At 72.6% G+C, this 57,671-nt stretch carries 50 protein-coding genes (1 of these 50 running past the window's edge); 21 read left to right on the top strand and 29 right to left on the bottom strand.

Annotated features, from left to right (window positions below; genetic code table 11):
- Positions 1-728, top strand: the 3' portion of a protein-coding gene (locus ACWEGE_RS38140; RefSeq protein WP_449665338.1) for an MFS transporter. 457 nt of this gene lie to the left of the window's left edge; 728 of the gene's 1,185 nt are visible here — the last part of the coding sequence; the start codon falls outside the window, past its left edge; it ends in the stop codon at positions 726-728.
- On the opposite strand, the gene ACWEGE_RS38135 is transcribed toward ACWEGE_RS38140, so the two are convergent.
- Together ACWEGE_RS38135 and ACWEGE_RS38130 are read right to left on the bottom strand one after the other, a co-directional pair.
- The gene (locus tag ACWEGE_RS38135) at positions 725-1,048 is read right to left on the bottom strand and encodes a DUF3017 domain-containing protein (RefSeq protein ID WP_449665337.1); all 324 of its coding nucleotides are present in this window, start codon (positions 1,046-1,048) and stop codon (positions 725-727) included. The two genes, ACWEGE_RS38140 and ACWEGE_RS38135, sit on opposite strands and share 4 nt — an antisense overlap.
- Positions 1,045-1,902 (bottom strand): bifunctional methylenetetrahydrofolate dehydrogenase/methenyltetrahydrofolate cyclohydrolase, encoded by an 858-nt coding sequence (locus ACWEGE_RS38130; protein ID WP_449665336.1) that lies wholly within the window; start codon positions 1,900-1,902, stop codon positions 1,045-1,047. Before ACWEGE_RS38130 ends, ACWEGE_RS38135 begins: the two co-directional genes overlap by 4 nt.
- A 229-nt stretch (positions 1,903-2,131) precedes the next feature.
- On the opposite strand from ACWEGE_RS38130, the gene ACWEGE_RS38125 reads away from it, so the two are divergent.
- On the top strand, positions 2,132-5,041 hold the full coding sequence (locus ACWEGE_RS38125) for a glycohydrolase toxin TNT-related protein (RefSeq protein ID WP_449665335.1): 2,910 nt from the start codon (positions 2,132-2,134) through the stop codon (positions 5,039-5,041).
- A 40-nt stretch (positions 5,042-5,081) separates the two neighbouring features.
- Here ACWEGE_RS38125 and ACWEGE_RS38120 read toward each other — a convergent pair whose 3' ends face one another.
- Entirely contained in the window at positions 5,082-5,669 is a 588-nt protein-coding gene (locus tag ACWEGE_RS38120; RefSeq protein ID WP_449665334.1) for a pentapeptide repeat-containing protein, read from the bottom strand.
- Between the two features lie 24 nt (positions 5,670-5,693).
- Complete coding sequence (locus ACWEGE_RS38115; protein ID WP_449665333.1) at positions 5,694-6,161, bottom strand: VOC family protein; 468 nt, start codon at positions 6,159-6,161, stop codon at positions 5,694-5,696.
- Positions 6,162-6,270: 109 nt separating this feature from the next.
- On the opposite strand from ACWEGE_RS38115, the gene ACWEGE_RS38110 reads away from it, so the two are divergent.
- Positions 6,271-6,999, top strand: a complete 729-nt coding sequence (locus ACWEGE_RS38110) for a class I SAM-dependent methyltransferase (RefSeq protein WP_449665332.1) — start codon at positions 6,271-6,273, stop codon at positions 6,997-6,999.
- Here ACWEGE_RS38110 and ACWEGE_RS38105 read toward each other — a convergent pair.
- The 4 genes from ACWEGE_RS38105 to ACWEGE_RS38090 form a co-directional block, all read right to left on the bottom strand.
- Positions 6,992-10,297, bottom strand: a complete 3,306-nt coding sequence (locus ACWEGE_RS38105; RefSeq protein ID WP_449665331.1) for an error-prone DNA polymerase — start codon at positions 10,295-10,297, stop codon at positions 6,992-6,994. The genes ACWEGE_RS38110 and ACWEGE_RS38105 overlap by 8 nt on opposite strands.
- Positions 10,298-11,200 carry a hypothetical protein gene (locus ACWEGE_RS38100; protein WP_449665330.1) on the bottom strand — a complete coding sequence of 301 codons (903 nt, stop codon included), beginning with the start codon at positions 11,198-11,200 and terminating at the stop codon, positions 10,298-10,300.
- Between the two features lie 2 nt (positions 11,201-11,202).
- The gene (locus ACWEGE_RS38095; protein WP_449665367.1) at positions 11,203-12,765 is read right to left on the bottom strand and encodes a DNA polymerase Y family protein; all 1,563 of its coding nucleotides are present in this window, start codon (positions 12,763-12,765) and stop codon (positions 11,203-11,205) included.
- A 412-nt stretch (positions 12,766-13,177) separates the two neighbouring features.
- Complete coding sequence (locus ACWEGE_RS38090) at positions 13,178-13,876, bottom strand: hypothetical protein (protein ID WP_449665366.1); 699 nt, start codon at positions 13,874-13,876, stop codon at positions 13,178-13,180.
- A gap of 307 nt (positions 13,877-14,183) precedes the next feature.
- Between ACWEGE_RS38090 and ACWEGE_RS38085 the strand changes: the two genes are divergently transcribed.
- Together ACWEGE_RS38085 and ACWEGE_RS38080 are read left to right on the top strand one after the other, a co-directional pair.
- On the top strand, positions 14,184-14,672 hold the full coding sequence (locus tag ACWEGE_RS38085) for a GNAT family N-acetyltransferase (protein WP_449665329.1): 489 nt from the start codon (positions 14,184-14,186) through the stop codon (positions 14,670-14,672).
- 45 nt (positions 14,673-14,717) lie between these two features.
- On the top strand, positions 14,718-15,470 hold the full coding sequence (locus ACWEGE_RS38080) for a hypothetical protein (RefSeq protein WP_449665328.1): 753 nt from the start codon (positions 14,718-14,720) through the stop codon (positions 15,468-15,470).
- On the opposite strand, the gene ACWEGE_RS38075 is transcribed toward ACWEGE_RS38080, so the two are convergent.
- The 9 genes from ACWEGE_RS38075 to ACWEGE_RS38035 all read right to left on the bottom strand — a co-directional run bounded on the left by ACWEGE_RS38075 (position 15,467) and on the right by ACWEGE_RS38035 (position 25,729).
- Complete coding sequence (locus ACWEGE_RS38075; protein WP_449665327.1) at positions 15,467-16,219, bottom strand: hypothetical protein; 753 nt, start codon at positions 16,217-16,219, stop codon at positions 15,467-15,469. The two genes, ACWEGE_RS38080 and ACWEGE_RS38075, sit on opposite strands and share 4 nt — an antisense overlap.
- A gap of 153 nt (positions 16,220-16,372) precedes the next feature.
- Complete coding sequence (gene purH / locus ACWEGE_RS38070) at positions 16,373-17,932, bottom strand: bifunctional phosphoribosylaminoimidazolecarboxamide formyltransferase/IMP cyclohydrolase (RefSeq protein ID WP_449665326.1); 1,560 nt, start codon at positions 17,930-17,932, stop codon at positions 16,373-16,375.
- Positions 17,922-18,539: a phosphoribosylglycinamide formyltransferase gene (gene purN, locus ACWEGE_RS38065; RefSeq protein ID WP_361082235.1), complete on the bottom strand. Its 618-nt coding sequence runs from the start codon at positions 18,537-18,539 to the stop codon at positions 17,922-17,924. Before purN ends, purH begins: the two co-directional genes overlap by 11 nt.
- Before the next feature lie 77 nt (positions 18,540-18,616).
- On the bottom strand, positions 18,617-20,071 hold the full coding sequence (locus tag ACWEGE_RS38060; protein ID WP_449665325.1) for a cell division protein PerM: 1,455 nt from the start codon (positions 20,069-20,071) through the stop codon (positions 18,617-18,619).
- Positions 20,072-20,212: 141 nt separating this feature from the next.
- Positions 20,213-20,992: a DUF5336 domain-containing protein gene (locus ACWEGE_RS38055; protein ID WP_449665324.1), complete on the bottom strand. Its 780-nt coding sequence runs from the start codon at positions 20,990-20,992 to the stop codon at positions 20,213-20,215.
- A gap of 209 nt (positions 20,993-21,201) precedes the next feature.
- Positions 21,202-22,092, bottom strand: coding sequence for a succinate--CoA ligase subunit alpha (sucD, locus tag ACWEGE_RS38050; RefSeq protein ID WP_449665323.1), 891 nt, complete (start codon positions 22,090-22,092; stop codon positions 21,202-21,204).
- A gap of 1 nt (position 22,093) precedes the next feature.
- On the bottom strand, positions 22,094-23,263 hold the full coding sequence (gene sucC, locus ACWEGE_RS38045) for an ADP-forming succinate--CoA ligase subunit beta (protein ID WP_449665322.1): 1,170 nt from the start codon (positions 23,261-23,263) through the stop codon (positions 22,094-22,096).
- A 119-nt stretch (positions 23,264-23,382) separates the two neighbouring features.
- Complete coding sequence (locus tag ACWEGE_RS38040) at positions 23,383-23,715, bottom strand: hypothetical protein (RefSeq protein WP_449665321.1); 333 nt, start codon at positions 23,713-23,715, stop codon at positions 23,383-23,385.
- On the bottom strand, positions 23,705-25,729 hold the full coding sequence (locus tag ACWEGE_RS38035; protein ID WP_449665320.1) for a hypothetical protein: 2,025 nt from the start codon (positions 25,727-25,729) through the stop codon (positions 23,705-23,707). The genes ACWEGE_RS38040 and ACWEGE_RS38035 overlap by 11 nt, the downstream gene beginning before the upstream one ends.
- Before the next feature lie 855 nt (positions 25,730-26,584).
- Here ACWEGE_RS38035 and ACWEGE_RS38030 point away from each other — a divergent pair.
- Positions 26,585-27,265 carry a M23 family metallopeptidase gene (locus tag ACWEGE_RS38030; RefSeq protein ID WP_449665319.1) on the top strand — a complete coding sequence of 227 codons (681 nt, stop codon included), beginning with the start codon at positions 26,585-26,587 and terminating at the stop codon, positions 27,263-27,265.
- A gap of 930 nt (positions 27,266-28,195) precedes the next feature.
- On the opposite strand, the gene pcrA is transcribed toward ACWEGE_RS38030, so the two are convergent.
- Positions 28,196-30,610, bottom strand: coding sequence for a DNA helicase PcrA (pcrA, locus tag ACWEGE_RS38025; protein WP_310967540.1), 2,415 nt, complete (start codon positions 30,608-30,610; stop codon positions 28,196-28,198).
- A 191-nt stretch (positions 30,611-30,801) separates the two neighbouring features.
- On the opposite strand from pcrA, the gene ACWEGE_RS38020 reads away from it, so the two are divergent.
- From ACWEGE_RS38020 to ACWEGE_RS37990, 7 genes are all read left to right on the top strand, one after another.
- Positions 30,802-31,227 carry a DUF1707 SHOCT-like domain-containing protein gene (locus ACWEGE_RS38020; RefSeq protein WP_449665318.1) on the top strand — a complete coding sequence of 142 codons (426 nt, stop codon included), beginning with the start codon at positions 30,802-30,804 and terminating at the stop codon, positions 31,225-31,227.
- Between the two features lie 161 nt (positions 31,228-31,388).
- Positions 31,389-31,685 (top strand): chorismate mutase, encoded by a 297-nt coding sequence (locus ACWEGE_RS38015; RefSeq protein ID WP_449665317.1) that lies wholly within the window; start codon positions 31,389-31,391, stop codon positions 31,683-31,685.
- Between the two features lie 65 nt (positions 31,686-31,750).
- On the top strand, positions 31,751-32,065 hold the full coding sequence (locus tag ACWEGE_RS38010) for a hypothetical protein (RefSeq protein ID WP_449665316.1): 315 nt from the start codon (positions 31,751-31,753) through the stop codon (positions 32,063-32,065).
- Between the two features lie 334 nt (positions 32,066-32,399).
- Entirely contained in the window at positions 32,400-33,767 is a 1,368-nt protein-coding gene (locus ACWEGE_RS38005; protein WP_449665315.1) for a hypothetical protein, read from the top strand.
- A 260-nt stretch (positions 33,768-34,027) separates the two neighbouring features.
- The gene (locus tag ACWEGE_RS38000) at positions 34,028-34,888 is read left to right on the top strand and encodes a hypothetical protein (protein ID WP_449665314.1); all 861 of its coding nucleotides are present in this window, start codon (positions 34,028-34,030) and stop codon (positions 34,886-34,888) included.
- A gap of 215 nt (positions 34,889-35,103) precedes the next feature.
- Positions 35,104-36,738 carry a protein kinase domain-containing protein gene (locus ACWEGE_RS37995; protein WP_449665313.1) on the top strand — a complete coding sequence of 545 codons (1,635 nt, stop codon included), beginning with the start codon at positions 35,104-35,106 and terminating at the stop codon, positions 36,736-36,738.
- Between the two features lie 13 nt (positions 36,739-36,751).
- Positions 36,752-37,879: a serine/threonine-protein kinase gene (locus ACWEGE_RS37990; RefSeq protein ID WP_449665312.1), complete on the top strand. Its 1,128-nt coding sequence runs from the start codon at positions 36,752-36,754 to the stop codon at positions 37,877-37,879.
- Positions 37,880-37,935: 56 nt separating this feature from the next.
- Here ACWEGE_RS37990 and ACWEGE_RS37985 read toward each other — a convergent pair whose 3' ends face one another.
- Positions 37,936-39,534, bottom strand: a complete 1,599-nt coding sequence (locus tag ACWEGE_RS37985) for a prealbumin-like fold domain-containing protein (RefSeq protein ID WP_449665311.1) — start codon at positions 39,532-39,534, stop codon at positions 37,936-37,938.
- Positions 39,535-39,746: 212 nt separating this feature from the next.
- On the bottom strand, positions 39,747-40,655 hold the full coding sequence (locus tag ACWEGE_RS37980; protein WP_449665310.1) for a LysR family transcriptional regulator: 909 nt from the start codon (positions 40,653-40,655) through the stop codon (positions 39,747-39,749).
- Positions 40,656-40,760: 105 nt separating this feature from the next.
- On the opposite strand from ACWEGE_RS37980, the gene ACWEGE_RS37975 reads away from it, so the two are divergent.
- On the top strand, positions 40,761-41,729 hold the full coding sequence (locus ACWEGE_RS37975; RefSeq protein ID WP_449665309.1) for a DMT family transporter: 969 nt from the start codon (positions 40,761-40,763) through the stop codon (positions 41,727-41,729).
- Positions 41,730-41,733: 4 nt separating this feature from the next.
- Here ACWEGE_RS37975 and ACWEGE_RS37970 read toward each other — a convergent pair whose 3' ends face one another.
- On the bottom strand, positions 41,734-42,414 hold the full coding sequence (locus tag ACWEGE_RS37970) for a response regulator (protein ID WP_013222701.1): 681 nt from the start codon (positions 42,412-42,414) through the stop codon (positions 41,734-41,736).
- A 7-nt stretch (positions 42,415-42,421) separates the two neighbouring features.
- Positions 42,422-43,720 carry a PspC domain-containing protein gene (locus tag ACWEGE_RS37965; protein ID WP_449665365.1) on the bottom strand — a complete coding sequence of 433 codons (1,299 nt, stop codon included), beginning with the start codon at positions 43,718-43,720 and terminating at the stop codon, positions 42,422-42,424.
- 116 nt (positions 43,721-43,836) lie between these two features.
- Between ACWEGE_RS37965 and ACWEGE_RS37960 the strand changes: the two genes are divergently transcribed.
- Both ACWEGE_RS37960 and ACWEGE_RS37955 read left to right on the top strand, forming a co-directional pair.
- Positions 43,837-45,132, top strand: coding sequence for a PspC domain-containing protein (locus ACWEGE_RS37960; protein WP_449665308.1), 1,296 nt, complete (start codon positions 43,837-43,839; stop codon positions 45,130-45,132).
- Complete coding sequence (locus ACWEGE_RS37955; protein WP_449665307.1) at positions 45,125-45,367, top strand: hypothetical protein; 243 nt, start codon at positions 45,125-45,127, stop codon at positions 45,365-45,367. Before ACWEGE_RS37960 ends, ACWEGE_RS37955 begins: the two co-directional genes overlap by 8 nt.
- A gap of 65 nt (positions 45,368-45,432) precedes the next feature.
- On the opposite strand, the gene guaA is transcribed toward ACWEGE_RS37955, so the two are convergent.
- A complete protein-coding gene (gene guaA / locus ACWEGE_RS37950) occupies positions 45,433-46,989 on the bottom strand; it encodes a glutamine-hydrolyzing GMP synthase (RefSeq protein ID WP_449665306.1) in 1,557 nt (518 codons plus the stop codon).
- Between the two features lie 108 nt (positions 46,990-47,097).
- On the opposite strand from guaA, the gene ACWEGE_RS37945 reads away from it, so the two are divergent.
- From ACWEGE_RS37945 to ACWEGE_RS37930, 4 genes are all read left to right on the top strand, one after another.
- On the top strand, positions 47,098-47,661 hold the full coding sequence (locus tag ACWEGE_RS37945) for a DinB family protein (RefSeq protein WP_449665305.1): 564 nt from the start codon (positions 47,098-47,100) through the stop codon (positions 47,659-47,661).
- A gap of 83 nt (positions 47,662-47,744) precedes the next feature.
- Positions 47,745-48,185, top strand: a complete 441-nt coding sequence (locus ACWEGE_RS37940) for a hypothetical protein (RefSeq protein ID WP_449665304.1) — start codon at positions 47,745-47,747, stop codon at positions 48,183-48,185.
- Positions 48,186-48,318: 133 nt separating this feature from the next.
- Positions 48,319-49,353: a zinc-dependent alcohol dehydrogenase family protein gene (locus ACWEGE_RS37935; RefSeq protein WP_449665303.1), complete on the top strand. Its 1,035-nt coding sequence runs from the start codon at positions 48,319-48,321 to the stop codon at positions 49,351-49,353.
- A 55-nt stretch (positions 49,354-49,408) separates the two neighbouring features.
- Positions 49,409-50,854 carry an aldehyde dehydrogenase family protein gene (locus ACWEGE_RS37930; RefSeq protein WP_449665302.1) on the top strand — a complete coding sequence of 482 codons (1,446 nt, stop codon included), beginning with the start codon at positions 49,409-49,411 and terminating at the stop codon, positions 50,852-50,854.
- Here ACWEGE_RS37930 and ACWEGE_RS37925 read toward each other — a convergent pair.
- From ACWEGE_RS37925 to ACWEGE_RS37915, 3 genes are all read right to left on the bottom strand, one after another.
- Positions 50,851-52,356 carry an FAD-dependent oxidoreductase gene (locus tag ACWEGE_RS37925; protein WP_449665301.1) on the bottom strand — a complete coding sequence of 502 codons (1,506 nt, stop codon included), beginning with the start codon at positions 52,354-52,356 and terminating at the stop codon, positions 50,851-50,853. The two genes, ACWEGE_RS37930 and ACWEGE_RS37925, sit on opposite strands and share 4 nt — an antisense overlap.
- A 72-nt stretch (positions 52,357-52,428) precedes the next feature.
- Entirely contained in the window at positions 52,429-53,139 is a 711-nt protein-coding gene (locus tag ACWEGE_RS37920) for a maleylpyruvate isomerase N-terminal domain-containing protein (protein ID WP_449665300.1), read from the bottom strand.
- 10 nt (positions 53,140-53,149) lie between these two features.
- On the bottom strand, positions 53,150-54,859 hold the full coding sequence (locus ACWEGE_RS37915; protein WP_449665299.1) for an FAD-dependent oxidoreductase: 1,710 nt from the start codon (positions 54,857-54,859) through the stop codon (positions 53,150-53,152).
- A gap of 154 nt (positions 54,860-55,013) precedes the next feature.
- On the opposite strand from ACWEGE_RS37915, the gene ACWEGE_RS37910 reads away from it, so the two are divergent.
- A complete protein-coding gene (locus ACWEGE_RS37910) occupies positions 55,014-55,208 on the top strand; it encodes a DUF397 domain-containing protein (protein ID WP_449665298.1) in 195 nt (64 codons plus the stop codon).
- On the opposite strand, the gene ACWEGE_RS37905 is transcribed toward ACWEGE_RS37910, so the two are convergent.
- The 3 genes from ACWEGE_RS37905 to ACWEGE_RS37895 all read right to left on the bottom strand — a co-directional run bounded on the left by ACWEGE_RS37905 (position 55,192) and on the right by ACWEGE_RS37895 (position 57,402).
- A complete protein-coding gene (locus tag ACWEGE_RS37905) occupies positions 55,192-56,325 on the bottom strand; it encodes a GuaB3 family IMP dehydrogenase-related protein (RefSeq protein ID WP_013222686.1) in 1,134 nt (377 codons plus the stop codon). The two genes, ACWEGE_RS37910 and ACWEGE_RS37905, sit on opposite strands and share 17 nt — an antisense overlap.
- 76 nt (positions 56,326-56,401) lie before the next feature.
- Entirely contained in the window at positions 56,402-56,887 is a 486-nt protein-coding gene (locus tag ACWEGE_RS37900) for a hypothetical protein (RefSeq protein WP_449665297.1), read from the bottom strand.
- Between the two features lie 2 nt (positions 56,888-56,889).
- Positions 56,890-57,402 (bottom strand): hypothetical protein, encoded by a 513-nt coding sequence (locus tag ACWEGE_RS37895; protein WP_449665296.1) that lies wholly within the window; start codon positions 57,400-57,402, stop codon positions 56,890-56,892.
- Positions 57,403-57,671: the final 269 nt, after the last annotated feature.

Raw genomic sequence — 57,671 nt, 5'->3', positions numbered from 1 at the left:
AGGTCGGCTGGCGCGCCACCTTCGGCGTCGTCGCCGTGATCGGGCTGGTCGCCATCGCGGCCATCGCCAGGCTCGTCCCGCACCAGGGCAAGCCTTCGGCCGACGCTTCGCTGCGGAACGAGCTCGGCGCGTTCAAGCGCCCGCAGGTGCACCTGGCGCTGGCGATCGTCACGTTCGGGCTCGGCGGCGTGTTCGCCTGCCTGTCCTACATCACGCCGATGCTGACCGACGTCGCCGGCTACTCGCCGTCGAACGTCACCCTGCTGCTGTCGCTGGCCGGGGTCGGCATGACGATCGGCAACCTGCTCGGCGGCCGGCTGGCCGACCGCGCGCTGATGCCGAGCCTCTACATCGCACTGCTGGCGCTGGCGTCGGTGCTGGGCATCTTCACCATCACCGCGCAGGGCAAGATCGGCGCGGCGATCACGATCTTCTTCGTCGGCGTCGCCGGGTTCATGATCGGCCCGATGATGCAGGCGCGGATCATGGAGAAGGCGGGCGGCACACCGTCCCTGGTGTCGGCCGCCGTCCAGTCCGCGTTCAACATCGCCAACTCGATCGGGGCCTACCTCGGCGGGCTGGTGATCGCGGGCGGGCTCGGCCTGGTCGCCCCGAACTGGGTCGGCGCCCTCCTCGCGGTCTTCGGGCTCACGCTGGCGATCGTTTCGGGCACTTTGGACCGCCGCGAAGCGAAGGCCGAACGCCGCGAACTCGCCCTGGCGTCCTAAGAAGACCCGAGCGGGCCGCCGATGATCGTCAGGGCGACGTACAGCACCGCCGCGGCCAGGCTCGTGAACGTCACGACGTCCACGAGCTTGCCGCGGATGGCCAGCAGGCCCGCCCTGGCCGTCGGCAGCGCCGCCCGCAACACCGCGGCGAGCAGGAGCGCGGCGCCGATCAGCGCCGCGCCCTCCCGCCAGTGGTACTGGAAGATCCGCAGCGCGGCGACGGCCACCACCAGCAGGACCACCGCGAACGGCAGCTGGGCGAACCGGCCCGGGCCGCCCCGGCGGTCGTGGACGTCCCGCCGGTCCTCGGTCATCGTCATCGGCCCTGAACCGAGCGTTCCGCCGCTTCGACCACGTTGCTGACGAGCATCGCCCGGGTCATCGGCCCCACCCCGCCCGGGTTCGGCGAGATCCAGCCGGCGACCTCGGCCACGCCCGGGTGGACGTCGCCGGTGAGCTTGCCGTCCACATGGGACACGCCGACGTCGAGCACCGCGGCGCCCGGCGCCACCATGTCCGGCGTGATGATCCCCGGCACGCCGGCCGCGGCGACCACGACGTCGGCGCGGCGGACCTCCGCGGCCAGGTCACGGGTGCCGGTGTGGCACAGCGTCACGGTGGCGTTCTCGCTGCGGCGGGTCAGCAGCAGGCCCAGCGTGCGGCCGACGGTGATGCCGCGGCCGACCACCGTGACGCGCGCGCCGTTCAGCTCGACGCCGTGGCGCTTGAGCAGCTCGATGATCCCGTACGGCGTGCACGGCAGCGCGCCCCGCTGGCCGAGCACGAGCCGGCCGAGGCTGACCGGCGCGAGGCCGTCGGCGTCCTTCTCCGGGTCGATCCGCTCCAGGACGCGGTTCGCGTCGAGGTGCTTCGGCAGCGGCAGCTGGACGATGTAGCCGTGGCAGGCCGGGTCGGCGTTCAGCTCGTCGATGACGGCTTCCAGCTTCTCCTGGGTGATGTCGGCGGGCAGGTCGCGGCGGATCGAGTTGATCCCGATCTTGCCGCTGTCGGCGTGCTTCATCCGCACGTACGAGTGCGACCCCGGGTCGTCGCCGACCAGGACGGTGCCGAGGCCGGGCGTCACCCCCTTCGCGGCGAGGGCCGCGACGCGGGGCTCGAGCTCCGCGAAAATGGCGTTCTTGGTGGCCTTGCCGTCGAGAATCTTCGCCGTCACGTGCCCCATTCTGGCAAAGCGACCCCCGCGCGTCGCTTCCAGGCGCGGGTGGTCGCAGCCCGTAGACTGGCGACTACCCCACACGGTCCAATCACGACGGTGCCCGCGATCAAGCTGTGACCTACCGCACGTCGCATCGCCCGAGGTCAGGTGCGGTGCCACCGGGTGGCCGGGCGGCAAAACCCACATGCGGGGTGCACTCGCGCGCGCGAGCAGTCAAAATGTCCCCGTGGCACAACCGACGACGCAGCTGAACGCGACCGAGCAGGACACCCTGGTCAAGCAGATCGGACTTGCCCTGCTCCGTGCCGCCCCGCGCGACTGGCGCAAGGTCACCGCGGAGTACCGAGCCGTCGGCAGGTACCACGAGCTGACCGGCGAGATCGTCACCGAGGACGGAACGGTGCACGAGTGGCTCGCCACCCACGACATCGCCACGCTCTTCGGCAGGCTCCGCGGCGGCATGTACCGCGACGGCCGTGGAACGTGGTTCAACGCGCGCTACCAGCTCGACCACCCGTCCAGTTACAACCTCGAGTACAACCGCGACGAACCGGTGTGGAACCTCGCGCCGCCGCCGCAGGCCTACTCCGACGAGCTGCGGATGTTCCCGCGCACCGAGGAGAACGTGCCCGAGTGGCTGATCCGGCGGATGTCCGGGCTCGGCCCGGAGCAGCCGGGGCCGCACTTCCGGATCGCCCGGATCTTCGACACCGTCGGCCCGGCGGGCCGCCCGGTGATCAACCGCCCCGACCTCGAGGTCGACGAGCAGGACCGCCTGCTGGAGTACCTGGAGCACGCGCCGCTGGTGGTGCCCGAGCGCGGCTACGACATCGACCGGCTGGCGGCGACGCCGGAGGCGACCGTCCCGGTCGCCTTCCACAGCGACGGCCAGTGGATCTGGCCCGCCGCGGTCAACTTCTACCTCCACAAGTACGGCGTTTCGCCCGAACCGGACCTGGTCGAGCACGTTCGCGCGGTCGGCTTCACCCTGCCGCCGGTGGACGAGCCGACGCTGCAGGCCGCCGCCGCGTACCTCACCCGGGGGAACCAGCCGCCGCCGCAGCAGCAGCGCCCCGCCGGGCCGCCGCCCCAGGGGCCGCCGCCGCAGGGCATGCCGCCGCAGGGCCCGCCCCAGCAGCAGGCGCCCGTGGGTCCGCCGCCGGTCGCGCCCCCGCCGGTGGCGCCGCCGCCGGTCGCGCCGCCGCCCCAAGAGCCGCCCGCGCCGGTGGAGGCGCACGCCCCGGCCGAACCGGAGGCTCCGGCCGAAGAGCACGAGTACGTCGAAGAGGGCTACGACGAGCAGGAGTTCGACGACCGCTTCGCCGAAGAGGACCACCAGTACGGCGAGCAGGAGTACGAGCACGCCGGGGGAACGAACGGCACCTCGCCGGAGCCGGGCCGGGTGCCCGACCTCGAGGAGACCGCGGAGTACGTCCCCGACCAGCCGATCGGGCAGGAGCAGCAGCCGCGCGACGGCGAGCCCTTCCCGCGTCACGAAGACCAGCACACCGCGTTCCAGCCCGGGCCGGCCCCCGAGGAACACCCGGCGGAGCCCCGCGAAGAGGAACACGCGGCGTTCGACTCCGGTCCGGCCGGGCCGGACGACGAGGCGGGACACGCCTTCGACACCGGCCAGGCGGACGAGCCGGCGCACGCCCTCCAGGCCGGCCGGCCCCCGCGCCCCGACGAGCACGCGGCCTTCCAGCCGCCGTCGCACGAGGACGAGCACGCCTTACAGCCGGGCCAGCCGGACGAACAGGCCCACGCGGCCTTCGAGCCGGGCCAGCCGCAGGGCCACGACGACGAGCCGGCTCACGCCTTCCAGCCGCCGCGCCACGACGAAGAGCCGTCGCACGCGGCCTTCCAGCCACCGAGGCACGACGACGAACACGCCTTCCAGGCCCCCGGCCGGCCGGACGACGAGCCCCAGTTCCAGCCGCCCCGGCGTGAGCAGGCCGCGTTCGACCCCGGTCCGCCGACCATGATCACCCAGCCCGAGGTGCCCGGCGTGCTGCCGGTGCCGGAGCCGTCGCCCCAGCCCGCGGCCCAGGCCGAGCCGCCCGCTGCCCCGCGTCCGGGCCGCCGGGCGCTGCGGCGCGAGACCCCGGACCACCCGGTGCTCGCCGGTCTGCAGGCCAAGCTCGACGAGCTCGAGGTCCCGGAGAGCGGCTACAAGCTGGGCGAACCCGCCGAGCACGGGTGGAGCGTCGAAGAGGTCGAAGACGGCTGGCGCGTCGGCTGGTACGACGGCAAGCTCAGCAACCCCGCGGTGTTCGGCGACGCCGAGGACGCGGCCGCGTTCATGCTCGGCAAGCTGCTGCTCAACCCGGAGGGCCACGTGCCCCCGGCGGAGCCGCCCGCGCCGGAGCCGGAACCCGAGCCCGAGCCGGAACCGGTGCCGCAGCGGGTCGTCGCGACGCTGTCGCCCGAGGTCGCGACCGGCTCGTACCCGGTCCGCAAGCCCGAGCCGGTCCCGCCGCAGGAGCAGACGGCGTTCACCAGCGCCGAGGAGCTCTTCGGCGACCTCGAGGACGACGAACCGCCGGCCCCGCCGCGCCAGCCCGCGCCGGTCCCGGCCGGGCCGCCGCCGATGGACCGGCAGGCCGGCCCGCCGCACGCACCGCCCCGGCGCGAGCCGCCGTCGGCGCCGACCGTGCTGGCCCCGGTGCCGCCGGGTGTCCCGCCGGTGCCGCCGCCCGCTCCGGGGGGCCCGCCCGCGCCGCCGCGCCGGGAGGAACCCGCCCGCCCGGCCGTCAACGGCGGCGGGGGCGGTGGCCAGCAGCAGTGGCCGATCGGCCCGCTCGCCGGCGAGCCGCCGCTGACGCTGTTCCGCGGCAAGGAGCTGCGCGAGCTGCCCGCGGGCAGCGAGCTGGACCGCTTCGGCGGCCCGAACGGCAACCTGACGTACGCGGCAGGCACGCCGTTCGCCGAGCGGTCGCTGGTGCCGGAGTGGGTCAACCGCCCGTACCACGTCTACCGGGTGCAGCGGCCGCTGGAGACGCTGGCCGGCGTCGCGATCCCGTGGTTCAACCAGCCCGGCGGCGGGTCGGCGTACCTGCTGCCGGCGTCGATCGAAGAGCTGCTGGCCGAGGGTGACCTGATCGAGCTCGACCCGGGCGAACCCCCGATCGACTGACGACCGCGAAGGCCCCGGCGCCGCCGGGGCCTTCGCCGGTTCAGCGGATGACCAGCCCGTGGGCCGCGGCGAAGGCGATCGCCGTTTCGACGTCGACCTCCGCGCCCCGCAGGTCGGCCTGGACCAGGGCGTTCGCGTCGAGCCGCGCGCCGCGCAGGTCGGCGCCGTCGAGCTTCGCGCCCTGCAACCGGGCGCCGGTCAGGTCGCTGCCGCGCAGGTCGGCGCCGGTGAGGTCGGCTTCCATGAGGTTCGCCTCGCGCAGCCGCAGGCCCGACAGCCCGAGCTTGCGCAGCCGGGCCTTCGCCAGCGACGCGAGGGAAAGGTCACATTCGGTGAGCGCGATCCCGCCGAACCCGCTGTCGGTGAACGACGTGCCGAGCAGCGAGCACGCCGTCCAGCGGCTTTCGGCGAGCACGGTCCGGTCGAAGGTGCACGACCGGAACGCCGACGCGTCGTGCCGGGAGCGCGACAGGTCGGCCCGGGTGAACACGCAGTCGTCGAAGGTGCAGCCGCGCGTCCGCAGCCCGCTCAGGTCCGCGCCGGTGAAGTCGCACCCGGTGAACCGCCGCTTTTCCCACCACTGCCCGGACAGCACCGCTTCGCGGTAGTCCTCCCCCGTCTCCAGCACGGGCCCAGGGTGCCACACCCGCGATCAGCGGAGCACACCCTGGACGTAGTTCATCGCCGCGACGTACTCGGGCAGCTGCGCGCGGCGCGCCAGCTCGGCTTCGTCGAGGTCCTCCAGCCGGGTCTGGATCCACCAGAGGTTGCCGAAGGGATCGCGCACCCGGCCGACGCGGTCGCCGAAGAACAGCACGGTCTGCCGGGTGACCTCGGTGGCACCGGCTTCGATCGCGCGCCGCTGGGTTTCTTCGCTGTCCGGCACGTAGAGCCGCAGGAAGGCCGGAGTCGCCTCCCAGCCGTCCGGCGAGTCGAACGCCATCACCACGGCGTCGCCGATGCGCACCTCGGCGTGCCCGATCTTCCCGTCCTCGCCGACGACCCGCCCGAGTTCTTCGGCGTCGAAGGCGGCCTTCAGGAAGCCGAGCAGGCCGGCGGTGTCGCGGCCGATGATCCACGGGGTGACCGTCTGGTAGCCGTCGGGAACGGGGTTGACCATGTTTCCTCCTCTGGTTCGCTGCTTCCGAAGCTAAGGCGGATATAGGCCGGTTCCTGACCGCTGCCGAAAACCGGGTGATCTTCCCCGACCCGATCACTACCGTGACGCCATGCCCGACGAGCACTACACCGACGCCGGCCTCGCCTCGCTGTACGACGCCTTCAACCCGCGGGAAAGCGGCGGCGACTACGTCTTCTACCTGCCGATGATCATGGCCGCGGAGTCCGCGCTGGACGTCGGCTGCGGCACCGGTTCCCTGCTGCACTGGGCTCGCGAGTCCGGCCACGACGGCCGGCTCGTCGGCATCGATCCCGCCGAGGGCATGCTCGTCCAGGCCCGCCGTCGCACCGACATCGAGTGGGTGCACGGAGATTGGTCGACCGCCTCGTGGGACGCCGAGTTCGACTTCGCGGTGATGACCGGGCACGCGTTCCAGGTGCTGCTGACCGACGACGAAGTGCGGACGGCGTTCTCGGCGATCCACCGCGCGCTGAAGCCCGGCGGCCGGTTCGGCTTCGAGACGCGCAACCCGGCCGCCCGCGCCTGGGAGCGCTGGACGCCGTCGAATGTCTGGGCAGCCGGAGACGTCCGGTCGTGGAACGACGCCGGGCCGTTCGAGAACGGCCTCGTCAGCTTCAAGACCACCTACGAGAGCCCGGACTGGGCCGCGCCGAAGTTCAGCGAGAGCACGTTGCGCTTCCTGGACGTCCCCTCACTGAACGAGTTCATCGAGGAGGCCGGGCTGGTCGTCGACGAGCAGTACGGCCACTGGAACCGGTCACCGGTGACCGAGACGAGCCCAGAGATCATCACGATCGTCCGGCGTCCCCTCACCTGAAGTCCCGCGACTTCGCCTTGATGCGCATCGGCAGCGGCTCGACGCGGTGGGCGAGGACGCTGACCACGCCGTCGGCCTTCTCCACCACCCCGCGGATCAGCAGCGCCGGGCTGCTGCGCGCGACGCGGTGGTAGCGCTGCCAGAGGCCGAGCGTGCAGATCACGTTGACCATCCCCGTTTCGTCCTCGATGTTGAGGAAGGTGACGCCGCCCGCGGTCGCGGGGCGCTGCCGGTGCGTGACCGCGCCGCCGATCAGCACGCGCGCGCCGTCTTCGAGGTCGGCCAGGCCGCTCGCCGGGACGACGCCGAGCTCGTCGAGGCGGTCGCGGATGAACTCGGTCGGGTAGCTGTCCGGCGACACCCCGGTGGCCCAGACGTCGGCGGCCGCGACGTCGAGCCCGTCCATGCCGGGCAGCACCGGTGCCTGCGCGCCGACCAGGCCCGGCAGCCGCTCCGGGCCTTCCCCGGCGACCGCGCCCGCGGTCCACAGCGCCTGACGGCGATCCCCGCCGAAGCCGGCGAACGCACCGGCCGTGGCCAGCGCCTCGATCTGCGACGTGGTCAGCCGCACGCGGCGGGCGACGTCGGCCATGTCGCGGTACTCGCCGTTTTCCGCGCGCTCGGCCACGATCCGCGCGGCGAGGTCCTCGCCGATCTTGCGGACGGTGCTCAGCCCGGTACGCACGTCGTGGAACGGCCCGGCACCCGCCTCCAGGGTGGCGTGCGGCAGGCTGCGGTTGATGTCCGGGCCGTGCACGGTGACACCGTGGCGCCGCGCGTCGGCGACCAGCGACTGCGGTGAGTAGAACCCCATCGGCTGCGCGCGCAGCAGGCCCGCGAGGAACGCGTCCGGGTGGTAGAGCTTGAAGTAGGCGCTGGAAAAGACCAGGTGCGCGAAGCTCAGCGCGTGGCTCTCCGGGAAGCCGAAGTTCGCGAAGGCCTTGAGCTTCAGGAAGATCTTCTGCGCGAGTTCGTCGTCGACGCCGTTCGCCGCCGCGCCCGCCAGGAACCGCTGCCGCAGCCGGTCCATCTTGCGGTCCGACCGCTTCGACCCCATCGCGTGCCGCAGCTGATCGGCCTCGGCCGCGGTGAAGTTCGCGACGTCCAGCGCGATCTGCATCATCTGTTCCTGGAACAGCGGCACGCCCTTGGTCTTGTGCAGCGCCTTTTCGAGCAGCGGGTGGTCGTAGGACCACTCCTCGCGGCCCTGCTTGCGGCGGATGTACGGGTGCACCGAGCCGCCCTGGATCGGGCCGGGCCGGATCAGCGCGACCTCGACGGCGAGGTCGTAGAACTCGCGGGGCTGCAGCCTCGGCAGCGTCGCCAGCTGGGCGCGGCTCTCGACCTGGAAGACGCCGATCGCGTCGGCGCGGCACAGCATGTCGTAGACCTTCTCGTCGGCGAGGTCGAGTTCGGCGAGGTCGACGGTTTCGTGCTTGTACTCCGCGACGAGGTCGATCATGTAGTGCAGCGCGGACAGCATGCCGAGGCCGAGCAGGTCGAACTTGACCAGCCCGGCGGCCGCGCAGTCCTCCTTCTCCCACTGGATCACGCTGCGATCGGCCATGCGCGCCCACTCGACCGGGACGACCTGGCTCACCGGCTCGGCGCACATGACCATCCCGCCGGAGTGGATGCCGAGGTGGCGCGGGAAGTCTTCGAGGGCGAAGGCGAGCTGCAGGACCTCGTCCGGGATGTCGTGGTCGTGGTCCTTTTCGGTGTTCTGCAGGGAACCCCAGCGGTCGATCTGCTTGCTCCAGGCGTCCTGCTGGCCCGGCGAGTAGCCCAGCGCGCGGGCGGCGTCGCGGACGGCGGACCGGGCGCGGTAGGTGATCACGTTTGCGACCTGGGCGGTCCGCAGGCGGCCGTGTTTCCGGAAGACGTACTGGATGGCCTCCTCGCGGCGGTCGGACTCGATGTCGAGGTCGATGTCGGGGTAGCCGTCGCGGTCCGGGGCGAGGAAGCGTTCGAAGAGGAGTTCGTAGGCGACGGAGTCGACCTTGGTGATGCCGAGCGCGTAGCAGACGGCCGAGTTCGCGGCCGAGCCGCGGCCCTGGCAGAGGATGTTGTTTTCGTTGCAGAACCGGACGATGTCCCAGACGATCAGGAAGTAGCCGGGGAAGCCGAGCTCTTCGATGATGGCGAGTTCGTGCTCGATCTGTTCTTGGGCTTTTTCCTCGTGGGGCTTGCCTTTGAAGCGTTCCTTCGCGCCTTCTTCGGTGAGTTTCCGGAGGTAGGTCGTCTCGGTGTGGCCCTCAGGGACGTCGAAGGGCGGCAGCTCGGGGGCGATCAGCTTCAGCGGGAACGCGCATTCCATGCCGAGCAGGGCGGAGCGGCGGACGGCGCCCGGGTACCGCCGGAACAGGACGTCCATTTCGGCGCCGCTGCGCAGGAAGGCCGTGCCGGCGGCGGGCAGCCAGCCTTCGAGTTCGTCGATCCCCCGCCGGGCCCGGATGGCGGCGAGCGCGTCGGCGAGCGGGGCGCGTTCGGGCCGCGCGTAGTGGGCGGCGGTGGTGGCGACGGTCGGGAGCTGCAGTTCGCTCGCGAGTTGCGTCAGGAGGTCGTTGTGGGTGCTGTCCAGGGGCTGGCGATGGTCGGTGAGCTCGACGTAGACGTTGTCTTTGCCGAAGCGGTCGATGAGTTCTTCGAGTTTTTCGGCGGCGGCGGCCGGACCGTGCGTGACGAGGGCGGAGCGCACCGCGCCTTTGCGGCAGCCGGTCAGCACGACGCACTGCCCGGCGACCTCCTCGGCGACCGCGCCGAGGTCGTACCTGGGCCGGCCTTTTTCGGCCTGGTGGTGGATCTGGCCGGCGGTGATGGCGCGGCAGAGGGCCCGGTAGCCCTGGTCGCCGCGGGCGAGCAGGAGGAGGTGCTCGCCTTCGGGGTCGGGAACGCCGTTCTGCGGGCTGCGCAGGCCGAAGCTGAGTTCGGTGCCGAAGACGGTGTCGACGCCGAGTTCCCGCGCGGCCTCGGCGAAGCGGACGACGCCGTACATGCCGTCGTGGTCGGTGAGGGCGATGGCGTCGAGCTGGAGCCGCGCGGCCTCCTCGACGAGCTCTTCGGGGTGGCTGGCACCGTCGAGGAAGCTGAAGTTGGAGTGGCAGTGCAGTTCGGCGTAGGGGACGCGGACGGCCTCGGCGCCGTCGTCGTTGCGCCGGGTGGGGAGGTCGCCGGGTCTGCGGTAGCCCTCACGGCGCCGCCCCCAGGCGGGACTGTCCCCGTGATCGCCGGGAGGAAGCCCGCCGGCGAGGGTCCGGGCCAGGTCCTTCCAGCGGACGGGCGGGTTGTTCCAGCCCATTCAGCGGTCCCCGGGCTGATCGCGCCGACGGTCTTCGGCCGCACGGCGGCGACGGTGCCAGTTGGCGGGGTGGTTCCAGCGGGATCGGGCTTCGGCTTCGGTCATGGGGGTGGCGCCGGGCGTTTCGTCGCGACGGTCGGCCTCGGCGCGGCGACTCGGGCGCCTGCGAACCTCGTCGTCGTTCCCAGGGCCGGTGTCCGGCGCGGCGGCACGGCGGGCGGCGTTCGTAGGATGCGCCCAACGAGACCGAGCCTCGGCTTCGGACACCGGGCCGCCGTCCGGCGCAGCGGCGCGGCGGTTTGCCTCGGCGGGATGGGTCGGGCGGCTGCGAACCTCGGCTTCACTCCCTGGGCCGAGGTCCGGCGCAGCGGCGTGGCGGCCCCGGCCGCTGCGAACCTCGGCGTCGGTCCCGGGGCCGGTGTCCGGCGCGGCGGCGCGGTGGGCGGCGTTCGTAGGATGCGCCCAATGAGACCGAGCCTCGGCTTCGGACACCGAGCCGGCGTCCGGCGCGGCGGCGCGGCGATCGGCCTCGGCGCGGCGGCTCGGGCGGCTGCGAACCTCGGCGTCGTTCCCAGGGTCGGCGTCCGGCGCGGCGGCGCGGCGGGCGGCGTTCGCCGGGCGGTCCCAGCGCACGCGGACCTCGGCCCCGCTCATGCGGCAGCCGTTCTCCCCTGACGAGCGCGGGATCGGGAGGGCGATCACCGGGCAGACCCAGGCGTCGTCGGCGGGGGTCTGCGGGAGGCGGCCCCGGACCGACCACCTGTCCGGGTTGCCCGCGGGTTCCTCCGTTGCGGGCTCGGGGATCTCGCGCAGCCACTCGCGCTCCTCCGATGCCCCGCTGTGGGTGGCGCCGGGCTCGGCTCGCAGCCAGTTGCGCAGCTTTCGTGCGTAGTCCTCGTCCATGCTCAGTCGTACACTCCCTCGACCGTCCACAGTGGATTTTCCGTGCCTGCGCAGTGCACCAGCACCGCTTCGGGCGGCTCGTCTCCCTCGCCGGCCAGCACCAGCTGCAGCCGGGCCGCCCGCGGACCCGGCCGTCGGCGGTCGGCCGTCAGGGGCCACGGGCCCGCCCAGCCCACGACCTCCCGCCCCGCGCCGCCCGCGATGGTGAGGCGTCGCGGGGGCGCCGTGACCTGGTCGCGGGCCGTGATGCCGACCGCCCGGCCGCCGTCGTCGAAGACCTGCGCCGGGACCGGCCGGGCGAGGACCGTCGCCGGCGACGGCGACGGCAGCCGTCCCGGCCAGGTCGCGTCCGGCGGTGTCGTGCGCTCGCGCGGGTCGCCCCACGGGACCAACCGGATCCGGCCCGCGGGGTCGCGGCCGCCGTCGAGCACCGGGGTGAGCACGCTTTCGGGCCCGAGCAGGCCCTGGACGCGCACGAACGCGCGGGCCGCCCGCTCGTCGGCTTCGTCGGAGCCGCCGTTGCGCCACAGGTCGAGCTGCAGCGACCGGCCTTCGACGACCTCCTCGGGTTCCAGCCGCAGCCGCACGACGCCGGACGTCGGGCGCTGCCCGGGTGCGGCGCGCAGCCAGCCCTCGAACTGCCAGCGCACGCGATCGGCGACGCCGTCGGGCGTCAGCGGTTCGGCGCACCGCCACGCCCGGCCGAGGTGTTCGCCCTCTTCGGTGACGGCGTAGATGCCGAGCCGCGTGCAGGCGAGGCCGTGCCCGGCGAGGCCCGCGCAGAACCGCGCCGCGAGCCCCTTGGCGACGAACGCCGCGACGTCGACCCGCTCGACGACGGGGTCGAAGTCCTCGGCCAGGGTCAGTTCGGGCGGCGGCCGCCGACGCAGCGGCGGCCGTTCGGAACGCCCCCGCGCGAGCCGGTGGGCGAGCAGCCCGGCCGCACCGAAGCGGTTGGCGACGTCCCGTTCGGACAGGGCGGCGAACGCGCCGAGCGTCTTCAGCCCGAGCCGACGCAGCAGGTCGACGAGCTCCGCGCGCTCGGCGCCGGGCTGGTCGAGTTCGGTGACCGGAAGCGTCGCGAGGAATTCGGCGGCCCGCCCGGAGTCGACGAACGTCCCGCACCGCGCGGCGAGCGTCGCGGCGAAGAGCCCGTCGGCAACGCCGGCCTGACACTCGACCCCGGCCGCGGCGGCGACCTCGTCGAGAAGCCGTTCGACGAGCTTGTGTTCCCCGCCGAAGTAGCGGGCGGCCCCGTCGACAGGAACGGCGACGAGCCCAGGCCGAACGACCTCCACGCCGACAACGAGCCCTTCGACGGCCCGCGCGACGGCCTCGAACAGCCGGGCATCCCGCCCGTCGTCGGCGAGGAAGACGGCGAGTTCCGGACAGTTCGACTGGGCATCCCGCCGTCGCATCCCCCGCCGCACACCATTCCGCCGCGCAACGGCATTGCAGGCAACAACCCGGTTGGCACTGAAGACGGCAACGGGCAGATCGGCGCCCATCCCACCGGTGGCCGCGGCGGCGACGGCGGGCCAGTCGGGGCACCACAGAACCAGCATGCGCGTGGGTGCGTCGGGGGCGACGCGTTGGGAGGGGACGGTCACGCGGCCTCCCGAACCCGGCCGCCGCCCCGCCGGGGACGGAGGTGCTGAGGTGGAGGGCTCACGCATCGGGACAGCCCGCCGGTGTGCTTGAGCGGTCGGCCGGCGTACCCGGATGGTTGGCCCGCGTGCCCACGTGGCCGGCTCGCGTACCCGGACGCTCGGGACGCGTGACGAGAGGGGTCACTCGCGTGATCGAGGAGGCCACACCCGTGACTGGAAAGGCATCTCGCGTGTTTGAGGAGGCCACACGCGTGATTGGAGGGGCAACTCGCGTGATTCGGAAGCCGACACCCGTGATTAGAGGGGCGACACGGGTGATTCGGGCGCCGACTCGCGGGGGTGGGGAGGCGGCGGGGGGTGGGGTCGGTCATGCCGTTGCCTCCCGGAGGGAGGGCTCCGGGCGCGCGGTGGTGATCGATCCGTCCGCCGACGGGAGGTGGACTTCGGCCGCGAGGGGGCGGCCCGCCGGGCCGCGGCCGTGGGCTCGGACCTGTGTCCGGCGGGACCGGAGGTGACCGTAACCGGAATCCGGGCCCGTCCATGACCCGCGACGGCAGGAAAGCTCCACGTCGGCCGCGGGCCAAGCGCCCGAGGACAGCAGTACCGCGCCGCGGTGGCGGGCTCGGGCCGACAGCCGGCGCGCCACCGATGGCTGGAGCGCCACGGAAGGCTGGACCGCCACCAGGTCCACGCCGTCCAGCAGTGCCGCGATCACCGCCGGGAGCTCCACCCCCGGGCTCGGCACCAGCGCCAGCCTGGTGACGTCGACGCCGTACTCGGCCGCCGCCGCGATGCCCACCGACGGCATGCCGACCACCGCCGCCCAGGAACCCGAGGTGGTCGCCGCGGCGAGGAGGGCGAGCAGCAGGGATGTTCCGCCGTGGACCGCCACCGTGCTCCCGCGCCGGAGCCCGGTGTCGGGCAGCAACCCGGCCAGCGCCGGGACGACCGGGAGCACCCTTCCCGTCGCCCTGGCCCGCTCGGCCTGGGCCGCCACCCGGCTCGCCGTGCTGACCCCGGGCAGGGCCGCCAGCCGGGCCACCGGCGGCTCCACCACGGACGTCACCACAGCGGTCACCGCACGCACCTCCCCACCACGGACTAGGGCCGGCGGTCGGGCCTCTCCCAAAAACACGACCGACGGCACTGGTTCGCCGCGGGGAAGGCGGCGGTTCATGTCGAACACGTGTTCGACATGAACAAGTCAACCGCGAACCACCCGAGGTGTCAAGTCACCCACCAGTGGGGTACGCGGCCTGGAACGCCAAGCGCGAATCGGCGCCGGAAGCGATCCGCTCGAGTGCGTCGCGCAGGTCACCCCGCCCAAGGTAATGAACTTGCCCGCGCCCGGGTCCGGTCACTAGACAGACGGCGTGGAGCTCACCGACGCCCGCCCCGAAGACGTCCCGGAACTGCTCGTCCTCCAGCGCTGCTGCTGGGTCCAGGAGGCCGTCCTCAACGAAACCCTCGACATCCCCGCGTTGCACGAAACCCTCGAAGACGTGCGTGACTGGACGAAGACGTGGTCGGTCTGGGTGCTGCGCCATGACCACCGGCTGGTCGGCGCCGTGCGCGCCCGCCTGGACGGGGACCGCTGGGAACTCGGCAGGCTGATGGTCGCGCCGGACCTCGCCGGGCGCGGGCTGGGCCGTCGGCTGCTCGCCCACGCCGAAGCGCAGGCGCCCGCCGAAGCCCGCCGGTTCGCCCTCTTCACCGGTGCGCGCAGCGCCCGCAACATCGCGCTCTACCAGCGGGCCGGCTACCGGCTCACCGAGATGCGGCCCACCGACGGCCACATCCGCGGCGCGGTCTACCTGGAGAAGGACGTCACCCTCAGCGAAAAACCCGGGCCGCCCGGCTGACGCTGCGGCGTCGGCTAGATTCCCCGGTGGACTTTGGGGGTGGCGATGACCGAACCGCGGAGACGGCCGATCCGGGCGGTCGCCTGCGCGCTCGCCGTGGCCGGGGCGACCGCCGCGGTGGCCGCGGGCTGCGGGGTGCCCGGCGCCACGGCCGCGGCCACGGCACCGACGACCATCGGCGCCCAGTGGCGCTCGTTCCGCGCCGACGTCACCGGGATCCGCCCCGGTTCGGACGACCGCAGCCTCTTCGTGCAGGTCGCGCTGCCCGGCAAGGACCCCGGCTGCGTCCGCGAGCCGCGGATCGAGCAGGTGCTGGAGGCCAAGACCGACATCCGCGCCGACGTCGTCTACTCGACGCGCCCCGCGGCGGGCGGCTGCCAGGACAAGGTGGCCGCGGAAGTGCGGCTGACGACGGCGGACCCGATCGCGGACCGGACGGTGATCCTCAACGCCGACACCGGCAACGCCTGGCACAAGCTCGGCGCGGGCTGGGGCCACTGCGACAGCCAGGGCGCCTGCGCCCCGCCCGCCGACCACTGCGATCCCGCCTGGATCGGCGCCGCGGTGTCCGCCGCCGGCGCCGCGAACCCGGGCACGACCCGCGCGTGCGTGCCGGGCTGGCTGATCCTCGACCTCGTGCAGCACCCGGCCGGGCCGCCGTCCCGCAGCGCTTTCCGCTGGAGCGACTCGGGGTGGACGTCGTTCGCGCAGGCCCGGTCCGGCGGCTGCGCGGAGATCCTGGCGGCCGAGCCCAAGTTCCCGGTCGCGCTGTGCCGGGCGCTGCCCGCGCCCGCTTAGCGCAGCTTCTTGACGATCTCGGCACCGACCGCCTGCACGGCGGCGTCGGTCTCCTCCTGCGGCATCGGCGAGTTCGAGAAGAACCCCTTGTCCCAGCCGGACACCTCGAGGACGACGACGGTCGTGCCCTTCATGACGTGCAGCCGGGACCCGCTGAACGCGCTGCCGGTGGCGAGCCGGACCAGGAGCGCCTTGTCGCCGATGCCGCGCACGTCCGTCGGCGGGATCGGCGGCGCCGTCGGCTTGAACAGGGCGTCCGCCTGCTCGCGCGCGCCGTACCCGGAGTACTGCGTGATCTGGACGTGCATGGTGGCGTCGCGGACGTTCTCGTCCGGCCCCGGCTTCCAGCTGCACCCCTGCTGCTTGATGCCCGGCAGGCCCTCGGTGCCCTGGCCGGCCAGGACGAAGCTCGGGAAGCCCGCCTTCTCCAGCACCGGCGCCGGGACCTGGCACTCGGCGGGCACCGGCGACGACGACGGCGCCGCGCCGGTGCTCGCGTAGTAGTCGGCCGCCGCGGTGCCCAGCGGGATGCCCGCGCCGAGCAGCACGACGACCCCGCCGATGATGCCGAAGACCAGCCCGAGCCGCTTCTTCTTCGGCGGCGGCGCCGGCGCGCCGTACCCGGCGGGCGGGTAGCCGGGCGGCGGGTACCCGGGCGGATAGCCCTGCTGCGGCGGGTACCCGGGCTGCTGCTGCGGGTAGCCCGGGTACCCCTGCTGACCGTGCCCGTACGGCGGCGGTTGCTGCATCGAGCCCTCCCTCTCGAAGCGCGGGGTCAGTGACATCCGGGGCTTCGCCCCGGGGCCGGGGGCTCCGCCACCCGGAGCCCCCGAAAGCGGTCAGTGACATCCGGGGCTTCGCCCCGGGCCGGGGGCTCCGCCACCCGGAGCCCCCGGAAGCGGTCAGTGCGCGAAGTGGCGCGTCCCCGTCAGGTACATCGTGACGCCGGCCTTCTCCGCGGCCGCGATGACCTCGGCGTCGCGGACCGAGCCGCCGGGCTGCACGATCGCCCGGACCCCGGCCTCGACCAGCACCTCCAGGCCGTCCGGGAACGGGAAGAACGCGTCCGACGCGCCGACCGAGCCCTTGGCGCGGTCGCCGGCCCGGGCCACCGCGAGCCGCGACGAGTCGACCCGGTTGACCTGGCCCATGCCGACGCCGACGGTCGCCCCGTCGGCGGCCAGCAGGATGGCGTTGGACTTGACCGCGCGCAGCGAGCGCCACGCGAACTCGAGGTCGCGCAGGGTGTTTTCGTCGGCCGGGGCGCCGGTGGCGAGCGTCCAGTTCGCCGGGTCGTCGCCGGAGGCGTCGATCGCGTCGACCGTCTGCAGCAGGACGCCGCCGGAGATCGGCCGGAACTCGACCGGGAACGCCGGGGCGGCCGGCAGCTTCAGCAGGCGGATGTTCTTCTTGCGCTGCAGGATTTCCAGGGCCTCGGCGTCGAAGTCCGGCGCCAGCACGACCTCGGTGAAGACCTCGGCGATCTGCTCGGCGGCCTCGCGGCTGACCGGCCGGTTCGTCGCGATGACGCCGCCGTAGGCCGAAACCGGGTCGCAGGCGTGGGCCTTGCGGTGCGCCTCGGCGATGTCCGCGCCGATCGCGATGCCGCACGGGTTGGCGTGCTTGATGATCGCGACGGCGGGCGCGTCGAAGTCGAACGCGGCGCGGCGCGCGGCGTCGGTGTCGACGTAGTTGTTGTAGGACATGGCCTTGCCGTGCAGCTGCTCGGCGTGCGCCAGGCCCGGGTTCTGGCTCTTGTACAGCGCGGCCTTCTGGTGCGGGTTCTCGCCGTAGCGCAGGACGTCGGCGCGTTCCCAGGTGGCGCCGAGGAAGTCCGGGAAGCCGGCGTCGTCCGCGGGTGCGTACGCGCTGGCGAACCACGAAGCGACAGCCGTGTCGTACGCCGCCGTGTGCGCGTACGCCCGGGCCGCGAGCCGCTTGCGGTCTTCGAACTCGAAGCCGCCGTCGGCGACGCGCTCGAGCACCCAGCCGTAGCTCGCCGGGTCGACGACGACCGCGACGCTGCCGTGGTTCTTCGCCGCCGCGCGGACCATCGCCGGGCCGCCGATGTCGATGTTCTCGACGCAGTCCTCGGGGCTCGCGCCGGAGGCGACGGTCTGCGCGAACGGGTACAGGTTCACCACGAGCAGGTCGAACGCCGCGATGTCCAGCTTGCGCAGCTGCTCGACGTGGTCGGGGTTGCCCTGGTCGGCCAGCAGCCCGGCGTGCACGTTCGGGTGCAGCGTCTTCACGCGGCCGTCCAGCGACTCCGGGAAGCCGGTGACCTGCTCGACCGGCGTGACCGGGACCCCGGCGTCGGCGATGGCCTTCGCCGTCCCGCCGGTGGAGACGATCTCGACGCCGGCCGCGTGCAGGCCGGTCGCGAGGTCCAGGAGGCCCGCCTTGTCCGAGACGCCGATCAGCGCCCGGCGGACCGGGCGCCGTCCCAGGTCAGTGCTCACGAAATGTCACCTTTCGTCCGTCCACGGTGCAGCCACCGCGGCCGAGTCGCTCGATCGTTTCCACCAGCAGCCTGCGTTCGACGGCCTTGATCCGTTCGTGCAGGACGTCTTCGTCGTCGTCGCTCTCCACGACGACCGCCTCCTGGGCGATGATCGGCCCGGTGTCGACCCCGGCGTCCGCGAAGTGCACGGTCGAGCCGGTCACCTTGACGCCGGCTTCGAGCGCGTCGCGGACCGCGTGCATCCCGGGGAAGGACGGCAGCAGCGCGGGGTGGGTGTTGATCACCGTGAAGCGGCCGAGGAACTGCTCGCCGAGGATCTTCATGAACCCGGCCGAGACGACCAGGTCGGGCCGGTACGCGGCGACGGCCTCGGTCAGCGCCTTGTCCCACGCGGCGCGGTCCGGGTGGTCGGCGACGCGGACGGTGAACGACGGGATGCTCAGCCGCTCGGCGCGGGTGAGGGCTTCGATGCCGGTGCGGTCGGCGCCGACGGCGACGACCTTGGCCGGGAAGCCGGACCGCCCGGTGGCGTCCAGCACCGCCTGCAGGAGGGTGCCGGAGCCCGACGCGAGCACGACGAGCTTCACCGGGGTGGGCAGCTCCAACCGTTGAGACAGAGCGGGCTCCTTGCCGCGGGCGGTGCGCAGCCGGGCGCACGGCGCTTCACCAGGTCCCCTAAACCCTAACGGTCGCCCTCGGTCGGCTCGACGTCGCCGCAGGTCTCGGTGCCTCCGGTCACAGCTTCGCCGGGTTCGGGGACGTCGTTGGCCGGTTCGCCGAGGCCCAGTTCGGCGTCGGCCTCGGCTTCGAACTCCGCGTCCTCCGCGGAGAGCTCTCCGTCCTCTTCGGACGGCCCTTCGAGCTCTTCGAGCTCCTCGACGGCTTCCAGCGCCTCTTCGGGGTCGACGTCGTCGGCGTCCTGGAAGGCTTCGTTGTCTTCGAGCGCTTCGGGCGGCGGCGCGGGTGGCTCGTGCTCGCCCGCGAAGAACGCGACGAACGAACCCGGGATGACGATCCAGCAGAACGCGACGACCGAGGCCACCCCGACCGGGACGCTCACCGGGTCGAACGGGCCGTCGCCCAGCCGTCCACCGGCCAGGGAGCCCAGCACGACGCAGCCGAGCGCGACGACGGCACCGGCGACCGCGACCGCGCGGATGCGCTGCGCCGGGTCGGGGTCGGCCTTGCGCAGCGACCAGCCGGCCAGCGCACCGGCCGCCGCGGGCAGCACCAGCAGCGCCGGCCACCAGGCCGCGTGGTGCTCGGGCAGGCCGCCGAGCAGCGGGACGGCGGGCACGGCCCCGCCGTGGTAGCCGAACATGCCGACGGTGAGCGGCCCGATCGAGAACCCGGGCCCGGTGACGAAGGACAGCGCGGCCGTCACGGCGTTCGGCAGGTACAGCAGCGAGAGCAGGAAGAGGCCGGAGCTGGTGCCGAGCCCGGGTTCGTAGGTGCCGGCCACCGTCGGCCACGACACCGCGGTCGCGACGGTGAACACCGCGGCCCCGCAGGCCACCAGGACGGCCAGGCTCAGCGCGCCGGTGCGCAGCGCGCGCAGCGCGAGCGGGTCGAGGCGGTCCGAGACGACGTCGGGCAGCCCGCACGCCCGGGTGGTGCCCGCGGCCGCGGCGGAGGCGGCGAGCAGGCCGGGCACGGCGAAGGCGGCGACCGGGTTCGCCGTCACCGGCGAGCCCTGCGCGCAGAGCGCGATGACCAGCCCGAACACCGCGTGCGCGCCGGCGATCGTGACCAGCACCGGCACGCCTTCGCGGAACGAGCGGCAGCCGAGGCGGCGGGCGGCGCCGGACGCCGTCCGGGCGGCCAGCGCGACCACGCCGAGCGTCGGCAGCAGGGGCAGCACGCCGAGCGGGTGGCCGGCGATGTCGAGGCGCACCTGGTGCGCGGCGAGCCAGCCGGGGCCCGCGGCCAGCAGCACCCCGGTGCCGGAGAAGGCGGCGCGGCCGGCGGTGAGGGCGACCAGGACCAGCACGGTCGCGACGGCGGTGTAGCCGGTGACCAGCGGACCGAGGGCCGCGGCGGCCAGCACGCGCACCGGGGACACCCGGGCGGGTGCGGGTGCGCCCACCTCGTCACCCGGCGGGTGGGGTTCGTCGGTGAGCACGTCCATGATCCGCACCCTGACATCCGGGCTGCTCCGTCCGGGTGAGCCACGCCGCCGCCCGGCCACCGAGCTCACCCGGTCGGGTCTCCCCGGACGCAGAACACCCGCTGTGACACGGGGTGTCACAGCGGGTGTTCCGGGTGTCCGGGGACGGCGTCAGTTCGTCTTGCCGAAGCCACCGGGCGGCGTGCCCGGGTTCTCCGGCGGCGGCTGCTGGAAGAACTGGCCCTGCTGCGGGGCGTACGTCGTGGCCTGCTGGCCCGGCGGCGGGGTGGTCGACGGCGGGTTCGGCGAGCCGTACTGGCCCGGCTGCGAGAACGGCGCCGACGGCTCACCGGTCGGGGCGATCGGCCCCGGCCCGTGGCCCGGCTGGCCGAACTGCTGGCCCTGCTGCCCCTGCTGACCGAACTGCTGACCCGGCTGGCCGTACTGGCCGCCGTAGGACGGCGCGGCGGGCTTCGGCGACGGCGGCTTGACGACGTCGTGGGCGATCAGCAGCGCACCGACCGCGGCGAGCATCTGCAGGATGCCCAGGATCAGGATGACGGTGACGATGCCCGGCGAAGTCTGCATGCCGACGAGGGTGTCCAGCACCTCGAGCGCGCCGAGGACGCTGAACAGCGCCGCGAACGGCAGCGTCTTCGGGCCCTTGGGCAGCGCGGTCATCGCGGCGAGCAGGCCGCCGCCGAGGAGGAACGTTCCGCCGAGGCCGACTTCGCCGTTGTCGGAGAAGCCGAGGAAGTACTGCACGAGGCCGAGGCCGGCGACGACCAGGGCGAGCAGCAGCGGCAGGTTCTGCGGCAGGCCCGCACCTGAAGAGGACGCCTGGTGCGAATGCGGCGGCTGCTGCGCCGGGAAGCCACTGGACGGCGGTCCGGGGGGCTGCTGGCCGCCACCCTGCTGGGGGTAGCCGGGCCCACCGCTGGGGAAGGTCATCGGATGCACTCCTGTCGGTTCGACCGGCACCCCGGGCGCGCACGGGCACCCGGGGAAAGACGAGGCGGCTTGTGTGCGCAGAACGCTAGCGCACTTCGCGGCCACCAGCCCACCAGACGTGTGAATACCTCGCCCGGTTTCATGCCGGAACGAGGGAGAGCCGGGCACCCGTTCGGGTGCCCGGCTCTACCAGGAGTTACTTCCCGGGCTCAGCCCAGGTTGTTGTACAGCTCACGCGCGAGGACGGCGGTCTCGCTCGGGGTCTTGCCGACCTTGACGCCGGCGGCCTCGAGGGCCTCCTTCTTCGCGGCGGCCGTGCCGGAGGAGCCCGACACGATGGCGCCCGCGTGGCCCATGGTCTTGCCCTCGGGCGCGGTGAAGCCCGCGACGTAGCCGACGACCGGCTTGGTCACGTTCTCCTTGATGTAGGCCGCGGCGCGCTCTTCGGCGTCGCCGCCGATCTCGCCGATCATCACGATGACCTTGGTCTCGGGGTCGGCCTCGAACGCCTCGAGGGCGTCGATGTGCGTGGTGCCGATGATCGGGTCACCGCCGATGCCGACCGCGGTCGAGAAACCGATGTCCCGCAGCTCGTACATCATCTGGTAGGTCAGCGTGCCGGACTTCGACACGAGGCCGATCGGGCCCGCGCCGGAGATGTCGGCCGGGATGATGCCGGCGTTCGACTTGCCCGGGCTGATCACGCCGGGGCAGTTCGGGCCGACGATCCGGGTGGTGTTGCCCTTGGCGACGGCGTGCGCCCAGAAGTAGGCCGAGTCGTGCACCGGGATGCCCTCGGTGATCACCACGGCGAGCGGGATCTCGGCGTCGATCGCCTCGATGACCGCGTCCTTGGCGAACTTCGGCGGCACGAAGATGACCGACACGTCGGCGCCGGTCTCCTTGATCGCCTCTTCGACGGTGCCGAAGACCTTGAGGTCCTTGCCCTCGATGGTGACGGTCTGGCCGGCCTTGCGGGCGTTGACGCCGCCCACGATGTTCGTGCCGGACTTCAGCATCTTGGTGGCGTGCTTCATGCCCTCGGAGCCGGTGAGCCCCTGGACGATGACCTTGCTGTTCTCGTTCAGGAAGATCGACATCTCACGCACCTGCCGCGGCGAGCTCGGCAGCCTTGTCGGCCGCGTTGTCCATTGTGTCCACCACGGTGACCAGCGGGTGGTTCGCGTCGGCCAGGATCTGGCGACCCTCGACGACGTTGTTGCCGTCCAGGCGGACGACCAGCGGCTTGGTGGCCTCGTCGCCCAGGATCTTCAGGGCCTCGACGATGCCGTTCGCCACCGCGTCGCAGGCGGTGATGCCGCCGAAGACGTTGACGAAGACGCTCTTCACGTCGGTGTCGTTGAGGATGACGTCCAGCCCGGCCGCCATCACCTCGGCCGACGCGCCGCCGCCGATGTCGAGGAAGTTCGCCGGCTTCACGCCGCCGTGCTTCTCGCCCGCGTACGCCACGACGTCCAAAGTGGACATGACCAGGCCCGCACCGTTGCCGATGATGCCGACCTGGCCGTCGAGCTTGACGTAGTTGAGGTTCTTGGCCTTGGCCTTCGCCTCGAGCGGGTTCTCCGCTTCCTTGTCCACCAGGGCCTCGTGGCCCGGCTGGCGGAAGTCCGCGTTCTCGTCGAGGGTGACCTTGCCGTCGAGGGCGATGATCTTGTCCTGCGGGTCGCGGACCAGCGGGTTGACCTCGACCAGGGTGGCGTCCTCGGAGACGAAGGTCTCCCAGAGCTTCACCACGACGTCGGCGGCTTCGTCGATGATGTCGGCCGGGAAGTGGCCGGCCTTCAGGATCTCGAGCGCCTTCGCCTTGTCGACCCCGGCGATCGCGTCGACCGGGATCTTCGCGAGCGCGTCCGGGCGCTCGACCGCGAGCTGCTCGATCTCCATGCCGCCCTCGGAGGACGCCATCGCCAGGAACGTGCGGTTCGCGCGGTCCAGCAGGAAGGAGAAGTAGTACTCGGACGCGATGTCCGAGGCTTCGGCCACCAGCACGCGACGCGTGATGTGGCCCTTGATGTCGAGGCCGAGGATGGCTTCCGCCTTCTCCTTCGCCTCGTCCGGCGTCTGGGCCAGCTTGACGCCGCCCGCCTTGCCACGGCCGCCGACCTTCACCTGCGCCTTGACGACGACCTGGTTGCCGATCTGCTCCGCGGCGGTCTTGGCTTCTTCGGGGGTGCTAGCCACCGAGCCCGGCAGAACCGGTACTCCGTGGGCGGCGAAGAGATCCCTCGCCTGGTACTCGTAGAGGTCCACTACTCCAGTCTCCTGACGACACGCCACTGTGGTGGTCCGCATGACCGGACCGCGCTGTCGGACCAGTCGAGGTTAGCGACCTGCGCAGACGCAGGGGACTCCGCACCTGGTGAAGTCGGTCACCGTGTGCGGTCAGACGGTGCTTCACCGGTGTGAGACCGCCCACCGCGCAACCATTCCACGACTTTTCCGGGGTCCCCGGCCGGCCCGGCGCCGAAGACGCGAACGCCGTTCAACGCCGCGGCGAGCCCGGGCGGCGGCCCCTCGCCGAGCACGCCGACGGCGTCGGGATCCTCCTGTTCGGCCGTGCTCCGGAGCTGCTCGACCGTGTCCAGCGGGCCGGCGTGGACGACTTCCATGCCTTCGTCACGCAGGACGCGGGCCAGCGCGACGGCGGCCGGATCGGGCCTGGCGAACTCCACGAGCAGCACCCGGAGGCGCTCACGCCCCACGGCGTCCTCCGAGACCGGCGGCCATGCCGGCGGCGAGCAGCAGCGCGGCCGTGGCGGCGAGGGCGACCCAGAACCCGGTGGCCGGGCTGGCGCCGCCCAGCGAGCCGCCGACGAGCGGCAGCTCGGCCGCGTGCAGCGCGGTGAGCAGAGCGGCGCCGGTGAGCAGGGCGGCCGCGGGTTTCGGCCGGGAGCGCGTCGCGAGCGCGGCGGCGCCGACGACAACCACGGCGGCGGTCAGCAGGCCCCACGACGGAGTGTCGAGGTGCGACCACAAGCCGGCGGCGACGTAGCCCGGGACGGCGAAGACGGGCAGCCCGAACGCGGCGACGGCCAGGATCGCGCCGGCCGCGACGGGCGCGAGGAGGTTGCCGTGGGCTGTGCCCTCACCCGCGTCCTCGCGTTCGACGACCCCGGTACCGGCGGCGGCGAGCGCGGCCAGCGCGGCGAGCACGAGCGCGGCGAACGTCCAGGCGGCACCGGCGCCGAGGTCGTAGGTGAAGACGGGGGCGGCCGCACCCCCGAAGCCGGCGAGGTTGCCGGCCTGGGTGGCGGTCAGCGCGGTGTTGAGGACGGCCGTGCCGGCCAGGACGATCCCGGCCCAGGCCACCCCGAGCACCGGCCGCGCGACGGCGGCGGTCTTCGGGACGAGCACGAGTGCGGCGGGAACGGCGAGCACGACCGCGGCGACGAGCAGGAACCAGCGGGCGGGACTGTCGGCGGCGGCGCTGACGGGTGCACTCGCGCCCGGGTTCAGCGCGGTGACGGCGACCTGCGGGGCGAACGCGCCGATGAGCGCGGCGAGCGCGGTGGCGAGGCCGAGCAGGCCGGTGGTGAGCCGCCACCAGAAGAGACCGGGGAGTTCGGCGTTGCCGGTTTCGGCCTTTTTGGTGCTTTCGGTGAGCCGCGTCCCCGCGAGGCCGCCGATGCTCGCCGCCGCGACCAGCGTGAGCGACGGTCCCCAGGTGACGTGCAGATCGTCCCGGAAGAGCCCGGCGAGAACGGGCGGCGCGGCGACGGCGAAGGCGGCGGCAGCCAGCCCGGCGAGAGCACCGCGGGCGACGTACTCGGCCGGAGCGGCGAGGGCGAGCACGGCGGCGAGCGGCAGGGCGGCGGCGAGGAGGAGGTACCCGCCGAGCGCGGGCCAGGGGCCTTCGAAGGCGGCGCGGGCGAGCAGGAAGCCGTTGTCGGAGTGGACGGGAGCGGTGAGCAGCCCGGCCCCGGCGACGACGGCGAGCAGCGGGACGAGCAGCCGCCACCGCCGCCGTTCGGGTTCGTCGTGGTTCCGGAGCGCCCGCCAGGCGACGACGCCGGCGGCCCCGGTCAGCAGGTGCCCGGCGACGAGCAGCCAGAACCCGCCGCCGACGGCGGAGCTGCCGAGGAACCGGTCGGGGAGGTAGAGCTCGGGCCGGATGGTGAGCGGGCCGTTGACGGCGAACTGCAGGTCGAGAACCAGCCGCCCGGGGGCGAGCGCGGCCAGGCCGAGCACGACCCCACCGCCGAGCCCGGGCTTCCCGGCCAGCGCCAGCCAGACGGCGGCGGCCACGGGGGCGAGGGCGAGCAGGGCGAGGAAGGGCCAGCTGGAGAACCCGGGCCCGGCGGCGGGCGAGACGGGAACGAAGGCGGCGACGACGAGAGCGGCGGCCCCGAGGGCGGCCAGGGTGAGGGCGGCTTTCAGGGCGGTGGAGGGGTGGGTTTCGTCGGCCCAGGGGTCGGTGGATTCGGTGGGCCCGGCGGCGGGGGTGGGCTCGGTGGGGTTGGCGGGCCCGGCGGGGCGGGCGGGCCCAGCGGCGGCGGTGGGACCGGTGGGGGTGGTGCGCCCGGTCGATTCGGTGGGCCCGGCGGGGGTGGTTCGGGGGTTACCGGTGGTGCGCCGGGTGGTGGGGGGCGGTTCGGCGGGATTGCCGGTTTGGCCCGCTCGGCTGGTGGTGGTGCTGCGGCGGCTGGACTTGGCGGAGCTGCGCGGGGATGCGGCGGAATTTTCGGGCACACCAACTACACGGCCCGCGGCGGGCACCGGGCTCGTCGGCGGGTCGGATTCGGCGGATTTTCCGGTCGCGCCGGAGTCGCCTCCGGCGGTGGGCGCCGGTTGTGTCGGCGCGTCGGATTCGGCGGCAGGCTCGGTGCCGCCCGCAGCGCTTTCGGGCGTCCCTTCCACGTCACTCGCAGCCGGCACCGGATGGGTGGGTGCGTCTGAAGGGGGCTCGCCCGGGGCCGCTCTGTCCTTGCCTCGCGCCTGGGGTTCCTGGCGGGGGCCGGGGCTGCTTTCGGTGGGGGGCTCTGCGCGTGGGGGCATCTTGCCCGCGACGCTAGCAAGCTCGGGCCACTCGGGAGCCCTCGGCGGGCGTGAGTCGTCGGAAGCGCTTCAACTCCTCTCCGCAATCCGTTATTCCGGCCCATTCGGGTCCATGGGCGCCCGCGGGGCCTTCCGGAGGCCTCGTTGGGCCCTTCGGCCGATCTTCACCATCCGTTCAGCCTGTAAGGCAAGTCACACCGAACGCCGTAAACCCCCTCTAACTTTGGGTGATTTCCACAGGTGAGCGCGGTGCCGGTTCCACCCGAACGGCCGACTGCGAGGGCACGCCTTGCCGACAGCGGTACCCCTTCGTTACTGTCCCGGGGTCCCCATTACAGTCAGGTCACGAAGTAGGACGCCGAGCAAACCACCCCCGAGGTTGGCTCACCGGGTTCCCCCGCCCGCAGTCCTCGACCCGGCTCCCCGACGATGGAAGGCCCTGTCTTGGCTTCACACCGCTCCCCCGGCGGCCAAGCTCCTTCCCCGGCATTGAAGGACGCACTGGAAGGTGCGGTCGTTCGTGTCCGGGGTGCGCACCGCATCGCCCCGCCCTCTTCGGCCCTTCGCGGCCGTGTCGTGGTTGCCGCTGTTGCGGCTGGTGCGTTCGCCGCCGCCGCTGCGGGCTCGACCCTCAAGACAGTCACCGACTCCAACACCGCCGTCACGCCGCTGGCCAACAGCCAGGACGCCAGCGCTTCGCTGACCGCGGGAGGTGCGGGCTCCGGGGGCGCCCCGGAACTCCTGCCGGCCGGCCACACCGTCGACGCCTCCGCCGAGGCCGCCAAGCTCGCCGACAGCGCCTCCATCACGCAGGCCCGCGAGCAGCGCGAAGCCGACGCCGCCAAGAAGGCCGCCGAAGAAGCTTCCCGCCCCAAGACCTGCCTGCCCGCGCACGGCACCTTCACCTCGGGCTTCGGTGCCCGGTGGGGCACGAGCCACCTCGGCATCGACATCGCCAACGCCATCGGCACCCCGATCTACGCCGCCTCGGACGGCACCGTGATCGAGGCCGGCCCCGCCAGCGGTTTCGGCCTCTGGGTGCGGGTCCAGCTCGACGACGGCACGATCCAGGTCTACGGCCACATGAACAGCTTCTCCGTCAAGGAGGGCCAGAAGGTCAAGTGCGGCCAGCAGATCGCCGAGATCGGCAACCGCGGCCAGAGCACCGGCCCGCACCTGCACTTCGAGGTCTGGCAGAACGGCACCAAGAAGATCGACCCGCGGCCCTGGCTGGCCCAGCGCGGCATCGTCCTCTGATCCGTTCGCTCCCCTCGGGGAAGCTCGCACCACCAGCGGAAACCCGGCCGTCGAGCGACCACTCGCTCCGGCCGGGACGCGACCGGCAGCCACCGACGGCACAGGGCGCTGACAACCCGCGCTCCGCCGAGGCGCTCGTGCGCTGAAACCGGTCACAAGATCAAGGTTGGCCACTGACGGCCAAACACAAACGCCCGGATCGGGTATGCCTCGGCACCCCGGCAACGGCGACGGTGACCGGACAGCCTCGACATCGAGCGCCTCCGGCAAGGTCACCCCACCGCGAAAGCCGGCCGCGCGGAAGATCTCCTGAGCCACAAGCGCCAAGAGCCACGCCGACACCCGCCGGACGACCGAGACCACTCCCAAGCCGGGAAGAACCGGCCACAGGCGCCTCAGCGCCCGCAATGGCCTATCGCTGTCCACCCGGTAACCGCCGGATGAAGTAGGCCACCGCGACCTGCCACACCGTGCACAGCTCCGCCGGCCGCCGGACCGGCAGCCAACCCCAGGGCACCGCTCCCCCGGCGCCCCCCGCGGAGCGGACACGCGCGGCACTCCGGGCCCTCGTCGTCCAGCGGCGTCCCCGGCCGCAGGTGACACAGCGCCCGTCCGCGCCGAGCTCGTGCTGCCTGAGCAGCGCTCGCCAAGCGGCGGCCAGCCGGCACGCCTCCGCTCCCGCACGCGAAGGAACTCCTGAAGCCCCCGCAGGTTCCCGACCCCGATCCGGAACCGTCTGCCCCAGGACTCCTCGCAGGTATTTCTGTACCCCTTCGGCCAACAGCCCAAACAGCACCGCGTCCACACCACACTACCCCCTCCATCGAACCTTTGTTCGATCACGGGGTCAGTTGTACCGGGCGGGTACGACGATTCCGGCGGCGATCGGGGAGATCGCCGCCGGATTCACTCGGACGGGTTGCGCGAGAGTTAGAGCTTCACCATCGGGACGCTGCCGATGAGCATCAGGCGGACCTTGCCGGCCTGGCCGAAGTCGATCGTGGCCGTCGCGCGCGGGCCGACGCCGTCGCACGAGATCACCGTGCCGAGGCCGTACTTGTCGTGGCTGACGCGGTCGCCGACGTCGAGCTTCAGCGCCACCGTGTCCTTCCAGCCCTTGCCGAACGACGGCGTGCCCGACGAAGACGGCGACGAAGACCGCCGCCCGCCCCAGGTGGTCGCCGCCCGCGGGGTGCCGCGCGAACCGGAACCGAACGAGCCGAAGCCGCTGCTGGAGGGCTCCAGGCGCCGCCAGTCGACCAGATCCGGCGGCAGCTCGTCGAGGAACCGCGAAGCCGGGTTCATCGACGGCTGGCCCCACGCCGAGCGCGTGATCGCGCGCGAGACGTACAACCGCTTGCGCGCCCGCGTGATCGCGACGTACGCGAGCCGCCGCTCCTCCGCCAGTTCCGTCGGGTCGCCCAGCGCCCGCATGTGCGGGAAGACGCCGTCCTCCCAGCCGGTGCAGAACACCACCGGGTACTCCAGGCCCTTCGCGGTGTGCACGGTCATCAGCGTGACCACGCCCGCGCCGCCGTCGCCTTCCTCGCCGCCGTCGGGCGACGGCACCGAGTCGGCGTCCGCGACCAGCGAAACGCGCTCGAGGAACGCCGGCAGCGAGCCCGGCGCCGGGACGCCCTCCTCCACCACCAGCTCGGCGTTCTCGTCCGCGACGACCTCGGCGGTGATCTCGGTGAACTCCCGCGCGACCGTGACGAGCTCGTCCAGGTTCTCCACGCGCGTGTGGTCCTGCGGGTCCTCCGACTCCTCGAGCTCGACGCGGTAGCCGGTCTTGTCCAGCACGGCTTCCAGGACGTCGTGCACCTCGGCGCCGTCCGAAACCAGCGTCCCCAGCTCGTCGAGCAGCGCCACGAACCCGCCGATCGCCTTGACCGAGCGCGGGTTCAGCAGCGGCACCTTGCCCTCGACGGCGTCCCGCAGCGCCTGCGCGAAGGAGATCCGCTCGCGCTCGGCGTGCGTCGCCACGACGGCTTCGGCGCGGTCGCCGATGCCGCGCTTGGGCACGTTCAGCACGCGCCGCAGGCTGACGGTGTCTTCGGGGTTCGCCAGCACCCGCAGGTACGCGATCATGTCGCGGACCTCGCGGCGCTCGTAGAACCGCACGCCGCCGACGACCTTGTACGGCAGGCCGAGCCGGATGAAGATCTCTTCGAAGACCCGGGACTGGTTGTTGGTGCGGTAGAAGACGGCGACGTCGGAGTAGTCCGCTTCGCCCTTCTCCGCCAGCGCGTCGATTTCGCCCGCGACGAACGCGGCTTCGTCGTGGTCGTTGTCCGCGACGTAGCCGACGATCTTCTCGCCGTCGCCCGAATCCGTCCACAGCCGCTTCGCCCGGCGATTCGGGTTGCGTTCGATGACGGCGTTGGCCGCGGACAGGATCGTCTGCGTGGAGCGGTAGTTCTGCTCCAGCAGGATGGTGTGCGCGTTCGGGAAGTCCCGCTCGAACTCCTCGATGTTGCGGATCGTCGCGCCGCGGAAGGCGTAGATCGACTGGTCCGCGTCACCGACCACGACCAGCTCGGCCGGCTCGACGCCCGCCTCGTTCGGCGCGGTCCCGGCCAGCTCGCGGACCAGGGTGTACTGCGCGTGGTTGGTGTCCTGGTACTCGTCGACCAGCACGTGGCGGAAGCGCCGCCGGTAGTACTCGGCGACGTCCGGGAACGCCTGCAGCAGCGAGACCGTGCGCATGATGAGGTCGTCGAAGTCGAAGGCGTTGGCCTGGTTGAGCCGCCGCTGGTACTCGCCGTAGACCTCGGCGACGCGGCGCTCGAGGTCGTTGCCCGCGTTCGCCGCCGCGGTCTCCGGGTCGGTGAGCTCGTTCTTCAGGTTCGAGATGTGCACGGCGAGCGTGCGGGCGGCGTAGCGCTTCGGGTCGATGTCGAGGTCCCGCGCCACGAGGGTGATCAGCCGCTTGGTGTCGTCCGAGTCGTAGATGGAGAAGCTCGACGACATGTCCAGGGTTTTGGCCTCACGGCGCAGGATCCGCACGCACATCGAGTGGAAGGTCGACACCCACATCGCGTTCGCGCGGCGGCCGACGAGCGCGGCGACGCGCTCGCGCATCTCGGCGGCGGCCTTGTTGGTGAACGTGATCGCCATGATTTCGCCGGGGTGCACCCGGCGCTGCCCGAGCAGGTAGGCGATCCGGCGGGTCAGCACCCGGGTCTTGCCCGATCCCGCGCCCGCCACCACCAGCAGCGGGCCACCGGCGTGGGTGACGGCTTCGCGCTGGGCGGGGTTGAGGTCGTCGAGCAGCTCGGCCTGCCCGCCGGCGGCGGGCTTGCGCACAGGGGTCGCGGCGGGGAGATCGAAGAGGGTGTCCATCGTGGGTCCACGCTACCCCGGGTGGGCAGGAGTGCGGCACAGCGTGCCGACGCGGAGAGGGTGTGCCCGCGCGTACCCGCGTCCGCGCGGGCACACCGCCTCCCGCAACGCGGCTACGACGCCGGGCGTAGCCGGAGGTGTCGCCTGCCGTCCGACGCGGCGGCACCCCGGCGCGCGGAGCATCGGCGGACATGGAAGACACCCACCCCGCCCGCATCCGGGCCGCCGACGCCGATCGCGAACGCGTCGCCACCGCCGTCCAGCACGCCGGTTCCGAAGGCCGGCTCACCCTCGAAGAGGTCGAAGAGCGCCTCACCCGCGTCTACGCCGCGCGGTTCACCGACGAACTCGCCGCGCTCACCACCGACCTGCCGCGCCCGGCGCCGCCGCGGCCCGGCTTCCCGCTCACCCGTGACGCCCTGCGGCGGCACCCCGCGCTGCGGCTCCACCTCGCCGTCGTGGTGGCGATCGCGGCGGTCGTGCTCGTCCGCTGGGTCGTGCTGGGCGCCGGCTTCTTCTGGCCCGCCTTCCCGATGTTCTGGCTCGCGGTGAGCTTCTTGGTTCATGCTCGGGTGCGCGCGTTCCGGGAGCGGCCCGGCGCCGCTGTGCCATACTGAGCGTGTGCGGCACCACGCAGAGCGATTTTTTTACGGGATCCGGACTCCGGCTCCCGTGATCGCGTAGTGCCCGAACCGCCATCACGCCAGCCCCGGAGTCCACGGACCCGGGGCTGTCGCCGTCCCTGGGGCCGGGTCCGGGCTTCGAGGAAGAGGTCCCGATGAACGCACACGCCACGAACGCCGACGGCCAGCCCGCCGAGCACACCCCCGCCGGAGACGACATCGCGTCGCTCCGCGAGGAGATCGACTGGCTGGACAAGGAGATCCTGCGGCTGGTCAAACGCCGGATCGAGGTGTCCAAGACGATCGGGGCCGCGCGGATGGCCGCCGGCGGCACGCGCATCGTCTACAACCGCGAGATGGACGTGCTGGCGCGCTACCGCGAGCTCGGCCCGGAAGGCCGCCAGCTCGCCATGGCCTTGCTGAACCTGGGCCGCGGGCGGCTCGGCCGGTAACGGTTGCGGCGAATTCGGGGACTTCCCCGAGGCACCGGCGACCCCGGTGCGGGCAGACTGAGGTCATGGACTGGCTCGTGAACCTCATCGCCGTCATCGTCGCGCTCGCGAGCGTGCTGGCCGCGCTGGGCCATGTGGGGTATTTGGCACTGCTCAACAACGCGGCGGGTAAGCGGGCCGGGGGCGCTCCGGTCGCGCAGTACGTCAAGAGCAGGTGGGCCATTGCCGGCGGTACCACCGCGGCTTCGCTGTTCGCCTGGTTGCTCACGGCCGGCGGACCGGGACTCGACATCGCCGCGATCGTCGTCGCGGCCGGTAGCGGTGTGGTGGCGACGAAGGCGCTGCAATCCACCCGGGACCGTTACCGCACGGGAGGCTGAAACTCCTGATCAGGGCCGATGGCGCTGCGTGAAACTTCGCAGCGTCACCATCGCCCGTTCGGTCGCGCCCGACCGAGTGAAACCTCTGCAACTTGCAGGTTTGGGGGCGACTTTCTCCGCCGGATGCTCCTAGGGTTGACGTCGTGAGGACCCTTGCGTCTGGGTCGGGCGATGCCCGGGGGACGCGCGGGGGCATCGGCCCCGCGCGCCTGCCGTCGCGTGCGCGTGCATTTGCGCAGTACGACGAACGGGATTCCGCGCGTGAGGGTGCTCCGATCGGGTCGTCCCGCCGCCGGATGGCGTCAGGACCGCACCACCGGGTGGTCGAGCCCACATGAGCCAAGGCACGGAGTTCCACGGGCGCGCCGCGGCGCCCGCGCATCCCGGGCGGCACCGGCGCGGCGGCGCGGAGAGCTGGACGCCACCACTGCCGCCGCACCGCCCGGTGCGGCACCACGCGGCCGGGGCCGCACCGGAGCCCGGCTCGTGGCAGCACGGAGCCACCGGCGGGGCGTACGCCGTGCCACCCCGGATCCCCGCCGGAGCACCGGATGGCGGCCACCTCCCCCGCCCGCACCCCGCCGAGCAGGCCACGCCCGGTTTCTCGGGCCGGCTGACCGGGCCGGAGGTGGGCGATTGCCCTTTTCGGGAGCCGACCACCGAGCCGGATCCGCCCGTCTCCGGGTTGCTTCCGCTGCCGCAGCCGCGTGATCCACGGCCCGCCACGGTGCTCTTCCCGGCGGCGCACGGCAGTCTCCCGCTCGGCACCTTCGGTGACGCCGGGGACAGCGACCCGGACGAGGAACCCGTTGCCGAAAGCCACGCCGAGCAGGTGGCCCGGCGCACCCGGGTGTCGCTGGCCGCCCCCGCGCCGCGGTGTGTGGACCTCGATGACGACGACGTCCGCATCTACTCCGCCCCGCCCATCGACGGCCTCGGTGGCTTCACCATCGGGTCCGTGCCCGCGTCGGTGACGCCGCCGAAGACCTGGCGCAAGGCCGCCTGGTTCGCCACCGGTGCGTCCGGGGCCGTGGTCGTCGGGCTCCTGTGCGCCGGTTCCTTCCTCGTCGGGAAGCCGCCGATGGACCAGGCCGTGCAGGGCTCCTGGCCCGGCTACCAGGGCGTGCCGACCATCGGCGACCCGACCGGCGAGCACCGGCCGCCCACGCAGGGCGGCTCCGCGCCCGGGCTCCAGACCCCGTCCCCGACCGACCACGCCGCCGGGAAGCCGCAGGGCGGCGGTGCCGGGCCGGTCGACGGCGCGGCTCCCCCGCCCGTCGGCGACACCGCGGGACCCGACCCGGCGACGACCGGACCGGCCGCTCCGAGCGCGACGCCGCGGAAGCCGGCGGTCACGCCCGCCCAGCGCGAGACCCCCGTCAAACCGCCGTGGTGGTACTCCTTCCCGCCGGACGCCCAGACCATGGGGGACAACTCGGAGAAGTTCTTCAACACCGTCACCACCGACCCGGCCGCGGCGTCGTCGGTGACCACCGGCAGCCTGCACGACCAGGGGCCGCAGGCGCTGGCCGACCGGTACGCCGGCATCGCCTACTTCGAGGTCAAGAAGGTCAGCATCGACCAGCAGCGCGGCGTCACGGTCAACACCGTCGAAGTCACCCACACCGACGGGACCAAGACGATCGAGCAGCGGACGCTGACCTTCGGCGACGGCGACAAGATCACCGCTGACGGTCAGTAGCCGATCCTGCACGTGCGGTTCGCCCGTTCTGATGCACGTGCGGTGCGCCGAGCGGTTATGCCTGGTCCGGGTGGGTGACATAAGCTGCCGCTCGTCGTATCGCGACGGCATTCCGGCGACAGAGCCTGGTGGTTGCCGTCCGCACAGGGTTACCTGACGACAGCGATTCCGGAAACCGGCCACGAGTCGGCCGACCGGACCAACGGGAACCCGGCCGAACGGCCGAGTGCCCGTCCCCGGACACCAGAGCGAGGACTTTCGTGCTTGATCGGCAGCGCACACGGCGTGAGTCACCCCACGCCGTCCGCGTCGAGGACGTCATCCCGGCCGAGATCCTGGACGGCGTGGCCGACGCCGACCGCGACCACCTCGAGCAGGTCTTCCGCGACCCGCAGCGGTTCCTGCCGTCGCGGACCGAGCCGGCCCGCGAGCCCGAGCAGGCCGAGGACGCCGGCGAGCCGGAAAGCCGGTTCGCGCGCCGCGCGAAGCTCACCGGGCTCGTCGCCGCGGGCGCCCTCGTCGCCGGCGCGGTGGTCGCCGCGCCGATGCTGACCAGTTCGCACCGCGCCGCTTCGCCCTCCGGCGGGCAGTCCACGCCCGCCGGGTTCACCGGCGCGGCGGAGCTCGGCGGCCTCGCCGTGCCGCAGCACCAGGCCGGTGGCAGCGCGCCCGAGCGGCACAGCCCGGCGACGCCGGACACGCCCGCCGAGGACACGCGGGCCACCCAGCCGTCGAGCGGCACCCCGCGGACCGAGCCGGCACCCGCCGCGACGGCCCCGGTCCCGGACAAGGCCGCCGACGCGCGCAGCGCGAGCCGCAAGATCCAGGCCGTCAAGGACTTCTACGCCAAGATCGCCCGTGACTCGGCAGGCGCGCTGGCGCTGCTGAGCCCGGCGCTGGTCGACGGCACGGCCGGCGAGCTGGTCCGCACCTGGAGCGCGATGGACGCCATCGACGTCCAGGAGGCCGACACGCAGATCAAGCCGGACGGCTCGATCCTCGCGGTCGCGACCCTGCACCGGCCGGACGGCGCGCTGGTGCGCGTCACCCAGCTGTTCCGGGTGGCCGACACGGGTGGGCTGATCACCGAAGCCGAGCTCGTCTCGGCCCAATACATGTAGCCCACGGCGATCACCCCTTCACCCCTGGTTCAAGTGCCCGTGCCGAATTCGTGTGCGCAGAGTGAGCGCCTAGCCTTGTCACGGGCCGGTCTCGGAAAAACCGGCTCAGAGCCCACGACATGTGCATACGCTCCAGCGAAGCGGCGTGATCGTGGCCGCGTCACCAGGCAACGATCCGCACGCCCTGGTGAAGCCGGAGCCCAAAGGGAGGTCGCGTGAGCGACGAGGGTCGTCTGGTCGCCGATCGGTACCGCATCGTCGGCCGGATCGGCACGGGCGCGATGGGGGCCGTCTGGCAGGCGCACGACGAGGTCCTGGGCCGCACCGTGGCCATCAAGCAGCTCCTGCTCCAGCCGCACCTGGACCAGCACGACGCCGAGGACGCCCGCCAGCGGACGATGCGCGAGGGCCGGATCGCGGCCCGGCTGCACCACCCCAACGCGATCTCCGTCTTCGACGTCGTCACCGACGACAACGGCCAGCCGTGCCTGATCATGGAGTACCTCAACTCCACCAGCCTGGCCGCCGTGCTGCAGGAGCGCCGCACGCTGCCGCCGACCGAGGTGGCGCGCATCGGCGCCCAGGTCGCCGCGGCGCTGCGCGAGGCCCACGCGGTCGGGATCGTGCACCGCGACATCAAGCCGGGCAACATCCTGCTCGGCGGCAACGGCGTCGTGAAGATCACCGACTTCGGCATCTCCCGGGCCAAGGACGACGTCACGGTCACGAAGACCGGGATGATCGCCGGCACCCCCGCCTACCTGGCCCCCGAGGTCGCGATCGGCGGCGAGCCCGGGCCGGAGTCCGACGTCTTCTCCCTCGGCTCGACGCTCTACGCGGCGTGCGAGGGCCAGCCGCCGTTCGGGCTGTCCGAGAACACGCTGAGCCTGCTGCACGCGGTCGCGGCGGGGCAGATCAACCCGCCGCGCCAGTCCGGGCCGCTGGCCAGCGTGCTGGCCGTGCTGCTGCACCCGGACGTCGAGCACCGGCCGACCGCCGAGGAGTGCGAAGAGCTGCTCGCGGCGGTCGCTCGCGGCGAGACGCCGCTCGGCGGCCCCGCGGACGAGACCATGATGGCGCCGTCCGCCGGTGTCCTCGGCGCGGCCGCCGTCGCCGACCCGAACGCCACGCAGATGTTCGACGAGATCCCCGCGGGTCACTCGGGCACGCTGCTCAGCGGCGGCGGTGCCCCGACGCAGGCCGTGCCGTTCTACGACGAGGACGACTACCCGGAGGCCACCGGCTACCCGGAGGACGACTACGACGGGTACGACCACTACCGCGAGGACGACCACCACGCCGCCGGTGGCGTGCCGCCCGGGCTGGCCGCGACCCGCGCCGTGCCGGTGCCGCCGCACGAGCACGGCGGGTACGAGGACGACTACGAAGATTACGACGACGAGCCCGAGCCGCCCCCGGCCCGGTCGCGTCCGCAGCTGAGCCCGGTCGACGACGAGGACGACAAGCCCGGCGCGTGGAAGCGCCCGGCGATCATCGGCGGCATCGTGGTCGTCGGCCTGGTCGCGCTCGTCGTCTGGCTGCTGAGCCCGAACAACCCGGAGGCGCCGGCCGCGCCGGTGTCCAGCAACAAGCCGTCGCCGGCCGCGACGTCGTCGTCGGCGCCGTCCACGACGGATTCGCCGTTCAGCACGGCGGAGGTGCCGCCTCCGGTGACCGAGTCGACGTCCTCGTCGAAGCGGGCGACCACGTCGCGCGCCAGCGAAACGCCGACGACCACGCCGTCGAAGACGACTTCGGCGACGAAGCCGACGGAAACGTCAACTCCGGACACGAAGCCGACCGACACGTCGGCAGCCAGCACAGGCCCCAGCACGCCCGCAGGCGGATGATCGAGGACCCGATTTGAGTTCCGAAGGCACCATCGTCGGCGGCCGGTTCCGGCTGGACCAGCCGATCGGCCGCGGCCGCGCGGGCATCGTGTGGCTGGCGTTCGACACGCGGCTGTTCCGCACCGTCGCGATGAAGCGGATGTACCTGCCGGTCGGCGCGGGTGAGCGCGCCGAGCAAGCGCGCGCCGCCGCCATGCAGGAGGGCAAGGACGCCGCCCGGATCGAGCACCCGTGCGCGATCAAGGTGTTCGACGTGCTGCCCGACGGCCAGGACGTCTGGCTGGTGATGGAGTACATCCCGTCGCGCAGCATGGCGACCTTCCTCGCCGAGCACGGCAGGCTCACCCCCGACCAGGCGGCGCAGCTGGGCATCCAGCTCGGCAACGCGCTGACCGCCATCCACGCGGCCGGGTTCGTGCACCGCACCCTCGAGCCCGGCACGGTGCTCCTGGCCGACGACGGCGGCGTCAAGCTCACCGACATCGGCATCAGCGGCGGCGGCCCGAACCCGGCGTACGTGGCGCCCGAGGTGTCACGCGGGCTGCCGGGCACGCCGGCGGCGGACGTCTTCTCCCTCGGCGCGACGCTCTACACCTCCGTGGAGGGCGTGCCGCCGTTCGGGGACGACGGCCAGTCGTCCGAACGCCCGCCGCAGAACTCCGGCGTCCTCACCGAGGCGCTGCGCAAGATGCTGCGCCCGGACCCGACCACCCGGCCGACGATGGCGGACACCGTCCACTCGCTGAAGGCGATCACCGAAGGCCGCGAAACGGCGTTCATCCCGCCGACCGCGCCGCCGATGCCGACCATGCCGGTCGGCTGGCCGGCGGGGCCGGGCGGTCCCCCGGTGCCGCCGCCGGGCCCCTCCTACCCGGCCGGGCCGATGCCGCCGTCGGGCCCGCAGTTCCAGCAGCAGATCCCGCTGACGCCGCCGCCCGGCTACCCGCAGGGGGCGACGCAGCAGATCCCGCCGGTCCCGCACGCTCCCCAGGCGACGCAGTACGCGCCGCCGCCCGTCGCCGCGGCGCAGCCGGGCCAGGAGTGGAACCTGCCGGTGTCGAAGAAGACGCTGGTCACCGTGGCCGCGATCCTCGCCGCGGTGCTGGTCGGCATCCTCGTCACGGAGCTGTTCTTCGTCTGAGCCGGGCAGCGGCGTGCCGGGTGCGGACATCCGCACCCGGCAGGCGCCCCTTCAGCTCACGGATCGACCACGATCACGCAGGTGTAGGTCCCCGGTTCGAGGTCCTTCGCGGTGACGGAACCGTCGCCGCCGGCCCCGGTGGAGCCGCTCGCTACCGTGCAGTCGATGGTCGACGCCGTGCCGCCGTCCACCTGCGAGTTGACGCCGACCGTGAGGTCGGTGAGCGGCGTGTTGTGGAACGCCACGTTCTCGCCGGCGTATGGGGCGGCACCGCAGGTGGCGGTGTTGTCGACCGTCACGGGCTTGTCGTTGCCGTCGACGTGGTAGCCCGCCGGCACCGTCTCGTGGACGGTGTAGCCGCCGAAGGTCAGGCCGTCGAAGCAGGCCACACCGGCGCTGTCGGTGGCCTTGGTGACGCCGTTGACGGTGAAGTTCACCCCGGCGTGCGGGTGGTCGCCCGCGCCGTCGGCGGCGTGCTTGCGCGTCTTCGTCACCTTGATCGCCCCGAGCTGCAGGGTGTTGGTGAACGTGCAGGTGACCGTTTCGCCGACGCTGACGTCGATGTTGGTCACCGGGCTCCCGTCGTCACAGGTGGCGCTGGTGAGCACCCAGTTCGCCGGCACGGTCTCGGCGGCGTTGTAGCCCGAGCCCGCGAGGACGTTGCTGGTGGTGTTGGACTCGCCGTTCTTGAGGGAGAACGCCTTGTTCAACGCCGACGGCCCGCCGGTCAGGGCGAACGAGAAGGACGTGTTCGTCGGGTCCGGCGACGGCACGGTCACCTTCTGGACGACGATCTTGCCGCAGTTGGAGATGTTCACCGGGATCGGCGCGATGAAGTCCTTGAGCGCCGCGGTGAACGAGTCCGACGACCGGCTCTTGAGGTAGGCGCGCCCGAAGCCGGAGCAGCTGTTCGCGGGCAGGATGCCGGAGTCGGTCAGGTTGATCGCCGCTTCACCGAAGGTCCGTGGCGACAGGGTGCGCGGGTTGTTCGGCGCGATCGGGTCGGTGACCGGCGGGGTGTTGATCGACCCCTCGAAGTTGCCGGTCAGCGTGTGCACCTTGTCCCAGCACGGCAGGGAGTTGCTGGCTTCGCAGACCGTCGCGGCGTTGCCCGTGGTGGTCCAGAGGTGGTAGCCGAGCACCGGGTTGACGCCGCCCTGCGAGAGGTCGTACTTGATCAGGACGTCGCCCGCGGTGCGCACCGGCGTCACACCGTTTCCGCTCAGCTGGGTGGACTGGTTGAACTCGAAGTCCATGTTGGTCGTGCCGGTCGGCTCCTGCACCCGCTCCCAGGCGAGGTACAGGAACTCCTTGCCGCCGACGCGCTGGTTCGCGACGTACAGCCGGGTGAGGTCGCTCTTGTTGTTCGGGATCGAGCCGTCGACGACCGTCGGGACGGCGGTGTCCTCCTTGGTGCCCTGGCCGAAGGAGTCGTCGGTCTGGCCGGTCGGCTTGTCGAGCCCCTTGGCGAGGTTGGGCGCGTTGAACCAGTCCTGCGTCTCGTCGTCGAGGACGAGGTTGCCGTCGGCGGCGTCGAACGGGCTGCCGGCGAGGTTCGCTTCGGCCGACGTCAGCGTGCCGAAGGTGAGACAGACGGCGCCCAGCAAGGCGACGCCGGCCCGGCGCCGCATTCTTCTTGTCGCTTTATTGGTCATGGTGATATCTCCCTGCCGAGAAGAGGGATAATCACCGTACGCAACAAAAATGTCGGCTCCCAGGGTCGATCGACCCTATCAGTGCAGGTGGAAGCCTCAACAAGGTAACACTCTGCGTGATCGGATCACGATCAACGCGGCCTATTCGGCGACAATCAACGCGTTCTTTACCGGGCGATAGCCTTGAAAAGAATGGGGCCCGAATTTTTCAGTCAGGCGACTTTCACGGTCGCCGCGCGCATGGCTTCCAGCAGCGTGCGGACGGCCGGGTGACCCCAGGCCCGCGAGGCGACCGCGGCGTGGATCGCGCGGACCGGCTCGGGGTTGCGGAGCCGGCGGACGACCACGCCGGGGTGCTGCGCGCCGAGCCCGAGCCCGAGTTCCGGGATCAGCCCGACGCCGATGCCGGCGGCGATGAACCCCAGCGCCGTCTGGTAGTCCTCGGACTCGACGACGACGTTGGGCGTGAACCCGGCCGACGCGCAGGCGCTGTCCAGGATGTCGCGGCAGACGCCGGGCAGGCCGTCGACACCGACCCACGGCTCCTCGGCGAACTCCGTCAGGTCCAGCACGCGCTTGCGCGCCAGCGGGTGGGCCTTCGGCAGCACGGCGCGGTACGGGTCGTCCAGCAGGTGCACCAGCTCGACCCCCTTGCCCGGCGGGGTCCTGCGCGGGAAGACGGTGATCGCGACGTCGGCGTTGCCCGCTTCGACGTCGGTCATCGGGTCGTCGGGTTCGACGAGCTTGAGGTCGAGGCGCACGCCGGGGTGCTCGCGGCGGACCGCGGCGATCGCCGGCGGGACCAGCGACGCGCCCGCGGTGGCGAAGTAGCGGATCGAGACGCGCCCGATGCGGCCCTCCTTGAGCTCGGTCAGGGCCGCCTCGGCCTTGGCGAGCTCGGCGCTGAGCTTCTCGGCGTGCTCGGACAGCAGCGCACCCGCGGGCGTCGGCCGGACACCGCGGCCGACGCGTTCGAGCAGTTCGGTGCCCGCCTCGCGTTCCAGCGCGGACAGCTGCTGACTGATCGCCGACGGCGTGTAGCCGAGGTTGCGGGCCGCCGCGGTGATCGACCCGCTGGTGATGACGGCACGGAGGACCTGCATGCGGCGGACGTCGAGCATGCCGCTGATCGTACAGCTGAGCTTAAGTGTTCCTACAGTTAATTTCGCTTGTCCTTACTTCTGGTCCGGGCTTAGCTGACGTCGGCCGTCGAAGGAGGACTTGGGGTGGGCGAGACGAAGACCCTGCTCAGGATCGGTGCGCTGGCGCTGATGTGGGGCTCGAGCTTCTTCTGGATCAAGCTGGGGCTGGGGATGTTCTCGCCGGTGCAGCTGGTGCTGGCGCGGCTGGTGCTCGGCGCCGCGATGCTGCTGGTGCTGTGCCGCCTGCAGCGCGCCCGCCTCCCGCGCGACCGCCGGACGTGGGGACACCTCGCGGTCGCGGCGTTCTTCCACAACGCGCTGCCGTTCCTGCTGTTCGCGATCGGCGAGACGACGGTCGATTCGGGCATCACCGGCGTGCTCAACTCGACGACGCCGCTGTGGGTGCTGCTGGCGGCACCGCTGATGGGGACGTCGTCGCGGCTGACCGGGACACGCCTGGCCGGCCTGGTCGCCGGCCTCGGCGGGATCCTGCTGATCTTCGCGCCGTGGCAGGCATCGGGCCTGCTGAGCTGGGGCGCACTGGCCTGCCTCGCGGCGGCGGCGAGCTACGGCTTCGCGTTCGTCTACGAAGGCAAGTACCTGTCCTCGCCGACGTCTTCGCCGTACGCGGTCTCGGCCGGGCAGATGCTCCTGGCGAGCGGGATGCTGGTGCTGGCCCTGCCGGCCGGCGGGCTGACGCCGGTCCACGTCTCCACCGGGCCGCTGCTGGCGGTGCTGGTGCTGGGGATCGGCTCGACGGGGATCGCCTTCGCGCTGAACTACCAGCTGCTCGCGAGCGAAGGCGCGGTGGCGGCTTCGGTGGTCGGGTACCTGTTGCCGGTGGTGTCGGTGCTGCTGGGAGCGGTGTTCCTGGGCGAGCAGCTGCACCTGCGGGTGATCGCGGGGATGGTGGTCGTGCTGGGCGGGGTGGCCCTGACGCGGCTGCAGAAGCCGGAGCGAGAGGCTTCGGACGGGTCCGGTGACCGAGCGGATGGGCTTGGTGACGACACCGCCGGACGCGAGACGCGGCCTCTCGCTCCTCTGGCGGACTGACCCCTCAGACGAGACGGCGGTCCGAGGCCCAGCGCGAGAGCTCGTAGCGGTTCGAGAGCTGGGTCTTGCGCAGCACGCTCGAAACGTGCGTCTCCACCGTCTTCACCGAGATGAACAGCTCCGACGCGATCTCCTTGTACGCGTACCCCCGGGCCAGCAGGCGCAGGACGTCGCGCTCCCGGGGCGTCAGCAGGTCCAGCTCCGGGTCGTTGATCGGGGCCGAGCCCGGGCGGTCGGCGAACGCGTCCAGGACGAAGCCCGCCAGGCGCGGGGAGAACACCGCGTCGCCGTCCGACACGCGGACCACCGCGCGGACCAGTTCCTTCGACGAGATCGTCTTCGTGACGTAGCCGCGGGCGCCCGCGCGGATGACCGCGATGACGTCCTCGGCCGCGTCCGAGACCGAGAGCGCCAGGAACACCACGTCCGGCAGCTCCGGACGGACCCGGCGCAGCACCTCGGCGCCGCCGCCGTCGGGCATGTGGACGTCGAGGAGCACCACCTGCGGCTTCGTGCGAGCGATGCCGGCCACGGCTTCGGCCACCGAACCGGCCTCGCCGACCACCCGGACCTCGTCGGTGATCGAGTCGAGCTCGGTGCGCACCCCGGCGCGGAACAACGCGTGGTCGTCGACGAGGAACACCTTGACCGGTTCACGCTGGTTGTCCGTCACGTCGTCGAGCATAGCCGCCTCACGCCGCTCCCTTGCCCGCTTTCACCGGCATGGCGAGCTGCACTTCGGTGCCCTCGCCCGGTGCCGTCCGGACCTTGCAGGTGCCGCCGTGGCGGGTCATCCGGCCGCGGATCGAGTCGGCCAGGCCGTGGCGGTCGTCCGGGACGAGGTCGGGGTCGAAGCCCTTGCCGCGGTCGCGGACGAACACCGTCACCGACGTCGGCTCGACTTCGGCGAAGACGCTGACCTCCTCGACCCCGGCGTGCTTCGCGGCGTTGACGATGGCCTCGCGGGCGGCCTGGACGAGCGCGACCAGCGACTCGTCGAGTTCCGCGTCGCCGACGACGACCTGCCCGACCGAGATCGCGAAGGTGTCCTCGACCTCGCCGCACGCCGTCGCGAGCGCTTCGGACAGCTGGCCGGTCGCTTCCTCGACCTTCTCGGCCGGCTTGCCGTAGCCGTTCGGGCCGTAGAGCCAGCCGCGCAGCTCGCGCTCCTGGCTGCGGGCCAGCCGCGCGACCTCGCGCGGCTGCTCGCTCTGCTTCTGGATCAACGCGAGGGTCTGCAGCACCGAGTCGTGCAGGTGGGCGGCGATCTCGGCGCGTTCGTCGGTGCGGATGCGGGCCTTGCGCTCGTCGGAGAGGTCGCGGACCAGCCGCAGCCAGAACGGCACGGTCAGCACGGCGACGCCGATCAGCGTCGCGAGGACCGCGATCAGCGCGAACTGGACCTGGTCGAGGGTGCCGCTGCGCAGCACGACGACGGTGATGCCGGTGATCACCAGCGCGACGCCGGCCACGATCCGGATGGCGGCCGACCAGCCGCCACCGCCGAGGAGCGCGCCCGCGAAGCCGTCCTTCGCCCCGGTCCGCCAGCGGCGGCGCTGCGACTCGTCGGCCTCCCGCCAGACGACCGCGAGACCGATCATGGCGACGGCCAGCGGCACCGCGACCCAGCCGCTGATGAACCCGGTGAGCGTGCCACTGGCGACGGCGAGGCCGACGCCCAGCGCGATCAGGCCGAACGCCTGCTGGCGTTCCTTCGGCTTCGGCGCCTCCGCAGCTTCCTCGGACTGCTGCTGGACGAACACCCAGAGGAGGCCGTAGGCGAGCAGCCCGGCGCCGTTGAGCGCGGCGAGCAACGCGAACGCCGTCCGCACCCAGAGGACCGGCACACCGAGGTGATCGGCCAGCCCCCCGGCGACCCCGGCGATGGCCCGCCCGGAACGGCGCCGGAACATCTTGGGCGCGGCCGGGTCCGCCGGCTTGATCGCCTGCTCGGCGGGGACGTGGTCGAGGGACTCCTGCACGCCGTCCATGGTCACACGCACGAGGACGCGGTTCCATCCGGGAAACCCCTGATCCAGTGAGCCAGGGGAAACCTCAGGGACCATCCCGGATGTCCCGCCGACCCCGGTGACGCATGCTTCTCGGTATGAGTGGTGCGAGCACGAAGCCGGGGGTCCTGGACGGCTTCGAGGAAACCGTGAAGGACTTCTGGGCCAGCCGGCCGCGGCGGCCGCACGCCGGGCGCAAGCTCGCCGGCGTGGCCGCCGCCATCGGGTACCGGTACGGCCTCGATCCCGTCGTCGTGCGGATCGCGCTGGTGGTCACGACGATCTTCGGCGGCTTCGGCGTTCCCTTCTACCTGCTGGGGTGGCTGTTCCTGCCCGGCGAGAGCGACGAGGTCTCCGGCTTCGAAGGCCTCATCGGGCGCGGCCGGTCGTCGGTTTCGCCCGCCTTCGCCGTCGTGCTCATGGTCCTCACCGTCGTCAGCGCCGGTGGCTCGATCACCGGGTCGTGGTTCGACGGCGGCGGGCTGATCAGCTGCGCCCTCATCGCCGCCGCGCTCTACCTGCTGCACCGCAGCCGCGGCCACGAGAACCGCCCCGCGCCGGTCGTCGCGCGGTCGTCCCACCCGGCCTTCACCGGAAACGGAGCCTTCACCATGACCGACACCGCCGAGGCGCCTTCGCCGGCGCGCGGCTGGGATCCCCTCGCCGCCGACCCGGCCGGCTGGGACCTCCCCGACGCGCCGCAGCCGCAGCCCGCACCGCCACCCGCGCACCACGGCTCGCAGCGAGGTCCGCGGTCGTCGCACCACGGCTCGCAGCTCGGTCCGCGGTCGAAGGTCGGCTCCGCCACGTTCGCCATCGCCGTGCTGACCGCGGGCGGCGCGGTGCTGGCCGCCCTCAACGGCGCCACCTGGTTCACCGCGCAGCACATCATCGGCCTGGTGCTCGGCGTGGTCGGGATCGGCCTGGTCGCCGGCGCGTTCGCCCGCGGCGGCCGCGGCCTGATCGGGCTCGCCATCCCCCTCGCCATCGCCGGGCTGATCCTGACGGCGGCGCCGTTCAAGAACTTCGACGTCCGCGGCGGCGTCGGCGACCTCAACCCGATCCCGCACTCACTGGCCGAGCTGAAGCCGGTCTACCAGCACGCGGCGGGCGACATCGACCTCGACCTGACCAAGCTGCCCGCCGGCGCGCCGTACGCGACGGCGGTGTCCAACGGCGCCGGCGACACCAAGGTCATCGTGCCGGAGAACGCGGACGTCACCTTCGACTGCCACACCGGGGCGGGCGAGGCGTCGTGCTTCGACCGCGATTCGAACGGCATCAGCCAGGACGCGCTGACCGGGACCGACTACGGCCCCGACGGCCCGGGCGGCCAGCAGATCACCCTGAAGGTTTCGAACAGCGTGGGCAACGTGGAGGTGCGGCGTGGCTGACCAGAACCCCTACGCCTACGACGAACCGGCCGACACCCAGCCGGCGAAGCGCGGTGGCGTGGACTTCTTCACCCTGATCTTCGGCATCGCGACGCTGGTGGTGTCGGCGTACGTCCTCTCGGACGGCGCCAGCTGGTTGCCCTCGTTCGACTTCCGCTGGGTGATCGCCGGCGGCGCGGTGTTCGTGGGGCTGATGCTGCTCGGCGCGTCGTTCGGCAGCAAGCGGCGGCGCTGACCCACCCGAAAAACCCTCGAGGCCCCGGATCCCACGCCGGGGCCTCGAGCCTGTCTACAGTGGACTCATTCCCACTCGATGGTGCCCGGCGGCTTGGACGTCACGTCCAGCACCACCCGGTTGACCTCCGCGACCTCGTTGGTGATCCGCGTGGAGATCCGCTCCAGGACGTCGTAGGGCAGGCGCGTCCAGTCCGCGGTCATCGCGTCCTCCGACGACACCGGCCGCAGCACCACCGGGTGCCCGTAGGTCCGGCCGTCACCCTGGACGCCGACGCTGCGGACGTCGGCCAGCAGCACCACCGGGCACTGCCAGATGCTGCGGTCCAGCCCGGCCGCCGTCAGCTCCTCGCGGGCGATCAGGTCCGCCGCGCGGAGGGTGTCGAGCCGCTCCTGGTCGACCGCGCCGATGATCCGGATGCCCAGGCCCGGCCCGGGGAACGGCTGGCGCTGGACGATCGTCTCCGGCAGGCCCAGCTCCGAGCCGACGCGCCGGACCTCGTCCTTGAACAGCAGCCGCAGCGGCTCGACCAGCTCGAACTCGAGGTCGTCCGGCAGGCCGCCGACGTTGTGGTGGCTCTTGATGTTCGCCGTGCCCTCGCCGCCGCCGGACTCGACGACGTCCGGGTAGAGCGTGCCCTGGACCAGGAACTTGTAGTCGCCCTGGGCCTTGAGGTCGCGCTCGGCCTGCTCGAAGACGCGGATGAACTCGCGGCCGATGATCTTGCGCTTCTGCTCCGGGTCGGTGACGCCGGCCAGCGCGTCCAGGAACCGCTCGCGCGCGTCGACGGTCACCAGGTTGACCCCGGTGGCGGCGACGAAGTCGCGCTCGACCTGGGTGCGCTCCCCTGCGCGCAGCAGGCCGTGGTCGACGAACACGCAGGTCAGCCTGTCCCCGATGGCGCGCTGCACCAGCGCCGCGGCCACCGCGGAGTCGACCCCGCCGGACAGGCCGCAGATGGCCCGGCCGTCGCCGATCTGGTCGCTGATCCGCTTGACCTGCTCCTCGACGATCGACGACGTCGTCCACTGCGGTTTGATGCCCGCGATGTCGTGCAGGAACCGGCGCAGCACCTCCTGGCCGTGCGGCGAGTGCGCGACCTCCGGGTGGTACTGGACGCCGGCGAAGCGGCGCTCGACGTCTTCGAAGCCGGCGACCGCGGCGCCGTCCGAAGAAGCGGTGACGACCGCACCCTCCGGGGCCTTGGTGACGCTGTCGTTGTGGCTCATCCAGGCGGGCTGGTGCGCGGGCAGGCCGGCGTGCAGGACGCCGCCGTCACCGGTGACGCGGACCTCGGTGCGGCCGAACTCGCGGACGCCGGTCGGCTCGACGACCCCGCCGAGCGCGCTGGCCAGCAGCTGGTGGCCGTAGCAGATGCCGAACATCGGCACGCCGGCTTCGGTGAGCTTCGGGTCCATGCCCGGCGCGCCTTCGGCGTACACGCTCGAAGGGCCGCCGGACAGGATGATGGCCGCGGGGTTCTTCGCGAGGATCTCTTCGGTGGACGCGCTGTGCGGCACGACCTCCGAGTAGATCTGTGCCTCGCGGACGCGCCGGGCGATCAGCTGCGCGTACTGCGCCCCGAAGTCCACGACGAGAACCGGACCGGTGGGGTTGGGCACCTGGCGCCTCCAGACGAGAAGTGGGTTCGGCCTCCATCGTCCCAGGTGGGCCCGGTCACCCGGGATCCAGGGCGGGCCCTGTCCGCGATCGGGCCTACGGTGCCCGCCATGGCCGTGAACTGGACGAAGGAACTGACCGACCAGCTCGACTTCCACTGGAAGGTGCACACGCGCCCGAAGCTCGAAGGGCTCACCGACGACGAGTACCGCTGGGAACCGGCCCCGGGCTGCTGGACCGTGCGGCCGCGGAAGTCGGACGACGAACCGGGCACCGGCCCGTTCACCATCGACTGGGCCTACCCCGAGCCGGCACCCCCGCCGGTCACGACGATCGCCTGGCGGCTCGGGCACGTCCTGGTCGGCGTGCTGGGCGCGCGGATCGGAGCGCACTTCGGCGGGGCGCCGATCGGCTACGACAGCTACCCCTACCCGGGGACGGCGGCCGAAGCGCTGTCGGAACTGGACAAGCTCTACGCGCAGTGGGCCGCCGGGGTGCGGTCCCTCGACGAGGAGGGGCTGGCGCGGCCGTGCGGCCCGGCGGAGGGGCCGTACGCGAAGTACCCGATGGCGACGCTGGTGCTGCACATCAACCGCGAGGTGATCCACCACTGCGCCGAGGTGCTCCTGCTGCGCGACCTGTACCGGAGCCGGCGACCGGCGGCCTCGGTGTAACACCGAGTCACCGCCCGCCCGATTCACCGGGTACCGAGGGCGGGTCCGGCCGGGGCCCGCCACCGCCGAGGGGGACCCCACGCATGCTCTACCGACTCCGTCCGCAAGGCGCCCTGACCTGGTGCGACGTGCCCGGGTACGTGGTCTGCCGCGCCGACGACGAGCCACCGCCCGACTGGGAACGGCTGTCCTGGCTGCCCGCCGAAGCGCGCGCGTTCAGCAACGACCTCCTGCGGATCGCCGTCCGTTACGGCGCGCAGTCGGGCAGCGGGATCATCCTCGACGCCCGGCACACCGAGGACCTCGGCCGGGCCGACGAGCTGCGGTGCGACCGGATCGCCGCCGCACAGGCCCGGGCGGAGCTGGGCGGCCCGGCCGAGCACCCGGACGAAGACCGGGAGTGGCAGCGCACCGAAGAAGCGGCCCGGCGGGCCGAAGCGGATCTCGCCGAGCTCCTCGCGGTTCCGGTGCAGCCCCACCTGGTCGCACACTGGTGCCGGCTCGGCGGCCACTACCCCGACTGAGCCGCGGGATGCGGTGCGGGCGCCGATGCCCGAAAATCCCCAAGGAGCCCCGCCGGTTGTCACGAGAACCACAGGCCGGAATGCCGTCCCCTCGCCGTCCGTCTTACTTAGCGAAGCTAATGAAAGGACTTGCATGCGAGCGACAGTCATCTACGGCGCCGGCGACGTGCGGGTGGAGACCGTCCCCGACCCGAAACTGGCCGAGCCGACCGACGTCATCCTGAGGGTCGTCCGGTCCTGCATCTGCGGCAGCGACCTCTGGCCGTACGCCGACATGGCGCCGAGCGAGCACGGCCGCCGGATCGGGCACGAGTTCCTCGGGATCGTCGAGGAGACCGGCGCGGACGTCACCACCGTCACCAAGGGCGACCTCGTCATCGCCCCCTTCGTCTACTCCGACAACACCTGCCAGTTTTGCCGCGAAGGCCTGCAGACGTCGTGCGTGCACGGCGGGTTCTGGGGCGCGAAGGGCGTCGACGGCGGCCAGGGCGAGGCCGTGCGCGTGCCGCAGGCCGACGGCACCCTCGTCAAGGTGCCGCACACCGAGGACGACGGGCTGCTGGCGTCGCTGCTCACGCTGTCGGACGTCTTCCCGACCGGCCACCACGCCGCGACGAAGGCGCGGGTCACGAAGGGCCAGAACGTCACCGTGATCGGCGACGGCGCGGTCGGCCTCTCCGCCGTCCTCGCCGCGAAGCGCCTCGGCGCCGAGCGGATCGTCCTCATGGGACGCCACCGGGCGCGGACGGACCTGGGCCGCGAGTTCGGCGCGACCGACGTCGTCGCCGAGCGCGGCGAGGAGGGCATCGCGAAGGTCCGCGAGCTGACCGGCGGCGAGGGCACCCACGCCGTCCTCGAATGCGTCGGCACCAAGCCCGCCTTCGAGATGGCCGTCGGGGTCGTGCGCGCGGGCGGCGCGGTCAGCCGCGTCGGCGTCCCGCAGTACGAGGAGGGCCCGATCGGCCCGGCGCTGTTCCGGCGGAACGTCACCGTCACCGGCGGCGTCGCCCCGGCCCGGCACTACATCCCCGAGCTGCTGCCGGACGTCCTCGACGGCAGGTACCAGCCGGGCAGGGTCTTCGACCGCACCATCGGCGTCGAAGAAATCCCCGGCGGCTACCGCGCGATGGCGGACCGCGAAGCGCTGAAGGTGCTCATCAAGCCGTGACCCGTCCGGGTGGGGGTCCGCCGGCCGCACCCCCACCCGGATTACGTTGGTACGCATGGACATGATCACCCCCGAGCCGCGCCCCGCCTGGATCGCCGGCCGCCCCGAGCCGGGCGCCACCACCCTCGTCGTGCACCACCCGTACGACGGCAGCGAGGTCGCCACGGTCGCCGTGCCCGGGCCGGACCAGGTCGAACGCGCGGTGGCCGCCGCGGCCTCGGTCGCGCGCGAGTTCCGCGGCACGCCGGCGCACGTCCGGGCGGGCGCGCTCGACCACGTCTCGCGCGTGCTCGCCGCCCGGGCCGAGGAGATCGCCGAGGTGATCACCGCCGAAAACGGCAAACCGCTCAAGTGGGCCGAGGCCGAGGTCAAGCGCGCGGTGTCGGTGTTCCGGATCGCCGCCGAGGAGGCCCGCCGCTTCACCGGCGAAGTCCAGCGCCTCGACACCGATCCCGCGGGCGAGGCGCGGCTGGCGCTGACCCGCCGCGTCCCGCGCGGGCCCGTGCTCGGCATCGCGCCGTTCAACTTCCCGCTCAACCTGGTGGCGCACAAGGTGGCGCCGTCGCTGGCGATCGGCGCGCCGATCATCGTCAAGCCCGCGCCGCGGACGCCGTTGTCGGCGCTCATCCTCGGCGAAATCCTGGCCGAGACGGATCTGCCGGAGGGCGCGTTCTCCGTGCTGCCACTGGGGAACGAGGAGACACAGGCGCTCGTCGCCGATCCGCGGCTGCCGGTCGTGTCGTTCACCGGCTCCGGCCCGGTCGGCTGGTCGCTCAAGGACGCCGCGCCGCGCAAGCACGTCGTGCTCGAGCTCGGCGGCAACGCGGCGGCGGTCGTGCTGCGCGACTGGCCCGACCCCGAAGGCGCCGCGCACCGCATCGCCACCTTCGGCAACTACCAGGCCGGCCAGTCCTGCATCGCCGTGCAGCGGGTGATCGTCGACGCCGCGGTGGCCGAGGAGTTCGTGCCCGCGCTGGTGGAAGCCGTCGAGGCGCAGCGCACCGGCGACCCGTACGACCGCAACACCGACGTCGGCCCGGTGGTCGACGAAGCCGCCGCGGAACGGATCGTCGCGTGGATCGACGAGGCCGTCGAGGCCGGGGCGAAGGTGCTCACCGGCGGCACCCGCGACGGCGCGACCGTCGCCCCGACCCTGCTCACCGACGTCCCGCCGGACACCAAGGCCTGGAGCGAGGAGATCTTCGGCCCGGTGCTCGCGGTGTCCATTGTGGAGGGAGTGGACGAGGCCTTCCGCTCGGTCAACGAATCCGCGTACGGCCTCCAGGCGGGCGTCTTCACCACCGACGTCCAGCTGGCGTTCCACGCCTCGGCCGAGCTGGAGGTCGGCGGCGTGATCATCGGCGACGTGCCGTCCTACCGCGCCGACCAGATGCCGTACGGCGGCGTCAAGGGATCCGGCGTCGGCCGCGAAGGCGTCCTGGCCGCGATGCACGACCTGACCGAAGAGCGGGTCACCGTCTTCACCGGTATCGACCTCTAGCTGTTGACGCCCTGCCCGAACCGGAAGACGTTGTGGGGGTCGTACTTGCTCGCGACGTCCTGCAGCCGCTTCGCGTTGTCGCCGTAGTAGGCGGTCTTCCAGTCGGGCAGGGCCGGGTCGATGTAGTTGACGTACCCGCCGCCCGCGCCGGCCGCGGCCAGGCCCGCGACGGCTTCGCCGACCGTCTGCGTGACCTTCGTCCGGGTCTTCGCCGTCGCGGGCGCGTAGACCTGGACGCTGGCCAGTGCGTCGCGGTGCCAGAACGCGGTGGCGTCCTTGGCCGGCCCGGCGACCGCGCCGCCGAGACCGTCGATGAGCAGGTCCATGCCCTGCCTGCCGTCGGCGACCGCGACGACCTTCGCGGCGTCGACCGGGGTGGTGATCATCCGCGAGGACGCGATGAACGACTGGCGGTTCGAGCTGCCTTCGAAGTACTTCATGGCCCCGAGGTAGTCCAGGGTCTTCACCAGGCGCTGCGTCGGCCGGGCGCCTGCGTTGGTGGTCAGGTTGTTGAGCAGCGTGTTCAGCCCGGCGGCGTCCCCGACGTAGCAGCCGCCGACGCGGCACTGCACCGGCGAGCCGCCCGAGAGGACTAGGTTCGCCCAGAGCTCCGGCGGCATCGCGGCGATCCACTGCTGCCACGCGGCGAGCACGCCGCTCGCGGCCCCGGCCGGGAAGTGCAGTGAGAACACCGTCAGCTGCGGTGGCGCCGGGTCGGTGTCGAAGGTGAACTCGGTGACGATGCCGAAGTTGCCGCCGCCCCCGCCGCGCAGCGCCCAGAACAGGTCCGGTTCGGACCCGGCGGAGGCGGTGAGCTCCCGGCCGTCGGCGGTGACGACCTGCGCGGAGCTCAGGTGGTCGCAGGTCAGGCCGTACTTGCGGGCGAGCACGCCGATGCCGCCGCCGAGGGTCAGCCCGGCGATCCCGACGGTCGGGCAGGACCCGGCGGGCAGCGCGCGCCCGGCCCGCGCCAGCGCCGCGTAGACGTCCTTCAGCTTCGCGCCGGCACCGATCACGGCCTTGCCGCCCTGGACGTCGACCTTGTTCAGCGCGGCGACGTCGACCACCAGCCCGCCGACGGGCACCGAGTAACCGGCGTAGCTGTGGCCGCCGCTGCGCGCGGCGATCGTGACGCGGCCGGCGGCCGCCCGGAGGCAGGCCTGGACGTCCTGGGTGGTCGACGCGGTCACCACGGTGACCGGGTTGTTGCCGTCGAACAGCTGGTTGAAGCCGTGTTTGACGGTGTCGTAGCCGTCGGTGCCCGGCCGCAGCAGCGCGCCGGTCAGCTGGGTGCGCAGCTCGTCCCAGTTCGGTGGCCCGGTCGGCAGCCCGGTGCTGGGCGGGGCCGAGGTCGAGGTCGCCGGGGCGGTCGAGGCGACCGGGGCCGCGGGGTTCGGCGGCCCGCAGGCGGCGGCGACCGCACCGGCCGCCGAGACGCCCGCGACCCGCAGGAACGTCCGGCGGCGGACGCCGGGCCGCCCCTGGTCGTGCTCACTGTCCACAGCGGACTCCTCGGTGCCGGGAACGCCCAGTGTAGAGCGGGCGCAAGGCCTTCACCGGGCGGAGCGGGCCGGTCACGCCCAGGCGGGGATCCGGGGCACGGCACAGTCGAGGGCGGCGCCGTCGGAGCGCCCGCTGAGCCAGGCCAGCAGCGCCCCGGCCGAGCCGCGGACGGTCGTCTTCGGGTCCGTGCCCATCGTCCACTCGAACCCGTCGGCGGCCAGGCGCAGCGCCGGCAGGTGGGCTCCGCGCGAGGTGATGGCGTGCTGGACGACGTCCTCGGTGAGCGGGCCGAGCAGCGCGAGCACGCGGTCGAGGTCGTAGCCGCGGTCGAGGTCGGCGAGGTGGATGGTCAGCTCGGACAGCCGCATCCGCGCGACTACGGCCCCGGTGACGGGATCGCCCTGCCGGTTGCGGGCTTCGCGCGCCCAGGCGTCGTCCGGCAGCGCGGCGGCGTACTGCTCGAACCGCCCGGCCGACGCGACGAAGTCCGCGAGCAGGTCGGCGGCCGCCTGCCGGGAGCCGGTTTCGATGTCCCGCTCACGGGCTTCGGCACTCGGGTACATCGGCGTTTCGACGCCGGTGTTCGCCCAGGTCAGCAGGTTCTGCAGGCCATCGGCGTTGCGGGCGACGTGCGCGAGCACGTGCGCCCGCGACCAGCCGGGCAACGCGCTGGGCGCACGCAGCTCGGGTTCGCCGAGGCCGCCGATGGCCCGCGCCCATTCGTCGTCGAGCTTCCGGATGCCGTCGAGCAGCGCGTGTGCCTTCTCCGATGCCGTCGTCACGGCCTCGATCTTAGGACCGCCGCAGGGCCGCCGGGGCGTCCGCGGGGACGGCCGGGTTCTTCGGCGCGATCGGCTCCAGCCGGGCGTACGGCGCGTCCTGCGCGGGCCGCAGGTCCTCTTCGCCCTTGTTCGGCCAGAAGGAGAACGCGCGCTCGGCCTGGGCCGTGATCGTCAGCGACGGGTTCACGCCGAGGTTGGCGGTGATCGCCGCGCCGTCCACCACCGACAGGCCCGGGTAGCCGAACACGCGGTGGTACGGGTCGATGACGCCTTCCTCGGCGGACGAACCGATCGGGACGCCGCCGATGAAGTGCGCGGTCAGCGGGATGTCGAAGATCTCGCCCCAGGTGCCGCCGGCGATGCCGCCGATGTGCTCGGCCGTGCGCTCGTTGGCCTCGTGCCCCGCCGGGATGAAGCTCGGGTTCGGCTCCCCGTGCCCCTGCTTGGACGTGTACTTGCGGCGGCCGAACAGCCCGCGTTTCGTGTACGTGGTGATCGAGTTGTCCAGGCTCTGCATCACCAGCAGGATCACCGTGCGCTCGCTCCAGCGGTAGCCGTTGAGCAGCTTCGCCGCCTGGACCGGGTGCTTGAGCATGAACGTGACCGCCTGCCGCCACCGCGGCACCGGCGAGGCGCCGTCCGTCGCGATCGTCTGCAGCAGGCTCATCGCGTTGCTGCCCTTGCCGTAGCGGACCGGCTCGATGTGGGTGTTCTCGTCCGGGTGGATCGACGAGGTGATCGCGACGCCGCGGCTGAAGTTCCGGCTCTCGTCGACGTCGGTGCGGGCCGCGCCGATGATGGCCTCGGAGTTCGTGCGGGTCAGCTCGCCGAGCCGGCGCGACAGCCGCGGCAGCGTGCCCGTGTCCTTCATCCGGTGCAGCAGGTTCTGGGTGCCCCAGGTCCCGGCGGCGAAGACGACCTTCTCGGCGGTGATCGTCGTGCGGAACTTCTTGGAGGTGGTCCCGGTCTTCTTGAGGCCGACTTCGTAACCGCCGTCGATCGGCCGCACGGACGTCACCGTCGTCAGCGGGATGACCTTCGCGCCGTCCTGCTCGGCGAGGTAGAGGTAGTTCTTGACCAGCGTGTTCTTCGCCCCGACGCGGCAGCCGGTCATGCAGGAGCCGCATTCGGTGCAGCCGACGCGCTCGGGGCCGGCGCCGCCGAAGTACGGGTCGGCCGCCTTCTCCCCCGGCTTGCCGAAGTAGACGCCGACGGGCGTCGGGTGGAACGAGCCGGCGACGCCCATGTCCTTCGCGACCTCGCGCATCACGACGTCCGACGGGGTGATCGTCGGGTTCGTGACGACGCCGAGCATGCGGCTCGCCTGGTCGTAGTGCGGGGCGAGCTCGGCCTCCCAGTCTGTGATGTGCGCCCACTGCCGGTCGCGGTAGAACGGCTCGAGCGGCCGGTACAGCGTGTTCGCGTAGACCAGCGAGCCGCCGCCGACACCGGCGCCCGCCAGCACCATGACGTCGTTGAGCATGTGGATGCGCTGGATGCCGTAGCAGCCGACCTGCGGCGCCCACAGGTAGCGCTTCAGGTCCCACGACGTCTTCGCGAACTCGTCGTCGGCGAACCGGCGGCCGGCCTCGACGACGGCTACCCGGTAGCCCTTCTCGGTTAGCCGCAGCGCCGCGACGCTGCCGCCGAACCCCGACCCCACCACGACGACGTCGTAGTCGGGGCCACCCGCGCTGGTGGTGGTGTTACTGGCAGTCACACCTGGAGCGTAACTCCGGCTCAGCGTTCTGACCAGAGGTAAGTTACTCGCCGGTTATGGTTGTCCGACGACAACAGTGGGTAATCTCAACGGTGGTCGATGTCCACGTCGGCGAATCACCGCCGGTCGGGACACAAGGGCGGGAGACACCAGGATGAGCCCACGAACGCTCACCGGTTGGCGCAAGTCGAGCCACAGCCACTTCGAAGAGAACGCCTGCGTCGAGATCGGCACCGGCCCCGGCGTGGTCGGGGTCCGGGACACCAAGCAAGCGGTGCCCCGGCCGGTCCTCGTCTACTCCGCGGCCGCGTTCGCCGCGTTCCTCGGCCACCTCACCGGCGGACGGTGAGGCCGACCCGCTGGAACTCCTTGAGGTCCGAGTAACCCGTCTTCGCCATCGCGCGGCGCAGCGCCCCGAAGAGGTTCACCACACCTTCCGCGTCCGACGAGGGCCCGAACAGCAGGGTCTTGAGGTCGACCGCGTAGTCGGGGCCCGCCGCCACGCGCGAGCGCGGCAGTGACGGGTGCGCCGCGGCCGCCGTCCAGTACAGGCCCTGACCGGGCGCGTCGGAGGCGGCGGCCAGCGGCGAGCCGAGCATGACGGCGTCCGCGCCGCACGCGATGGCCTTGGCGATGTCGCCCGACACCGTCATGCCGCCGTCCGCGAGCACGTGCACGTACCGGCCGCCGGTCTCGTCGAGGTAGTCGCGGCGGGCGGCCGCGGCGTCGATGATCGCCGTCGCCATCGGGACGCCGATGCCGAGCACGCGGTCGGTGCTCGTCACGCCCGGCGTGTAGCCGTGGCCGACGATGACGCCGGCCGCGCCGGTGCGCATCAGGTGCATCGCGGTGCGGTAGTCGCTGACGCCACCGGCGATGACCGGGACGTCGAGGCGGCCGATGAACTCCTTGAGGTTCAGCGGCTCGGCGTCGCGCTGGACGTGCTCGGCGGAGATGATCGTGCCCTGGACCACGAGGATCTCGACGCCGGCCGCGATCAGGTCCGGGGTCAGCTCGGCGGCGTGCTGCGGGCTGACCCGCGCGGCCACCGTGACGCCGGATTCGCGGACCGTCTTGATCGCCTCGGTCAGCAGGTCGAGCCGGATCGGCGCGGCGTGCAGCTCCTGCAGCACGCGGCCGACGGCGGTCGGGTCTTCGAGGTCCTCGGCCGCGCGGACGAGCTGGAAGATGGCGTCTTCGACGTTCGCGTGCCGCGCCCAGAGGCCCTCGGCGTTCAGCACGCCCAGGCCGCCCAGCTCGCCGACGGCGACCGCGGTGCCGGGCGAGACGATCGCGTCCGTCGGGTGCGTGACGAGCGGCAGGTCGAAGCGGTAGGCGTCGATCTGCCACGAAGTGGACACCACCGAGGACGAGCGCGTCCGCCGCGACGGCACGATCTCGACGTCGTCGAGGTCGTACGCCCGCCGCGCGGTGCGGCCCATCCCGATCTCGACCAGGTCCCGCACGTGAAGCCTCCTCCGACGACGACAATCTGCCGTGCCCCATTGTCGCTAGTCCGCGTGGGTGACCCGCGCACGGGGGTTAGAACAGCAGCAGCACGGGCAGGAATCCGCCCGCGAACCCGGCCGCCGCGCTCAGCGCGGCCACGCCCGGCCGGTCCGCGTCCCCGGCGATGATCGCCGTGAAGAACAGCGCCATGACCGCGACCACCACCGCGAAGACACCGATCGCGACGGGCGAATTCCCGACCTCCACCCGGTGCCCGCCGGCCGTCACGGCCTGCACCGACCGCCCGACCTCGGAGATTTCCAGGCGAACCGGCAGCCCCGGCTCCAGGTCGAGGGCCGCGTCGGGCGAGCTGACGTCGAAGTGCTCGCCGGACGCCGTGCGGAGGACGAGGTCGTACCGCCGGCCTCCCTTGTCGGCCATGTGCTGACCTCGAGCCTCGACGGTGGCTTCTTCCGTCTCGGCCGGCCCACCCGCGTCGAGAACCCCGTACGCCCCCAAGGCCAGCACGGCCCCGGCGAAGGCCGCGCTCACCGCGGGGATGAACAGGTTCCGGGTCACGGCTACACCCGCACGAACACGGCGATCGGTGCCAGGAGCGCGCCCAGCGCCAGCGCCAGCCAGGTCGCCACCGGCGGGTAGACGTTGAGCCGGACCGCGCCGAAGTAGACCGCGCCCAGGGCCAGCAGGCTGGCGATGATCAGCAGCACCGGCCGGACCACGCCGGACCGCAGGTCGACGACGCTGCCGCCGGCGCGCAGGTAGGCGATGCTCCCGTCGGCCGTCGAGACGTCGAGCGTCACCGGCTGGCCCGCCTGCAGGTCGAGGCCGGCATCCACCGCGGTGACGCGGTAGTGCCGGCCGCCCGCGGCGTCGACCTCGATGGTGTGGCTCTCCGCGTCCTGGTAGCCGCCGACCGGGAGCTCACCGCGCGTGTGGGACGTCACGTGCCCTTCGACGCGGTAGGTCGGCGCGTCCCGGCCGGCCAGGACCTGGCACATCAGGCACACCACGCCGCCGAGGAAGAGGGACACCAGGGCGACGGCCGTGAAGAACCCTCTGCGCAGGACCGTCATGTGTCCTAGTGCACACCACGACTGCCACGCAAGGCGATAGACCGATTACCGTAAGCACGCTGGGTCACGATAACTCAGAGGGAGACCTTCCCCACCGAGTCCGAACGCAGCACCGGCTCCTGCTGGAACTGCTTTTCGTAGTCGGCGCGGAGTGCTTCGATCTTCCGTTCGGCGGGGCTTCCACCGCCCCCGGCGCCTAGCGAGTGCGTGTCACAGCGGCGCTTCCACCGCCCCCGGCGCCTAGCGAGTGCGTGTCACAGCGGCGCTTC

This window comes from Amycolatopsis sp. NPDC004747 (assembly GCF_053601335.1).
This window is presented reverse-complemented; position numbering and strand designations above follow the sequence as displayed.

Coding starts and splice junctions, on each gene's coding strand:
- ACWEGE_RS38135 (WP_449665337.1), bottom strand. CDS start 1,048: ATGACGATGACCGAGGACCGGCGGGACGTCCACGACCGCCGGGGCGGC.
- ACWEGE_RS38115 (WP_449665333.1), bottom strand. CDS start 6,161: ATGGTCAACCCCGTTCCCGACGGCTACCAGACGGTCACCCCGTGGATC.
- ACWEGE_RS38110 (WP_449665332.1), top strand. CDS start 6,271: ATGCCCGACGAGCACTACACCGACGCCGGCCTCGCCTCGCTGTACGAC.
- ACWEGE_RS38105 (WP_449665331.1), bottom strand. CDS start 10,297: ATGGGCTGGAACAACCCGCCCGTCCGCTGGAAGGACCTGGCCCGGACC.
- ACWEGE_RS38100 (WP_449665330.1), bottom strand. CDS start 11,200: ATGGACGAGGACTACGCACGAAAGCTGCGCAACTGGCTGCGAGCCGAG.
- ACWEGE_RS38095 (WP_449665367.1), bottom strand. CDS start 12,765: ATGCTGGTTCTGTGGTGCCCCGACTGGCCCGCCGTCGCCGCCGCGGCC.
- ACWEGE_RS38080 (WP_449665328.1), top strand. CDS start 14,718: ATGACCGAACCGCGGAGACGGCCGATCCGGGCGGTCGCCTGCGCGCTC.
- ACWEGE_RS38075 (WP_449665327.1), bottom strand. CDS start 16,219: ATGCAGCAACCGCCGCCGTACGGGCACGGTCAGCAGGGGTACCCGGGC.
- ACWEGE_RS38055 (WP_449665324.1), bottom strand. CDS start 20,992: ATGACCTTCCCCAGCGGTGGGCCCGGCTACCCCCAGCAGGGTGGCGGC.
- sucD (WP_449665323.1), bottom strand. CDS start 22,092: ATGTCGATCTTCCTGAACGAGAACAGCAAGGTCATCGTCCAGGGGCTC.
- pcrA (WP_310967540.1), bottom strand. CDS start 30,610: ATGGACACCCTCTTCGATCTCCCCGCCGCGACCCCTGTGCGCAAGCCC.
- ACWEGE_RS38020 (WP_449665318.1), top strand. CDS start 30,802: ATGGAAGACACCCACCCCGCCCGCATCCGGGCCGCCGACGCCGATCGC.
- ACWEGE_RS38015 (WP_449665317.1), top strand. CDS start 31,389: ATGAACGCACACGCCACGAACGCCGACGGCCAGCCCGCCGAGCACACC.
- ACWEGE_RS38010 (WP_449665316.1), top strand. CDS start 31,751: ATGGACTGGCTCGTGAACCTCATCGCCGTCATCGTCGCGCTCGCGAGC.
- ACWEGE_RS38005 (WP_449665315.1), top strand. CDS start 32,400: ATGAGCCAAGGCACGGAGTTCCACGGGCGCGCCGCGGCGCCCGCGCAT.
- ACWEGE_RS37985 (WP_449665311.1), bottom strand. CDS start 39,534: ATGACCAATAAAGCGACAAGAAGAATGCGGCGCCGGGCCGGCGTCGCC.
- ACWEGE_RS37980 (WP_449665310.1), bottom strand. CDS start 40,655: ATGCTCGACGTCCGCCGCATGCAGGTCCTCCGTGCCGTCATCACCAGC.
- ACWEGE_RS37970 (WP_013222701.1), bottom strand. CDS start 42,414: ATGCTCGACGACGTGACGGACAACCAGCGTGAACCGGTCAAGGTGTTC.
- ACWEGE_RS37965 (WP_449665365.1), bottom strand. CDS start 43,720: ATGGACGGCGTGCAGGAGTCCCTCGACCACGTCCCCGCCGAGCAGGCG.
- ACWEGE_RS37960 (WP_449665308.1), top strand. CDS start 43,837: ATGAGTGGTGCGAGCACGAAGCCGGGGGTCCTGGACGGCTTCGAGGAA.
- ACWEGE_RS37945 (WP_449665305.1), top strand. CDS start 47,098: ATGGCCGTGAACTGGACGAAGGAACTGACCGACCAGCTCGACTTCCAC.
- ACWEGE_RS37940 (WP_449665304.1), top strand. CDS start 47,745: ATGCTCTACCGACTCCGTCCGCAAGGCGCCCTGACCTGGTGCGACGTG.
- ACWEGE_RS37935 (WP_449665303.1), top strand. CDS start 48,319: ATGCGAGCGACAGTCATCTACGGCGCCGGCGACGTGCGGGTGGAGACC.
- ACWEGE_RS37930 (WP_449665302.1), top strand. CDS start 49,409: ATGGACATGATCACCCCCGAGCCGCGCCCCGCCTGGATCGCCGGCCGC.
- ACWEGE_RS37910 (WP_449665298.1), top strand. CDS start 55,014: ATGAGCCCACGAACGCTCACCGGTTGGCGCAAGTCGAGCCACAGCCAC.
- ACWEGE_RS37895 (WP_449665296.1), bottom strand. CDS start 57,402: ATGACGGTCCTGCGCAGAGGGTTCTTCACGGCCGTCGCCCTGGTGTCC.